We start from the raw sequence: 57,671 nt of genomic DNA, 5'->3' as shown, positions 1-57,671 counted from the left end.
TGCTGCATCGGCCCCTTGACATACTTGTCAAGAAACACGCTCATGACTTGTCCTGCAGCCGCTTCGAGGTGCCTCCAAGCCGCGTCGCCTACATAAGTATCGCCGCCTTCCTTCTCAAAAGTTGCGACCAGTTCACTAAGCTTTGGGTTCAAAGTCGGATCGAGAACAACGAGTACAGGCTTGAAACCGCTAGTTCTGCAATCGAGCGGGAAATCCAATTCTTCTTGCCAGCGCCCTTGCCCGGACGCCGCGATAGTTACCCGGATTTTGATCTCGTAGGCAAGTTGTTTTCTGATGCAATCCACCTGACGCCCCTTTGATGGATCTGTATGCCTCTTGATAGGGCTGGCCTTTGCACTGAAGGGTACACCACCAATAGAATGAGCAATAATAGGCTCAAAAAGATAGCCGGTTTCTTGCCCCGCCCTGTTGTCAATATCAAATAGCCATTTTCTCCAAAGCAAGAATACGGCCAAGGCTCTAGGACTAAACTGTCCAAACTGCAACAGCGCACGAGGTCCGACCTGGTCCATCGTGGAGACTGGCTGGTACTCGAGAATACGGGCGTATTTCAGGCGTGCTTTTTGGAGAGTAGCCACACAGGCGAAGTAAGTGTCTGCATCAGGAACCAAAGCGATCAATCGCTCAACGAGACCATCGAAATCAAGTCCACTTATCTCGAGTTTCCGAGGATCAGTTTCTGCAAACAACTCACAATCTAGCCCACGAAACTCTGGGAACTCGCGAGACAACCGGAGGTCTTTAACAATTACCCCGATGATGAAACAACAAGCCGCATCGCTGAGAGCCGTTCCTAATTCACCGCTACCAGCAACGCGAACTTTCTCGATCAGAGCTTTTTGTGATTGTGTTAGGGCCATAGTCGACGCTGCTCCAAGTAACTATTTGCCGGTGATATTTGAAAACACTTATTAACCCGTGCAGTCAATTTCTCAAGCACAGGGCTCATACCTGTAGAAGCTGTAGGAACAAACGATAGAAGTGCGCCGTTTGAATGAGTTGCAGGCAAAGCTTTCAACAGGTCACTCCGGAGGTTCCGGGCAATTGCCTCGCCCAAAACAGGTGGCACAGCATTCCCAATTTGAAGAATAGCCTCTGCGACGGTACCGAAGAACTCGAAATCATCCGGGAAAGTTTGAATTCGTGCACACTCCCGAAGAGTTAGAAATCTGTCTTTTAAGGGGTGTACAAATTCGGAAATTGCCCCGCTGGTAATAGCCTTGGATGGTTCATCGATATGCAAGCGACGTAGTCCATATGGAGCCCCCCCTCTTCGCTCCGAAGGCACGCCATCCCTGACACGCCGATATGCTCGCCGACGGAAGCTATCGTGCCAAAGGTCAACAGGCAAGTGTTTCATACTCTGCCCGGGCAGCAATAGTCTAATACGCTCTGCGTCCCGCTGCGAGACAGGCCGTGTAAAGTGCCCCTGAGGTAATCCAGGAGGAGCGTCTAAGGGCTCCGGCAGCCCCACCAAAGCATCAGCCAAGGTGGGACACATTGGCAGGTGTCTGAATGAAATCGAAGACCCAGGCGCTCCAAAGGCCATGTGTGTTGGCTCAGGAAACGTGGGATCCCAACCCAATCCCCCTACGGCGATGACTCTTTTGCGATGCTGTGGAATTCCATAATTCGCCGCATTGATTTTTCGCAAATGAATACGATAACCAGCATCAACCAATGGTCCCAGCAAATCGAATACGCGATCGCCATTGTGGGCGGTGAGAAACCCTTCAACGTTTTCGAACACAAACGCCTTTGGCTTATGGCGTACTATCAACTCGGAAAAAACGCGCACCAAAGTACTGCGCGAGTCGTCGAGCCGCCGCAGTCCGGCTGAAGAGAATCCCTGGCAGGGGGGGCCACCAACAATCACATCTGATAGCGGTAACTCAGTGGCTTCGGTGATATCCACGCGAGAAAATTGATCTTTAAAATTATGTTGGTATGTGGTTATTGCGGCGGCATTGCTGTCAAGAGCACAAATACACTGGAATCCAGAATGTAGAAACCCTAGAGAAAGTCCACCCGCGCCAGAGAAGAGATCAACGAAAGTGAGTTTGTCTGTATTAGTCAGTGCTGGAACCATATCCTCGTGCTTCCTCGGCCAAATCGTATCTACAGTGTCTGCTTGATTCAGCCTAGCAAATGGGTTTCTTCACCTTGACAGCGATTATACACTTATACATGATTTCCTTTGGACTTAGGGCGCAATCATCGAACTAGGCCTCGAACAGGTGGCCAGACGCGTTAGCATGGCTGTTGCCATTGCGTGCAAGGAGCCAGACGGCTAGCCTCGCAGCAAGCCCTGTGTGCTAATATGGGCGAGCAGAGGTGGCAGCAATTGCCGTGACTACAGGAGGGTATGATAGCAACTCTATTAGGAATTCACGTGCAAACTCAGCTCATCCGCTCAACCAACAAGTCAAACAGCCTTGACAAAGCTCCAACAGACATGCATATCGCCCTCAAAGCCTATTGACGCATCAACGAGGACGCGAATGTTTGGATAATACCGCGCTGATTCACTGAACGTCAAATCGTGATGGCGTGCGAACGGCTTCCGCACACGTTGCTACGGAGCTATCGTAATCTGCCCGAGCGTGGCGCGGGCGGTGCGGCGGCCGTCGGCGTACACGACCGGCAAGCCTTTGCCCGTCTTGAGATCGTACATGCCGATCACGACCGTGGCGTTGACGGTGCGGCCGCCCGTGTCGATCTCCACCGGGTAGCGGTCTGCCAGCACATCGCCGGGCCGCCAGTCGCGCGTGAGCGCCAGGCCGTTGTCGGGGTAGGTGTCGAGATGGCCGATGCGCTGGCCGTTCTCATCGAAGACCTGCACGGTGACGGTGTAGTCGATGTCGAGCGGCACGGTGGCGCGCCAGTAGGCGGTGACGTTGAGCAACGGGCCGCCGTTGGCGCGCGACACGCCCAGCTCGTGGCCGAGCAACTCGACCTGCCCGCTGAGGTTGGCCGGGGCGCGGCCGGGCGCCTGCGCCCAGACGCTTTCGGGCACCCAGTGCGGCGACGGGTACGCAGCCGGCACCACGACGAGCGCCGACCAGAGTGAGAGGCCGCACAGCGCGGCGTTGACGGCGAACAGCAGCGCACCGGCGCGGCGCGGCCACCACGCCGCCAGACCCGCGCACACGATGATCGCCAGCGCGGGCAGGGCCGGGAACAGCAGCCGGCCGTGTGCCTGGAACGTCGCGGACAGCCAGCGCACGTAGGCAATGAATACGACCGCGCCCCAGCCCGCCAGCGCGCCCAGCGCGATCCACTCGGCGCGCGAACGGCGGCGCGCGACCGCCGCGACGACCAGCCCGGCCAGTCCGGCCAGCACCAGCAGGCGCAGGCCGTCGTACACCGGCTGTGGCAATGGCACATTCGTCCAGCCGAACAGGCCCCAGAACGAAATCTCGATCTCGTTCCACTGCTGCAGGAACCCATCGAGCGTCATCAACTCGCCCGCGCCCGCCGAGGCCGGATTGCCGAACCAGAAGCCCAGCGTCAGGCGGCGCACGACGAACCACCAGCCCGACACGAGCAGCGCGGCCGCACCGCTGATCAGCCCGGCACGCAGCAGCAGGCGCAGGTCGCGACGGCGCAGGGCCGGCACGGCGAGCGCCAGCGCGGTGCACGGCCAGAGCGCCAGCCCGCTCTCCTTCGTCAGCGGCGCGAGCCCGAGCAGGACACCGAGCGCGGCGAACTGTCGCCATGTTACAGCGGGCATGCGGCGCACCAGCCGCGGCGTGTACCAGAGACCGAGCGTCGTGATAAATGTCGCGGCGATGTCGTTCGTGACCAGGCCGCTCGTGAAGCCGAACTGCGGCACGAACGCGACGAACGCCGCTGCGCCGTACGCCAGTGCCCATTCGCGTGGGAACAGCTCGCGCGCCAGCGCATAGGTCATCACCAGCACGCCCGCGCCGAACAGCACGCCGAGCAAGCGGACCAGATGCACGGCCAGTGCCATGCCGCCGTACGGGAACGCCTCGCGCGTGGTATGCACGAACAGGTTGCGGTTGGTGAGCGCCAGCGCGTCGTTCGTCGCGTGCGGGTTGCGCGCCAGCAGGGCGTCCAGATCGCTCGGGTTCGCCCAACTCACGAGCGGTGCGGCGATCAGGTAGTAGAGCGGCGGCTGGAATGTCTCGATGCCGGCGGCATCGGGGCCAAAGAGCAGCGGCAGCCCGCGCCCCTGCGCCAGGTGCAGGACGTATGCGAAGTGCGCCGGCTCGTCGGGGCCTTCAAACAGGGGCGTCGTGACGCTGAACGCCGTCGCAACCAGTGCGAATAGCGCGACGGTGAGCGCGAGCGGCCAGTGGGCGCGCACGGCGGTCAAGGCGGTATGCACGGCTCTACAAGGCCACGCCCAGCGTTCGGTACAGTTCGAGGTGACGATCTACGATGCGCGGCCAGGTGAACTCCTGTGCCAGCGCGTATGCGCCCCGCGCCAGTTGCGCGCGCGCCTCCGGTGACGCGATCAGGCGCGCGACACGCGCCGCCAGCGCTTCGTCATCGTCCGGCGGCGCCAACGCGATATTCTCGCCGTCGCGTAGCTGCGCGACGGCGACCACCGGCGTGGTCGAGACGATCGGCATGCCGTGCGCCAGCGCGGCCATCAGCGTGCCACGGCGCAGCGATGCGCCGTCCGCATACGGCAGTACGGCGATATCGCTGGCGCGCCAGAGCGCGCTGATCTCCGCCGGCGGCCGGTAACCGGCCCAGATCACGCGCCCGCCCACGCCCAGTTGATCGAGCAGTCCCTTGACTTTGGTCGCGTACGCGCGGTTCGTCGGGTCGCTCGTGCCAACCTCACCGCCGAGCATCAGCAGGCGCACCGGATGCCCATCGCGGCAGAGTCGGCCAAAAGCGCGCATCAGCGTTTCGCCGCCCTTGCTGGCATTCAGGAAGCCGAAGTAGCAGAGCAGAATCTCGCCATCCGCGACGCCCAGCGCGGCGCGGGACGACGCGCGGTCGCCGCCGGCTTCCGCATCGATGTTGCTGCCGATCGGGATGAAGCGCAGCGGCACGTCGGCTGGCCAGCCCGCGGCCAGCGTCTGCTCATCGGCCTGGTTCGTCACGACCACCGCGTGGGCGGCGCGCGCCATCATCTGCAAAGCTCGCCAGCGAAGCGGCCCGGCCTTCGGGAACAGATACGGCACCTTGAGATCGTGAAAGGTGAGCAGCACTTTGCGACCGGGGGGGCGCGCGCGGAGGAAGCGCGGAGCAAAATGGATCGGCGGCGTCATGCCGTACGCGGCGGCCTGGTACTGGATCTGCACGACATCGCAGGTGCGCGTGGCCTCGTCAAGGCGGATTAGCGAGCGCCAGCGCCCGAAGCGCGCCCCCCGCACGCTGTATGCCTCGGTGTGCACGTCCGCCGCCGCTGCGGTCGGCGCGACGACGCACACCTCCAGGCCGCGCCGCGCAAACTCGCGCGCCATCTCGCGTGTGTAATCGCCGACCCCGCCCTGCATCGGCGGGAACTCGCCGCTGACCAGTGCAATGCGCATCGCTTACCGTGCCAGAGCCAGAAAGACCTGCCAGTAGGCCGCTACTCGTTCGCGGCGCAGCGGGCGCTTGTGCCCGACCAGCCACTTTGCGCCCTCTGCCAGCAACTGCCAGACGTACGTCAACAGCAGGAATATGCGCAGGCACACCGCCTGAAAACGCCCGTGGTGCTTGCGGAAGTAGCGAATCTTCGAGCGCTGGAAGCGGATATGCCGCAGCGGTACCACCTGTTCGCTGCTCTTGCCCTCATAGTGTATCACCTCCGCTTGCGGCAGATAGACGATGCGCCAGCCGGCGTCTTTGATGCGTTTCTGCCAATCGAGCTCCTCCGAGTACATGAAGAAGCCCTCGTCGAAGCCGCCGACCTGCGCATATACCGCGCGGCGCACCAGCAGGCACGCACCGTTCAGCCAGTCCACGTCCTGTTCGGCATCATCCGGCCGGTCGGCCACATAGTAGCGGTCGAGCACGCGGTTGCGGGGGAACCACTGCTGCACGACGGTGCTTTCCAGCAACGCGGTGGCAAACGTCGGGAAACGCCGCCGCGAGGACTGCACTGAGCCGTCGCCGTAACACAGGCGCGGGCCGGCCACGCCGACATCCGAGTGCGCCTGCATAGTGTCCAGCATGACGCGCAGGGCGTCGCCCACGATCTCCGTATCCGGGTTGAGGCAGAGCAGGTACGCGCCGGTGGCCGCCGCCAGCCCGATGTTCTGTCCGGCGCTGAAACCCGCGTTGGTATCGCACGCGATCAGGCGCACCGCCGGGAACGCCCGCCGCACCATCTCCGCGCTGCCATCCGCCGAGGCGTTGTCCACGACGATGATTTCCAGCGCCAGCGCGCGTCCCGCGCGCTGCACCGAAAGCAGGCAGGCGCGCAGCAACTCGCGGACATTCCAGTTGACGATAATGACGGAGAGCGTCACGGCAGGCATAAACAAAAAGCCGGAAGCGGGCTGTACTGCGCCACTTCCGGCCGGGGTTTGCTAGGATTTGCGCTCGACCACAAAATCGGCGAGATCGCGCATCAACCCTTTGGAAGGGCTTTCGGGCAGGCCGTCGAGCACCACCTTGGCCTTGTCGACATAGGCGCGCGCCTCGTCGAAGGCGGCTTCGATGGCCGGCGACCCGGCCACGTCGCGCACTACGGCCTGCAGGAGGCTCTCGCGATCGCCGTCGCGCCGGATGATGCGCTCGATGCGCTCGTCGCCCGGATTGCGCTCGTGCCAGCAGATCAGCGGCAGCGTGACGACGTTCTGGCGCAGGTCGTTGCCGAGCGTCTTGCCGACCGTGCCTTCCTTGCCGGTGAAGTCCAGGATGTCATCGACGATCTGGAACGCCATGCCGACATAGCAGCCGTAGTTGCGCAGCGCCTCGATATGCGCGTCGGGCGCCTGGCTGAGCATGGCGCCGGCCTCGGCGGAAACGGCAAACAGCGACGCGGTCTTGGCATAGATGCGGTGGTTGTAGTCATCGCGGCTGAAGATCGGCGCGGCTTTGAACACCTCGCGCAGTTCGCCATCCACGATCACCACCAGCGTATCGGAGAACTTCTCGATCAGGCGCAGGTTGCGCGTATACGACGCCAGCCACGCCGAGCGCGCCAGCAGGTAGTCGCCGATCAGCACGGTCGTGCCGCCGCCCCAGTGCGTGTTCAGGGTCGGGTTGCCGCGCCGCAGCATGGCGTTGTCCACCAAGTCGTCGTGTACCAGCGACGCCGTGTGCAGCAACTCGATGGCGGCCGCGGCCTGAATGACTTTGTCCTGGTCGGGCACGGGGTAGAACTGGCTGGCCGTGATGACCAGCGCGGGGCGCACGCGCTTGCCGCCGTGGTCAATCACGTAGGTGAGCAATTCGGCCAGCGTTGGATGCTCGACGTCAAGCGCGCCGCGCATCTTGCGCTCGACGAGCACGAGATCGTCGCGCAGCGGTTCCAGGATTCCAAGGATATTCATCAGGGCCAACTTCACATCTTGCGTTCAGTTCCAACGATAGATACGTCCGGCGCGCGCCGGCACATTCGTCACGCGCCGTCCAGGCCGAATAGCCGGGCCGCGTTGCGGCTCAACGCCGCCGCAATCGTCTCCAGCGGCTCGCCGCGCAGCTCGGCGACCTTCTGCGCGACCTCGCGCACGTACGCCGGCTCGTTGCGCTTACCGCGCTTCGACTGCGGTGCCAGAAACGGCGCGTCGGTCTCGACCAGCAGCGCGTCGAGCGGCACGGCGCGGGCCACACCCGGCAATTCGCGCGGATTGCGGTACGTGACCGGGCCGGCAATCGACACCAGAAAGCCGAGCGCGACGCATTCCTGCGCAGTGGCCGCATCGCCGGAGTAGCAGTGCATCACGCCGGCCGGCCGGCGCGGCGCGGCCGCCGCGTGACGGTGCAGAACGTCCAGCGTCTCCGCCTGCGCATCGCGGCAATGCACGACCACCGGTTTGCCCAGTTCCGCCGCCAGCGCCAGTTGCTGCTCGAACACCGCACGCTGCACATCACGCGGCCACGTATTATAATGGAAATCCAGCCCGCACTCGCCAATCGCCGCACAGCGCGGGTGTTGCGCCAATTCGCGCAGCGCGTCGCGCGTCGAGTCGTTCCAGCGCGTCTCGTCGTGCGGCGCAATGCCCGCCGTGGCGATCACGCCGTCATACTGCTCGGCCAGCCGCAGGGCGGCCGCGCTGCTCGCCAGATCCCAGCCGATGACCGCCATGCGGGTGACGCCCGCGTCCTGCGCCCGCGCGATGACCTCGGCGACCTCGCCCTCGAACGCGTCGGCCTGCAAGTGGCAGTGCGAGTCGAACAGCATGGCTACACGGGTATCCACTCCATAACATCAAGCCATTGCTCCGCGTCCGTGGAATCCCAGTACACGTACAAAAGACTCTATTCGAAATAAGGGATCCACCATTCTGAGCTTGTCGGAGCATGCGGAAAAGTGGCTAGTACCAGTGCTTTGACCGCATGCTTCGACAGGCTTACGATGCTACGTCGCTATTTCAGATAGAGTCTAAAGCGTCAGCCAACGACTTGAACGGCGCATGCTTACTGACTACGAATATGCCCCAATGATGGTGCCCCGTTCGCAAATGCGCGTCGATGTGAGCCGGCATGCTTTTGCGATTGTCGGTCACCAACACACGACGAGATCGTTCGAGATAATGCAATATCTCGGAATCCGATGTCCCAAGCGCAGGTGCTCGCTCTTCGCCAATTTGTTGCACATCGATTTCAGGGTAATACCGGAATACAGTCGTTCGGAAACGCGGATTCATGTTCTCATCAAACAGATACGCGATCTTCACGCCAATCAACTCCGGTAAATGCCTCGCTCGCGCAAGATGGATTCGACTTTCAACGAAGGTGGCGTGCGTCTTTGCGCCCATTGAGCACGCGACTGCGCGGCTTCGCTTTCCAGATTGGCGATGTAGTCATCAAGCGCCGCCCGGTGGTGCAAATAGTAGGCAATCAGAGCGTACACAACTTCCAGATCCAGGCCCGATAGCGCGCGCGAAATCTCCTCGGGTGAGAAGCCTTCATCGAAATAGCGTATGACATCCTCAATACCGATGCGACGCCCCCTAATGCGCAGGAGGCCATCTTCCACCATCAGATAGTCGCTGATGGCCAACGGCTCAATGGCCCAAGTTGTTATTTTCGCCATGCGTCCTCCGCTAATGCTAGAACCCGGCCAGCCGCAGCCCGGCCTGCAGGATCGGCTGCACCTTGTCGGCGCGCGTCGTCTCCGTGTAGAAGCGCATGATCGGCTCCGTGCCGGAGAAGCGCACCAGCAGCCAGTCGCCGCCGTCCATAAAGAACTTGTAGCCGTCGGTCGTGTCGAGGCCGGTCACGGCCAGCCCGCCGATTTCGGCCGGCTTCGCGCCCAGGATGCGTGCCTGGATCGCCTCGCGCTGCTCGGCCGGGAAGGTCGTATCCACGCGGTCATAGTAGTGCGCGCCGACCTTGGCGAAGAGTAACTCAATCAGTTCGGACGGCTTCTTGCGCAGGCGCACCATCATGTCGAGGATATACAGACCGGCCAGGATGCCATCACGCTCCGGGCAGTGCCCGCGGAACGCATAGCCGCCCGATTCCTCGCCGCCAATCAGCGCATCGGTCTCCAGCATCTTCGGCGCGACATATTTGAAGCCGACGCCCGTAGTGTGCACCGGCACGCCGTACAGCGCGCCGAGCTTGTCGAGCATCGAGGTTGTGCTGAGCGTTTTGACGATCGCGCCGCGCTGGCCGCGCGCTTCCAGCAGGTAGAGCGCCAGCAAGCCGTAGACGCGCAACTGGTTGATGAACGCGCCGTGCTCGTCGCCGACGCCCAGCCGGTCGGCGTCGCCGTCGGTGATGATGCACACATCGGCGTTGTTCGCCTTGGTCGTCGCCAGGCCGACATCCACGTTCGGCTGGATCGGCTCCGGGCGCTTCATCTCCGGGAATGATGGGTTGCGCGTATTGTGGATTTCGATGATCTGCGTGCGCCCGCCGCCGATCAGGCGCGGAAACCAGCCGGCGCCGTTGCCCCACATCGCGTCCACCACGATCTTGAGGCCGGCCTGCTTGATCGGCTCCAGGTCGATCAGGTCTTTCAGGTGCGTGATGTACGCGACCGACGCGTCGAATTTGCGCGCGAGGCCTTGCGCTTCCGCGTCGGCATACGCCACGCGCTTCACCGCGCTCGTATCGTCCGGGATGAGCGCCTCGATGCGCTTGAGGCCGTCGGGGTCGATCGCGCCGCCGCGATGGTCGCGCACCTTGAAGCCGTTGTCGGCGGGCGGGTTGTGCGAGGCGGTGATATTGATCGCGCCGGCCGCCTGCTTGTCCAGCACGGCGTAGGCGATCACCGGCGTCGGCGTCGCACCGTCGGTCAGCCAGACATGCAGGCCGTTACCGGCCAGCACCTCGGCGCAGGCCGCCGCGAAATGCTCCGACGCGAAGCGCTTGTCGTGCCCGACGACCACCCACGCGCCCGCATTGCCGAGCGACAGCAGGTACGAGGCGAAACCCTGCGCGCAGCGGCGCACGTTCTCGAAGGTATAGTCGTCGGCGATGACGCCGCGCCAGCCGTCGGTGCCGAACAGGATCTTCGTGCCCATTCGCTAGACCTCTCTGCCGTTCTTCAGCGCGTCCAGATCGGCCTCCACCATCATCTGAACCAGTTCCTTGAAATTGACCTGCGGTTCCCAGCCGAGCTTCGCATGCGCCTTGGCGGGATTGCCGACCAGCAGGTCCACTTCGGCCGGGCGGAAGAACTTCTGATCCACTACCACGTGGTCGCGGTAGTCGTGGCCGACATGGTTGAACGCGATCTCGGCGAACTCGCGGACGGAGTGCGTCTCGCCGGTGGCGATGACGTAATCGTCGGGCTCAGCCTGCTGGAGCATCAGCCACATCGCCTCGACGTAGTCGCCGGCGAAGCCCCAGTCGCGCCGCGCTTCCAGGTTGCCGAGGTGCAGGTCTTTCTGCAGGCCGAGCTTGATGCGCGCTACGGCGTGCGTGATCTTGTGCGTGACGAACTCCAGCCCGCGACGGGGACTCTCATGGTTAAAAAGTATGCCCGATGAGGCGTGCAGGCCGTACGATTCGCGGTAGTTGACCGTGATCCAGTGACCGTACACCTTGGCCACGCCATACGGGCTGCGCGGGTAGAACGACGTCGTCTCGACCTGTGGCACCTCCTGCACCTTGCCGAACATTTCCGACGACGACGCCTGGTAGAAGCGGAGGCCGGGGTTGACGGCGCGGACCGCTTCCAGAATGCGCGTCACGCCGAGCGCGGTGAACTCGCCGGTCAGCACCGGCTGCTTCCAGGAGGTCGGCACGAACGACTGCGCCGCCAGGTTGTAGACCTCCTGCGGCTGGAATTCGCGCAGGATTTCCATCAGCGACGATTGATCAAGCAGGTCGCCCTGCACCAGTTCAAGCTGGTTCTGGATGTGCTTGATGCGATCGAAGTTGATCGTGCTGGTGCGGCGCACCATGCCGATGACGTGATAGTTTTTCTGGAGCAACAGGTCGGCGAGGTACGATCCGTCCTGGCCGGTGATGCCCGTGATCAAAGCAGTCTTGTTCATGCGTGCTAGCGTGTCACCGGCAGGCGGCTATCGGCTGCCCGCACCGGCGTGACATAGGCTCTCCAGTATTCCAGAATATCGTGCAGCGTCTGTTCAAGCGGAATGCGCGGTTCCCAGCCGGTCGCCTGCCGGAAGCGCGAGACGTCGGCCACCGAGCGCGGCACATCGGAGGGGCGCATGCGCGCCGGGTCGGGCCGCACGGCGATCGCGCGACGCGCCTGGCCGAGCAGGATATCCAGCAGGCGCTGGATCGGCACGGAGCGTCCCGATCCGACATTGTACACTTCGCCGTCGAGCCCGCGCTCGAGCGCCAGCCGGTAAGCGCGCACCATATCGCGCACATCCGTGAAGTCGCGCTCCGCCGACAGGTTGCCGACATGGATGACCGGATCGCGCAGGCCCGCTTCGATTTCGGCAATCTGGCGGGCGAAGGCCGCCGTCACGAACTTCGAGCTCTGGCGCGGCCCAATGTAGTTGAAGGAGCGCACCCGTACCGCGTGCAGGCGGTGACTCAGGTAGAACTGCAATCCGAGCAGGTCCTGGGCGACCTTGCTGACGCCGTAGGGTGTATCCGGCCGGAGCGGCGTATCCTCGTCAATCGGCAGATCGTCCGGTCCGACCATTCCATACTCGTTATTGGAGCCGACGACCAGAACCTTCGCGTCGAGCGACGCCTGCACCATCGCTTCAAAGATATTGAGCTGGCCGCGCACGTTGGCTTCGATCGTCTGCCAGGCCATGGCCCATGAGCCGCCCACATCGGACTGTCCGGCCATGTGAAAGATCCAGTTCGGGCGCAGGTCGGCCAGCAGGGCGCGCACGACAGCGCCGTCGCGCACGTCACACTCGACGGAGTGCAGGCCGGGCGCTGCATCAGGTGCGGGCTTCGCGTGATGATAGGTGCCCCAGACCTCGACATCGCGGTCAGCCAGCAGCTTCTCTGTGAGATGCGAGCCGGCAAATCCGGCAGCCACCGTCACCAGCACGCGCAGGCGCGATGGGTTCTTCATCGCGGCAATCATAATCGAATTGCGGCGATTTGGCAAAGGATTGGCGTTGCGTCCCTTGAAATGCCCATTCCGAAAGATATCAACACGCAGACACAGAGGCACAAAGGAATATCGGTGTTTTCTTTGTGTCTCCGTGTCTTTGTGTTGGGTCTTCTTATGCGCTAGAACAGCGGCAACTGTTGGGTGGGGCGGCGGCCGTTGAGGAGGATGAACGGCGCCGCGCGGCGCGTGGCCATGCCGATGCGCTCGAGCGCGCGGATATCGCGCAGTGCGCCGGCGCGGCGCAGTTGCAGGATGCGGTCGGCGGAGAGCGGGCCGATGCCCGGCACGCGCAGGAGTTCGTCGCGCGTCGCCCGGTTGATCTCCAGCGGGAAGCGCTCCGGGTGGCGCAGTGCGTGCATGAGCTTGGGGTCGGTGTGGCGCGGCAGGTTGCCGGCCTCATCGAACTCAAGCTCGCCGGCTGCAAAGCCGTACTGGCGCATGAGGAAGTCGGCCTGGTAGAGCCGGTGCTCGCGGCGCGGGTCTTCAGCCGGCAGCCCGTCCAGCGGCGTGTCGGCCACCGGGTGAAACGCCGAATAATACGCGCGGCTGAGGCGCGCCTCGCGCGCCAGCCGCCCGACCGTGCCGACGATCTCGCGGTCGGTCTCGCCGGTCGCGCCGACGACAAACTGGGTGGTCGTGCTGACGGCTTTCAACCCCCGCGCGCGGCGGCGCGCGTTGATCTGGTTGGCCCAGTAGAGCGTCGGCTCCAGGTCCGCGTACAGGTTCTTCTCGGGCGCCAGCCGCGCCAGCCGTTCGGGCGTCGGCGCTTCGAGGTTGATCGAGATGCGGTCGGCGTACTGCATCGCCGCTTCAACGCTGGCCTCGTCCGCGCCGGGCATGATCTTGAGGTGAACGTAGCCTGAGAAATGGTGTTTGCGGCGCAGGATTTCGGTGGTCGCGATCAGGCGATCCATGGTCCACGCGGAGCGGCCGTGCACGCCCGAGGAGAGGAACAGCCCTTCGACCAGCCGCCGCGTATGCATCTGCACAAATGCCGCCGCCAGCTCCTCTGGCGCGAACTGCGTGCGCGGCAGATCGCGCCCGCGTCGCCACGGGCAGTAGTAGCAGTTGCGCGCGCAGAACGACGAGAGCATCGTCTTGAGCACGGTCAGCCGTTTGCCGTCGGGCCGCTGCACCGTGCTGATCGAGCGCTGGAGCGCATCGGCTTTGCGCCCAGCCTGATAATCGGCGCAGCGTTGCTCCGCCGCCGCATCGACTCAGCAATTCTCATTTTGGAGTCGGCTGCCAATATGCCCCCTCATCCCCTGCCCCTTCTCCCCCGCGCGCGCGGGGGAGAAGGGGAAAAGCTAACGGGGAGGGCAGCGCCACTTTTTCGGCGGGCCAGCTTGCGTGACAAGCGCCTGAGAGCCAGCGTATCGCAAGCGGCATTGGAAAGTACCCGTACAAAGCCAAATTGGGAATTGCTGACCCGGCCCGCCGTGCATGGTTAAATCGGCCGGACAATGCTACAATGGCCGCGATGAATATGCTCGACCGCAGTCCCCGCCTGTGGCAGATCGGGGTCGTTATGGTGCTGGCGGCGCTGGTGCTCGGCGTCTACGGCGTGGGCGCAGCGCTGCTGCTTGATCCCGGGCGCGCCGGCGCGACGCGATCCCCGGTGCGGATCGTATCGCCGCCGGATGGCGCGCTGCTGATGGCCGGCCAGACCTTGCGCGTGCAGGCCGAGGTATCCGGCCTTGCCGCGACGCGCTTCGAGCTTTGGGATGGCGATGATGCGGTGACGGCGACCGACGAGGTTGTCGCGCGCGGCGCGGTGGTGACCGGCGCGCACGAATGGCGCGCCACCGTGCCTGGCACGTACCAACTTTCGGTGCATGCGGTGGATGCCGGCGCGCAAGTGCGCGCATCGGCGCCGCTGACAGTCTTTGTCGCGCCGCGCGGGCAACTGATCTATGCCAGCAACCGCGCTGGGCGCTACCAGTTGTATACCATGCTGGCGAACGGCGAGGGCACCGGCACGCTGATCGAGAGCGACCGCGACGAGCGCGAGCCGGCATACGGGCCAGCCGGCACGCTGGCGTTCGTCACGCGCGATACCGCCGGCGCGGCCGATATCTGGCTGGGGCGCATGAGCGGGCCGGCGTGGGCGTTTGACAACCTGACGTCGTCGCCAGCCAATCGCGCCCAGCCGGCACTGACCGTGCAGGGCGATGCGCTGGCGTTCGTGGACTTGCGTTCCGGCGTCGGCGAGTTGTACGCCTGGGTGCTCAACGGCGGCGCGCCGCGCCGGATTGTCAGCGGCTTTGAGGAGATCGCGCACCCGTCGTGGTCGCCCGACGGCAGTCGCATTGCGTTTATAGGCCGCGCGCAGCGGAACGCCGATATTTATGTCGTCAACCGCGACGGCAGCAACATCCGGCGGCTGACCAGTGAGCCATCGCAGGAAAGCCAGCCGGCCTGGTCGCCCACCGGCGCCGGCATTGCGTTCGTGTCTAATCGCGCGGGCGCCAATCAGATATACGTCATGCTGCCGGACGGCACGCGCCAGACGCCGCTGACAACGATGGCGAGTGGCGCGGAGCAGCCGGCCTGGTCACCCGATGGGTTCTGGCTGGCGTTCGTGGCGAATACGGGCTTCGGGCCCCGACTAGACGCGCGCGAGCTCTACCTGATGCGCAGCGACGGCACGGACATCATGCGCCTGACGCGCAACGCCTACGACGACACCGACCCGGCCTGGGTGCCATGACAGCGAGCCGCTATGGTAGAATATGCGCGGGGTCATCGGTTGCCGGGCGGGAATCTCCCGTTCGGTTCTGCGCTAGTGAGACCCCCTCATGGAAACCGGGGTTCGATCCCCCGACTATACTCGTCTCAAGGGGACCGGCGCTTGCGCAGCAATCGGCCGGCCATGCAGGTGGAAAACCTCCGCCGGTCAATTGCGGTCCCTTTGAGACGGGATCAGTAGATTGAGTACAGGCCATGACGGAAATACAACTGTATACGCTGCTGTTCTTTGTTCTCACGCTGGTATTGCTGGCTGCGATCTATGTCGTGCCCAGCATCGCTTCCGTGCCGGTGCTCGAGCACGAGCGCGGGCTGTTCTATCGCAATGGGAAATTTGTGCGCGTTCTGCTTCCGGGGCGGCACTGGTACTGGCGTCGCCTCGACCATATCGTCAGGCTGGACATGCGCGCACGCTGGGCTTCGATTGCCGGGCAGGAACTGCTGACCGCGGACAACATCAGTGTCAAGCTCAGCCTGGCGGCCAGCTACGCCATCGCCGATCCATACAAAGCGGTCCAATCCACGGCCAGCTACGAACAGTCGCTGCATCTGATGCTGCAACTGATTCTGCGCGATCTGGTTGGCGCGCAGAATGTGGACGACCTGCTGGCACAGCGCAAGACGATCGGCGACGCGCTGCTCGCGGCGGCGCAGCCGCAGGCCGCGGCGATTGGCCTCGCGCTGGAGACGGTGGGCATCAAAGATGTGATGTTCCCCGGCGAGCTGAAGAATATCTTTGCGCAGGTTGTGAACGCGCGCAAGGAAGGGCAGGCGGCGTTGGAGCGCGCGCGGGGCGAGAGCGCGGCGCTGCGCAATCTGGCGAACACGGCGAAGCTACTGGAAAACAACCCGGCGCTGCTGCAACTGCGCCTGCTGCAGGCGCTCAACACCGGATCGGGACACACGATCGTGCTGAAGCTGCCCGGCGACGGCGATGACAACATCTTGCGTCCGGCGACGACTGGCGACTCGCCGTAATCGCGGACGGCGGACAAACAACGACGCCCTGCACATCACTGTGATGTGCAGGGCGTCTGTCATTCTCCCGGTGAGAAGGGCGCGGGCGGCCTCTGTACGTTTGTCCGTTCCTTGTCCGTTGTCGCGCCCACCCCGTCACCCTGTCTTCTTTTCATCCGGTCGTGCAGTGCCGTCCGCCGTCGCCGGCGGGTCCTTCTTCTCGTCTTCGTCCTCGTCCGGGAAGCCCTTGAGGCTCTCGCCGAAGAAGATCAGCTTCTGCATGATCCGGTAGTCGACGGTCTCCGGCGGGAACTGCCCGTTCTCGTCGGGCTGCCCGGCGGGCACTCCGGTCAGGTGCGCGATGCCCTCGTCGATTGTCGACACGGTCCAGATGTGGAAGCGCCCGGCGCGCACCGCCTCAACCACGTCGTCGCGCAGCATCAGGTGCGCCGCGTTGCTCTGCGGGATCAGCACGCCCTGCTCGCCGCTCAGTCCCTTGGCGAGGCAGACCTCGTAGAAGCCTTCGATCTTCTCGTTGACGCCGCCGATCGCCTGCACCACGCCGTGCTGGTTGACTGACCCGGTGACGGCGACGCCCTGCTTGATCGGCAGGCCGGCCAGCGCCGATAGCAGCGCATACAGTTCGGCGCTGGACGCGCTGTCGCCTTCGACGCCGTCGTAGCTCTGCTCGAATACCAGCCGCGCCGAGAGCGACAGCGGCGTCGCCGCGCCGTAGCGCTCCATCAGGTACCCGTTCAGGATCAGCACGCCCTTGCTGTGCAGCGGGCCGCCCAGCTCGACCTCGCGTTCGATGTCGAGCACGCCGTCGCGGCCCGGCGTCACGCTGGCCGTGATGCGGCTGGGCCGCCCGAAGGCGTAGTCGCCCAGGCTCAACACCGACAGGCCGTTGACCTGCCCGGTCGTCGCACCCGCCACGTCGATCAGCAGGATGTCGCGTGCGATCGCCTCGTCGATGTGGTCCTGGGCCTGCCGCGCGCGGTACACCTTCTCGTCGAGCGCCTTGCGGATCTCGTCGGCGCCGATGTACGGCCGGTTGGCCTGCAGCGCCCAGTAGTGCGCCTCGCGGATCACGTCGGCCAGCGCCCCGAAGTGCGTGGAGAGCTTCGTCTGGTCCTCGGCCAGCCGCGCGGCATGTTCCAGCAGGCGGGCGACGCCGGTGCGGTCGAGGTGCTTCAAGCTCTCCTTGCTGCACACCGTCGCGATGAAGGCAATGAAGTCGCGGGTGTTCCCGTTGCTCGCTTCCATGCGCGTGTCAAAGTCGGCTTTGACGCGAAAGATCTCCGGGAACTCGTCGTCGTAGGCGTAGAGCAGTTGATAGGTCATCGGGTTGCCGATCAGCACGACCTTCACATCCAGTGGGACCGGCTGCGGCTGCAACGTCTTGGTGGAGAGGTAGCCGAGCCGCTCGCTCACCTCCTCGATTTCGATGGTGCGACTGCGCAGGGCGCGCTTCAGCCCGTCCCACACGAACAAGTTGCGCAGCAGGTCCTCCGCGCGCACGACCAGGTAGCCGCCGTTGGCGCGATGCAGGGATCCCGGCTTGATCATCGTGAAGTCGGTGTACAGCGCGCCGAACTGTGTCTCTTTCTCGACACGACCGAACAGGTTGTTGTACGTCGGGTTGGATTCGACGATGACCGGCAGGCCTTCCTGCTTGCTGTTGTCCACCAGCGCGTTCACATAGTACTTGCGGAACGGCAACTCCTCCAGCCACGGCGTCGACATGGGCGAGCCGTCGCCTTTCGCCGCCTGTTCGCCCTTGAACGTGCCGATGTTCTCCAGGATGTCTTTCTGTACGGCGACCAGGTATCCGGCCACCTCGGGCATCTGGGCGTACTTCTCGTTCAGATCTTCCATTAGTCCGCTGACGATGTACAAGGTGACCTGGCGGTCAAGCGCCTGGAGCTTTTCCTGTGTGGCGCGCTCCTGGTCGCGTACCTTCTTCATCACCGCCTTCATCTTCTCTTGGATAGCTTCGCGCCGATGGGTGAAGTCCTCGCGCACGGCCGGCGGCAGGGCCTGGAACTCCGCTTCATTCAGCGGCCGCCCGCCCAGCATCGGGATCACCATCACGCCGACCGGCGTCATTTCCAGCGCAAGCCCGGCCTTGGTCGCTTCCTGGCTGAGCTGGCTGATCAGCAGTTCGCGCTGCTCGTTGAACTCGCGCAGGCAGGCGTCGTGCTTCGAGCTGTATTCGTCGCTCTCGAACGCTTTGGGCAGGCCGCGGCGCACCTGATCAATCAACGCCTTCATGTCCTGCTGAAGCTGTCGCCCCATGCCGGCCGGCAGCCGGTACACGCTCGGCTGGTAGGCGTCGCCGAAGTTGTTGACGTACACCCAGTCGGCCGGCGCGCCGTTGGCTCGCGCGACCCGCTCTAGGAACGACTGCACCGCCGTCATCTTGCCCATACCGGGCGGCCCGGCAACGAAGACGTTGTAGCCGATCTGCTGGATGCCCAGCCCGAAGCGCAGCGCCGTGACGGCGCGCTTCTGGCCGATGATGTCCTCCAGCGGCGTCACCGCCTCCGTGGTCTCGGCTGGGAGCGTGTCGGGGTCGTACCTGCGGCGCAACTGTTCGGCTGTAAGTGCTGGCATGTGGCCTCCAGGGGACGCGAATGGGGGGAAGGTGCGTGCGATACGTCTTTCACCCATTATGATTATATGACTGACCGGCTGAAGTGTCATCTATCATGCGCTTTCCGGTACACTTGCAACATGAGAGGCCTGGCTGTTCATGCCATACTGATGCAAACTGCTGTTCCGGTTTGGGGAGATCTGTGGATGGGTGATTATCTAAGCGAACTTCAGGCCGTGCGCGCGCAGGCCGAGCAGGGCGGCGGCCCGGCGCGCATCGCGGCCCAGCATGCGCGTGGCAAGCTGACCGCGCGCGAGCGGGTGGCGCTCCTGCTGGACGACGGCTCTTTCCAGGAGATGGGGGCGCTCGTTACGCATAATGTGACTGATTTCGGCATGGCCGACCAGAAGTTCTCCGGCGACGGCGTCGTGACCGGCTTCGGCACGGTGGGCGGCCGCCGCGTGGCCGTGTTCGCGCAGGACTTCACGGTGCTGGGCGGCTCGTTCTCGGCGGCGCAGGCGATCAAAATCGGCCTGGTGCAGGATCTCGCGTTGGAAAGCGGCATCCCCTTGGTCGGCCTGCTCGACTCCGGCGGCGCGCGCATCCAGGAAGGCGTGCGCAGCCTGGCCGCCTACGGCGCGATGTTCAACCGTCACGTGCAAGCCTCCGGCGTCATCCCGCAGTTCTCGATCATGCTGGGGCCGTGCGCCGGCGGCTCGGTCTACTCCCCCGCGCTGACTGACTTTGTCATCATGACGCAGCAGAACGCGTACATGTTCGTCACCGGCCCGGAGGTCGTCAAGACGGTGACGGGCGAGGAGGTGACGCACGAGACGCTGGGCGGCGCGGAGATACACGCAACGACCAGCGGCGTAGCGCACTTCGTGGCGGACGACGAGCGCAGCGCGCTGGCGCTGGTGGGCCGCATCCTCGGCTACCTGCCGCAGAACAACACGGAGGATCCGCCGCGCGCCGCCACGCCGGCGCCCGCGCCGCAGACGAGCGACGCGCTCGATGCGATCGCCGCGCTCGGCGAGAATGAATCGTACGATGTGCACGCCGTCATCGACGCGGTGTTCGACCGCGACAGCTTCCTCGAAGTGCAGGCTGCGTACGCGCAGAACGTCGTCGTTGGCTTCGGGCGGCTCGACGGCTACCCGACCGGCGTCGTCGCCAACCAACCGTCGGTGATGGCCGGCGTGCTTGACATCAACGCCAGCGACAAGATCGGCCGCTTCGTGCGCCTGTGCGACGCATTTAACATCCCGGTCGTGACGCTGGTGGACTGCCCCGGCTTCCTGCCCGGCGTGGCGCAGGAGTACGACGGCCTGATCCGGCACGGCGCCAAGATCATCTACGCCTATTGCGAGGCGACGGTGCCGAAGATCTCGGTCATCATGCGCAAGGCGATGGGCGGCGCGTATATCGCCATGTCGTCGCGGCGGATGCGCAGCGACCTTGCGTATGCGTGGCCGACGGCGCAGATTGCGGTGATGGGCGCGGAGGGTGCGGTGCGCATCCTGCGCCGCAAGGAACTGAGCGAGGCCAACGATCCGGCGGCGCTGGAACGGGCGTTCGTGGACGAGTACCGCGAGAAGTTTTTCAACCCGTACAGCGCGGCCGCGATGGGCCAGATCGACGAGGTGATCGCGCCGCACGAGACGCGCGGGCGGCTGATCCGCGCCCTGGGCGTCCTGCGCAGCAAGGTGCAGCAGAACCCGCCGAAGAAGCACGGGTTGATGCCGGTGTGAGGGTCTCATGAACAGTGCGATGGCGGCCGGCCTGCAACTGACCGTGCTGGGCATGGGCCTGGTGTTTCTGCTGCTGGCGCTCCTGTGGGGCCTGATGGCGCTGATGGTGCGCCTGGACCGCGTGGAACCGGCGGTGGCCGCTGCGCCGGAGGCGCCCGTTGCGCCGGGCATGGATCCGGCGAAGCGCGCGGCGATTCTGACGGCGGTGGTGCGCTATCGCGCGGCGCGGACGACGTCTGCGCACCGGGATGACGAGCCGACGGGACATTGGGTCAAGATCGGGCGTACGCGCCAGCAGCAGAGCACGGGCGTGCGCCGGAGGACATGATGCGGCGCTACACGATTGAAATTGGCGGCAAGCCGTACACGCTCGCCGTGGACGAGGTCGCGACGGATCGATACACCGTCTCGCTCGACGATGGCGAGTCGTACGACGTGCAGTTCGTTTCCGAGGACGGCCCGGCGCCGGCCGCCGCATCCGCGCCGCTCGCTCCGGCCGCCCGTGTTGCACCGCCGCCGTCGTCGTCGCCGGCGGCCCGGTCGGTCGCCACTCCGGCGGGGCGTGTGTCCGCGTTGAAAGCGCCGCTGCCCGGCGCGATCGTCTCGGTCGCCGTCAAGGCGGGCGATACGGTCACGCGCGGGCAGGTGCTGGTCACGATGGAAACGATGAAGATGCAGAACCCGCTGCGCTCGCCGCGCGACGGCATCGTCGAGGAAATCTGCGTACAGGCGGGCCAGACCGTCGCGCACAACGACCTGCTCGTGCGCTTCCGGGACGCCTAGCATGGACGGCACGGTCCTGTCGCTGCTCCTGCAAGGCATTACGCATGTCACGCTCGGCTCGGTCGTGATGATCGCCGCCGGCTGCCTGCTGATCTATCTGGCCGTCGGGCGCGAGTACGAGCCGATGCTGCTGCTGCCGATCGGCGCGGGCGCGATCCTGGCCAACCTGCCGCTCTCGCCGCTGGTGCAGGAAGGCGGCATGCTGCAGGTGCTGTCGCGCGCGGGCCTGTCCAACGAGCTGTTCCCGCTGCTGATCTTCATCGGCATCGGCGCGATGACCGACTTCGGCCCGCTGCTGGAGCACCCGAAGATGGCGCTGCTCGGCGCGGCCGGGCAGTTCGGCATTTTCGGCACGCTGCTGCTGGCGCTGGCGCTTGGCTTCAATATGAACGAGGCGGCCTCCATTGGCATCATCGGCGCGATTGACGGCCCGACATCGATCTACGTCAGCAGCCTGCTCGCGCCGCACCTGCTCGGCCCGATCGCCGTCACCGCGTACAGCTACATGTCGCTGGTGCCGCTGATCCAGCCGCCGATCATGCGCCTGCTGACGACACGGCGCGAGCGCGCCGTGCGCATGCCGTATACCAGCCGCGTGATCAGCCGCCGCACGCGCGTGATGTTCCCGCTTGTGGTGACGATCGCGGTCGGCACACTGGTGCCGATGGCGACGCCGCTGATCGGCATGTTGATGCTGGGCAACCTGCTGCGCGAGTCCGGCGTCGTCGAGCGGCTGACTTCGGCGTCGCAAAAGGAAATCGCCAACATTGTGACGCTCTTCTTGGGGCTGACGGTCGGCGCGACGATGCAGGCGGCGGCTTTCCTGCGCATCGAGACGTTGAGCATCCTGGTGCTCGGCATCGTCGCGTTCACGTTTGATACGGCCGCCGGGCTGCTGCTGGCCAAGCTGCTGAACTGGCTGGGGCGCGGCAACCTGAACCCGCTAATCGGCGCGGCCGGCATCAGCGCCTTCCCAATGGCGGCGCGCGTGGTGCAGAAGGTCGGACAGGAAGAGGACTACGAGAACTTTCTGTTGATGCATGCGATGGGCGCCAACACGGCGGGGCAGATCGCCAGCGTCGTGGCAGGCGGCGTGGTGCTTGCGCTGCTCGGCGCCGCCTGACAGCCCCTCGCGTGCCGCGCGGCGCGTCGCCCTGGCACGCCGCCGGTTGCACGGTCGCGGGACACGCTCCGTCCACAGGCCGCACTCGTGCCGCCTGCACGGCGCTCCCGCACCGGCCGAGGTGACGTATGTTCAAGCGTATTCTGGTTCCACTCGACGGCTCGGCCCTGTCGGAAGCGGTGCTGATTCATGCACAGGAGATCGCTCGGAGCCACAACTCCGAAATCTGCCTGTTGCGCGTGGTCGTCTTTCCGGCGCCGGATACCGGCGTCACCGATGCCGACCTGTTCCTGCGCTTCGCCGACGATCTCGACCTGCTGCGCGCGGACGCCCAGTCCTATGTCGATCACATCGCCGCCGCGCTGCGCGCCGACGGCTTTGCCGCGCGCGCTGACACACGCGACGGCCCCGTGTGCGATGCGATCCTCCGGCATGCCGCGGCCATCGGCGCCGATCTGATCACGATGTCCACGCACGGCCGCAGTGCGTCGGCGCGCTGGCTGATGGGCAGCGTGGCCGACAAGGTGGTGCGTTCGTCGCCGGTTCCGGTCCTGCTGATCCGCCCGCACCTGGACATGGCCGACGTCAAGCGCCGCCGGCGTCGCGTGCAGGCCGTGGTGACGGAGTCCTGACTGGTGATTTCCCATAACGGCCAGACCGCACAGGTTTTGAAGACCTGTGAGGCCTCGACGCGCATTGTACGCAACGAGTTGGGTAATCACTGCAGTCCGCAGTCGGGTATACCCGAAAACTGTCGGAGGGCAAGAAGCCATCCGCGGCCCACCAACCCGTCATTCCGGCATGATGTTAGCCGGAATCCAGTCTGGGCAACCACGGCCTGGACACTTGCCACATGCGGATATGGATGCCGGCTTACTACACGCCGGCATGACGGACTGCAGAGTTCTGACAGTTCGTCGGTATACCCTCCGCAGTCGTGACGGTTCAGCGATTGGGGAAATCGGTGTACTGACTCTCGCGCTGTACGGCCGAGCTGTGCTATCATTGTGTGACGCTGCAGCCTGCCCTCCCTTCCCGGACGGGCTACCCTGGCCGTTTGTTGCCAGGACGGCTGTGGTCAATCCCAAATGACATGAGGCGAACCGAATGAGTTCTGCACCGTGGCATGCGCTGCCCCCGGCTGATGTGCTGCGCCAGGTGGAGTCGGACGCCGCCGGCCTGAGCGAGACCGAGGCGGCCGCGCGCCTGGCCCGCAACGGACCGAACGAGCTGATCGAACGCGGCCTGACAAGCCCCTGGCGCATCCTCTGGGAGCAACTAACGGCCACTATGGTCGTCATCCTGATCGTCGCGGCTGCGGTATCGGTTTTCCTCGGCGACGAAAAAGATGCGATTGTCATCGCGGCGATCGTCGTCCTCAATGCGGCGCTTGGCTTCGCGCAGGAGTACCGCGCCGAGCGGGCGCTGGCGGCGCTGAAGAAACTGGCCGCGCCGGTCGTCAAGGTGCGGCGCGACGGCATACTGCGCGAGCGCTCGGCCCGCGAACTGGTCTCCGGCGACGTCATCCTGCTCGAGACCGGCATGCTGGTGCCCGCCGACTGCCGCGTGCTGGAGAGCGTCAATCTGCGCGCGCAGGAAGCGACGCTGACCGGCGAATCGCATCCGGTGGATAAATTTGCCGAGATGGCGGTGCCGGCTGACGCCTCGCTCGGCGATCGTCACACGATGGCGTTCATGGGCACGGTTGTGACGTACGGGCGCGGTGCGGGCATCGTCGTCGAGACCGGCATGAATACGGTGCTGGGCGGCATTGCGGCGATGCTTCAGGACGTCTCGGCGGAGCAGACGCCACTCCAGCGCCGGCTCGACCAGTTGGGCCGGGCACTGGCGGGCATCGCGCTGGTGATCGTCGCCGTCGTCTTCGTGCTCGGCATCCTGCGCGGCGAGGATGCCCGGCTGATGTTCCTCACGGCGGTCAGCATGGCCGTGGCCGCGGTGCCCGAAGGGTTGCCGGCCGTTGTCACGATCGCGCTGGCGCTCGGCGCGCAGCGCATGCTCAAGCGCCGCGCGCTCATCCGCAAGCTGCCGGCGGTCGAGACGCTCGGCTCGGTCACGGTCATCTGCTCCGACAAGACCGGCACGCTCACCGAAAACCGCATGACCGTCATCGTGCTGGACGTGGCGGGCGCGCGCTTCGACCCCGGCACTGCGCCGGGCGACTCCGCCGGGCGACCGCTGGCGGCCACGCTAACCCTGCTGGGCGGCGCGCTGTGCAACGACGCGCAACTGCAAGCGGACGGCGCGAACCCGCAAGTGATCGGCGATCCGACCGAAGGCGCGCTCCTGACGGCGGCATACCGCATGGGCATGCGCAAGGTTGAACTCGAGCAGTCGTTGCCGCGCGTGGCCGAGATCCCGTTCGATTCGAACCGCAAGCGCATGACGACGGTACACACCGTCGGCGATCGCGCCGCGCTGCCGGGGCCGCTGCGCGAAGGCGCGCCCGCGCACGTGGCGCTGACCAAAGGCGCGGTGGACAGCCTGCTGGCGGTCTGCGACCGGGTCTGGGTTGGCGCGGAGGCGGCGCCGCTCGACGAGGCGCACCGGCTGCGCATCGCGCATGCGAACGACGAGCTGGCCGCGCGCGGCGTGCGCGTGATCGGCGTCGCCGTCAGCCCGCTGGACGCGTTTGACCCCGGCGCGCCCGCGCCGGTCAAAGCGAAGCTGGAGCGCAATCTGGTCTTTGCCGGGCTGATGGGCATGATCGACCCGCCGCGCGCCGAGGTGCGCGACGCCGTGCATACCTGCCGCGCCGCTGGCATCCGCCCGGTGATGATCACCGGCGATCACCCGCTCACCGCGCAGGCGATCGCGCGCGCGCTCGACATCGCCGGCCCGGATGACGACGGCATCCTGACCGGGCGCGACCTGGACGGCATGGACGCGGCAGCGCTGGACCTGGTCGTCGAGACGGTCTCCGTCTATGCGCGTGTCTCGCCGGAGCACAAGCTGGCGATCGTGCAGGCGCTGCAGAATCGCGGGCACGTCGTCGCCATGACCGGCGACGGCGTCAACGACGCGCCGGCGCTCAAGCGGGCCGAGATCGGCGTGGCGATGGGCATCACGGGCACCGACGTGTCGAAAGAAGCGGCCGACATGGTCCTGCTCGACGACAACTTCGCCACCATCGTCGCGGCGGTCGAAGAGGGGCGCACGATCTACGACAACGTGCGCAAGTTCATCCGCTACCTGATGGCGTCGAATTCGGGCGAGATCTGGGTCATGCTGGCCGCGCCGTTCATCGGCATGCCGCTGCCGCTGCTGCCGCTGCAGATTCTCTGGATCAACCTGGTGACCGATGGCCCGCCCGCGCTGGCGCTGAGCGTGGAGCCGGCCGAGCGCAACGCGATGCGCCGCCCGCCCAACGCGCGCAGCGAGAGCTTCTTCGGGCGCGGTATGGGCTGGCATATCATCTGGGTCGGCCTGCTGATGGCCGGGCTATCGCTCGGCGCGGGCTGGGCCTACTGGCGGGCCGGGCGCGCCGAATGGCAGACGATGGTTTTCATTGTGCTGACACTGGCGCAAATGGCGCACGTGCTGGCGATCCGCACCGGGCGCGACTCGTTGTTCACCGCCGGGGTGTTCTCCAACATGGCATTGATCAGCGCGATCGGCCTGACGTTTGTACTGCAATTGGCGGTCGTCTATCTGCCGTTCATGCAGGAGTTCTTCTCGACCAAACCGCTGGCCTGGCCCGATCTGCTGATCGCGCTGGCGCTGAGCTCCATCATCTTCTGGGCCGTCGAACTGGAGAAGTGGGTGCAGCGGCGACGAACGGCGTGAACGGATGAGGGGATGACAGGATGACAAGATGACTTGGTGACACAGTGACAAGGTGACTGTCTCATCGCGTCACCCTTTCACCTTGTCATCCGGTCATCTCTTCATCAAGTCATCTTGTCATCCTGTCGCGAGAGGGGGAGCCATGTTCGACCACATCATCGTGCCGCTCGACCTGTCGCCGGTGGCCGAGCAGTCGCTGCGCTGGGCGCGCGTGCTGGCGGCGCGCATGGGCGGCCGCCTGACGCTCCTGCACGCGCTGGAGACGGCGCAGCCGGTCGTCGGGCCGACCACCGTCGGCGAAATGGAACTGCACGCGCGCGACGATCTGGAGCGCGTGGCGACGTCGCTGCGACAGGACGGCCTCGCGGTTGATTGCGTGGTGGCCGCCGGCCCGGCGGCGCAGGCGATCCTCGGTCATGCCGCGCGGAGCAACGCCGATCTGATCGCGATGTCCACTCACGGGCGCGGCGGCGTGCAGCGCTGGGTTTACGGCAGCATCGCGGACAAGCTGCTGCACGCCTCACCGGTGCCGGTGCTGCTGGTGCGCGCGCAGTTGTCTCCGGATGCCGGACCGCCCGCGCTGCACCGCCTGCTGGTGCCGCTCGACCGTTCGCCGCTGGCCGAGCGCGCCCTGCCGCCCGCGACCGCGCTGGCGTTGGCGTTCGATGCGGAGTTGCTGCTCTATCACGTCTGGGACACGTCGGGCTACACGTTCGACGCGTCAAACGACCCGGCGGTCGAGCGGGTGATGCGGGACACGTACGCGTACTCGAAGCAGTACATGGTCGACGTGACGCAGCGATTGGCCGCCAACGGCGTGCACGCGCACTGGCAGGCCGAGTCCGGCGACATCGCCGAGCACATCCTCAACGCGGCCGACAGCCAGCACGCCGATCTGATCGTGATGTCCACGCACGGCCTGTCCGGGGTGACGCGCTGGATGCTGGGCAGCATCGCCGATCGCGTGCTGCGGCACGCAACGAAGCCGCTGCTGCTGGTGCGCGCGACGGGGTGACCAACCAGTTGGGGCGTTCAGGCGTTCAATTGAACGCCCCACCACAGGCCCCGCTTGGGGTGTCCGGCTCCCCGCACCGGGCTAAACTGGTTGTCAGCCAAAGCGATATTTGTGTTGAATGGAATTGGGGCTTGACATTCCAGCGACTGGAAGGTGTAGAGTAGGAGGCAATCGAAATGGTCATTCGAGAATTGGCTCAACTTAGCGGCGTGCCGGCCAGAACAATTCGGTATTACGAGTCGATTGGATTGTTGCCAAATCCAAAACGGTCGACGAATAACTATCGGCAATATACGCCTGCCGATGTTGAGCGTTTGCGGTTTGTCGCCAGCGCGCGCGGCGTAGGTCTTTCGCTCGCTGATATTTCAGAAATCCTCGCCGCCCGCGATAACGGCATCGCGCCCTGCGAGCGCGTGCTGGATGCCATTGCTCAACGGCTAAGCGCGATTGATCGCCGTGTTGCAGACCTATTGAGCCTTCGCGAATCGCTCAAACAGCTTCAAAGTGAAGGCGCAATCCTGCCACTTGACGATGTGCAAGGCGACCATTGCATTTGCTATTTACTCAAGACCCACCGCGATTCAGGGCAGGTCATCATCCAGAGAAGGGAGTCTTTCCATGACTGATTCTTGCTGTTGCCCACCGGAAGCCGGGAACGCCGTTTGCGAGCTGCCGGCGCAGAACTTCCAACGTCTGCCACGCGCTATGGGCGTTTGCCCGGAGTGTGGTAAAACCGGGAAGCCCGTACAGGGGCAAACGGTCAAAGCCCTCCTATCAGTGAGTTTGCGAGAAGTGCGAGACGTGGAATATCTGTTTTGCCGCACACAAACGTGCTCCGTTGTCTATTTCTCGCCCGATGGCAAGCAGGTTTTCACTGTCGATCACTTCCACGAGCGAGTCTATCAAAAAGAACCGGACAGCGATGACGTTTTCGTCTGCTACTGCTTCCGGCACACGCTAGGCGAAATTCGCATCGCCACGCCTGAATCCCGCGCTGCCATCGTAGAGGATATTAACGTGGGCATTAACGCCGGCCAATGCGCCTGTGATTTGCGAAACCCGCAAGGCTCATGCTGTTTGGGCAACGTGCGCGGATTGATAAAGCGAGTGGACGCATCAGTGGGTATAGCGGCGCACTGAAAAGATCGGCCGTGCGCCGGCACTCCCCGCTGCTCACGCTCTGATCCCCATCGAAGATGGCCTGAGGGAAGGCCAATCGCCAATGGGCGTTCAATGGCATACCCCCAGCCCCAACATTTCTCACACGATGGCGTAGCAAACAGAGACCGGCTGGCATCGTGCCAGCCGGTTCTTTTTGCGTAGAGCGGACGCGCTCAGATCTGTGGTATCTCCGCTTCGATCATGCGGTTCTCGCGCCGCGCCCGCGCCACCCGTACCTGGTGCCGCAGCAGGTCGAGTTGCGAGCGCAGGTCGGCTTCGCGCGTGCAGCCTTCCGCCGCCACGGCGAGTGTCTTGCCCTGCGCGGTGACGAGCCGCCAGCGATACAGATCCGCCTCGTCCTGGTAAATCACGAACTCAATCATCGGCCACCTCCATGGGCGCCGGGCCGCGCTGCGTTAGCCCGGCATGGGTACTGCCGGCGCCACCGGCGGGCGGTACGCAGGCAACTGCTCGCGCATTACCTGCCCCAGCCGCGCAATGCCCTCGCGGATGGTATCGGGCGGGCAGAATGAGAAGTTCAGCCGCAGCGTGTTCTCGCCGCCGCCGCACGGGTGGAACGCGCCGCCGGGGATGAACGCCACCTTGTGCGCAATCGCCGCGCGCAGCAGCTCGGCCGCGCTGGCGCCGGCCGGCAGCGTTACCCAGAGGAACAGGCCGCCATCCGGCCGCGTCCACTGCACGCCGGGCGGGAAGTGCGCCTCCATCGCCGCCAGCATGGCGTCGCGCCGCTCGCGATACACGTCGCGCAGCATCCGCACGTGCCGGGCGAGGAAGCCGCCCTTCGACACCTCGTACGCCAGAATCTGGTTGAACGTCGCCGTGTGCAGGTCCGCGCCCTGCTTGGCCTGCACCAGCTTGCGGATCACCGCGGCCGGCGCGACCACCCACGCCACGCGCAGACCGGGCGCGAGCGTCTTCGAGAACGTGCTGAGGTAGATCACGTTGCCGGTGTACGTGCTGTCGTCGCCGTCGTGCATTTCCGCGTCCAGCGACGCCACTGTTTGCAGATTCACACCCGCATAGCGCAGTTGGCCGTACGGGTCGTCCTCGATGATCGGCACGCCGTAGTGGTCGGCCAGTTCCACCAACCGCTCGCGGCGCTCCAGCGACATGGTCACGCCGGTCGGGTTCTGGAAATTGGGCAGGACGTAGATGAACTTCGGGCCGGTGCGCAGGGCCGCCTCCAGTGCGGGGGTCTGCATGCCGTCCGCATCGGTTGGCACCGTTACGTACTCCGCGCCGTAGGCGCTCCACACCTGCAGCGCGCCTAGGTAGGTGGGCGACTCGACGAGGATGTGGTCGCCTGGATTGATGAACACCTTGCCGAGCAGATCGAGCGCCTGCTGCGAGCCGGAGGTCACGAGCACATTGTCAGGCGAGAGCCGTGGCCCGTAGCGCTCGGTATCCTCCGCGATCATCTCGCGCAGCGGGCGGTAGCCTTCCGTCGTGCCGTACTGCAGCGCCGCAGCACTCTGATCGCTGAGGATGCGTTGGCTGGCCTCGCGCATCGCCTGCACCGGGAAGAAATTGCTGGCGGGCAGACCGCCGGCGAACGAAATGATGTCGGGCTCCTCGGTCAGCTTCAGGATCTCGCGGATGGCCGAACTCTTCATCTGTTGGGTTCGCTGCGCGTAGCGCTGCTCCCATAGCGTTTGCATAGTACCACTCCTGGTGCAGTAATGGCTGCGCTGCCCGCACGGAACGTGCCAGCCGCCGCCAGGGGATGCGTCGCCTGCCTCGCAAATGCCCCATTTCACATTAGCCCCAACTGCCCGTACTGTCAAGCCATTGGGCAGATGTCCCGCAATTCACAGGACATATGCTACTTCACCCGCGCGTCCCGCACGCTCATAATGAACAGGGGCGAGTTCGCCCGCGCGACTGGCGCGCAACGACGCGGTTGAAAGGAGCCTATCCATGCCCGACCCGATTCGCGTGGTCATCATGGGCGCGGCCGGCCGCGACTTCCACAACTTCAACGTCTGCTTCCGCGACAACCCGGCCTACCAGGTGGTGGCGTTCACGGCGGCGCAGATCCCCAACATCGACGGCCGCCGTTACCCGCCCGTTCTCGCCGGGCCGCGTTACGTGGCGGGCATCCCGATCCATCCCGAAGCCGATCTGGCGCGCCTGGTGCGCGAGCAGCGCGTCGATCAGGTCATCTTTGCGTACAGCGATGTGGCGCACGTCGATGTGATGCACAAGGCATCCGTGGCGCTGGCAGCCGGCGCGGACTTTCGTCTGCTCGGCCCGCGCGCGACGATGCTGCGCTCGCTCAAGCCGGTCGTGGCCGTCTGCGCGGTGCGCACCGGCGCCGGCAAATCGCAGACCACGCGGCGCGTCGTCGCGCTGCTCAAGGAAGCGGGCAAACGCGCGGTGGTCGTGCGCCATCCGATGCCATATGGCGATCTGACCCGGCAGGCGGTGCAGCGTTTTGCATGCTACGACGATCTCGCCCGGCACGACGTGACGATCGAGGAGCGCGAGGAGTACGAGCCGCACCTGGCCGGCGGCACGGTCGTCTATGCGGGCGTGGACTATGAACGCATCCTGCGCGCCGCCGAGGCCGAATCCGACGTCGTGGTGTGGGACGGCGGCAACAACGACTTCCCGTTCTATACGCCCGATCTGCTGATCGTCGTCGCCGACCCGCTGCGCGCCGGCCACGAGCTCGCCTATCACCCCGGCGAAACCAACCTGCGCATGGCCGACGTGGTCGTCGTCAACAAAGTGGACGCAGCGCGGCCGGAGGATGTGAACGCCGTCTACGACAGCATCCGGCGCGTGAACCCGGCCGCAACGGTCATCGCTGCGGCGTCGCCGGTCAGCGTGGACGATCCGGCGGGCATCGCCGGGCGGCGCGTGCTGGTCGTCGAGGACGGGCCCACACTCACGCACGGCGGCATGGCGTACGGCGCGGGCGTGGTGGCGGCGCGCCGCTTCGGCGCGGCCGAGATTGTGGACCCGCGACCATGGGCCGTGGGTTCGATTGCGGCCACCTATGCGCAGTATCCGGCGACCGGCGCCGTGCTGCCCGCCATGGGTTATGGCGCGGATCAGGTGCGCGACCTCGAAGCGACGATTGACGCCGCGTCGGTCGATCTGGTGCTGATCGCGACGCCGATCGACCTGCGGCGTCTGATCACGATTCGCAAACCGTGCCAGCGCGTGGGTTATGAGTTGCAGGAGATCGGTCGCCCCACGCTGGCCGAAGTGATGCGCGGCTGGCTGCGCCGGCTAGCAGCTAGCGACTAGCAACTAGCAACTAGCAGCTAGTGACTAGCAACTGGCGACTAGCAGCTAGCAACTAGTGGAGGAGCGTATGAATACCTTCACGCTGGATGACCTGAAGACCCTGGCCTTGAAGCGGGCTGGCCCGTGTGTGTCCATTTTCCTGCCCACGCACCGCTCGGCCGTGGAGACACACGGCGACCGGGTCCGCTTCAAGCAGTTGCTGCGGGCCGCCGAGGAGCAGTTGGTCGCCGGCGGTATGCGGTCGCCGGCGGCAAAATCGATCCTGGAGCCGGTGCATCGGCTCGCCGAAGACCCCGCGTTCTGGCGCCAGCCGGGCGACGGCATGGCCGTATTCGCGGCGGACGATCTATTCCGCGTCTTCCATCTGCCGCTGGCGCTGGAAGAGAGCGTGGCGGTCGCCCCCCGTTTCCATGTCAAGCCGCTGCTGCCGCTGCTGCGCGACGACGGCCGCTTCTACGTGCTGGCCTTGAGCCAGAACGCCGTGCGGCTGCTGGTGGGTTCGCATTTCGGCATCAACGAGGTGACGCCGGAGCACATGCCGCAGGGCCTGGCGGAGGCGCTGCAGTCCGATGAGGTCGAGAAGTCCCACCAGTTTCATACGATCAGTTCGCCGGGCGCGGGCGGGCCATTCGCGATGTTCCACGGTCACGGCGAGGGGCACGACGACAGCAAGGATCGCATCACGCGCTACTTCCAGCAGGTGAACCACGGCATTCACCGCATGCTGCATATCGAGAATGTGCCGCTGGTGCTGGCCGGCGTGCAGTATCTGCAGCCGATGTACCGCGATGTGAACACGTACACGCATCTGTTGCCCGAAGGCATCACGGGCAACCCGGATGACCGCACAGCGGCCGAACTGCACGCGGCGGCGTGGGCGCTCGTGGAACCGCGCTTCGCGCGGGCGCGCAACGACGCGGTGGATGCCTATCACCGCTGGTCGGGCACCGCGCGCGCCTCCAATCACCTGGAGGCGGTCGTGCCAGCCGCGTACCAGGGGCGCGTGGAGACGCTGCTGGTGGCCGCCGGCGTGCAGCGCTGGGGCCAGTACGACCCCGACGCCGACCGGTTGGACGTGCATGCGGTACCAGGCCCCGGTGACGACGACCTGCTGGACTTTGCCGCGATCAAGACGCTGCTGACTGGTGGGCGCGTCTACAGCATGCCCACGGATGCGATGGCAGAGGACTCGCCGCTGGCGGCGGTCTTCCGCTACTAGAGCATTTTGCCGAAACATCGGGCACGCCATGCGGTTCGCTGTGTAGGGGCAGGTCTTTGACACCCCAAAGGGTGCGACACGTCGCCTGCCCGTCGGACAGGCCAAAGGCCTGTCCCTACGTGCGCGTGCAGCCCTGTGTGGCACTATGTCGGATTATTCCGCAACCCGCTCGAGCGCACAGCGGTTGGCCGTGCGCGACGGGCGGCCAACCGCGTGTCACACGAGGAGGAGCCCATGAGCAGGTCGCAACGGGCCGCGCTGATGTTACTGCTGGTGCTCGCGCTGTTTTCCGTCACGTGCAGTATCGGGCCGGTCACCATCTCGCTGGATCAGCCGACGCCCACGCCGGCCGCAACGCCGGGCAGCCTGGCGGTGTCGCTGGCCAGCCCGACCGCCGCGCCGGCGCCGACGCAGACCCCGGCCCCGATCGAGCGCGCCGCTACGGCCACGCGACCGCCCACCGCCCCCCCCGCGGCCGCATCGCCCACGCCAACGCTCTGGTTTCCGCCGATTCCGCTGCCGACCCGCGCGCCGACGCCGGCGGGCAAGCCGCAATTCAGCACCATCGTGATGTGCGAAGACGTGACCGACGACGGCGCGCCGGTCAACCCCACGACGCGCTTCCAAGCCGACACTACCAAAGTCTGGGCGTATTTCACGTTCGCGAATATGCCGCAGGGGCAGGCCTGGGGCAGGCGCTGGACGCGCGATGGGCAGATCTATCTCGAGTCGTATGATGAAGCGTGGGACGAGGACGCCGATGGCTGGCTGGCCTATTCGCTGGAGGATGAAGATGGGTTGGCCGGCCGCTTTGTCTTGACGCTCTTTATTGGCGACCAGGCGGTGCAGGCCGCGAGTTTCGAGGTGGCGCCCCCGTCCGCGCCGCCCAAGGCCAAACAGCCGTCGTTCGGACCGATCAACTTCGGCCGCGACATCACCGACGACAACGATCTGCTGGGTGCGGCCACTGTGTTTGAACCGGGCACCAAGCGCGTGTATGCGACGTTCGTGTACTTCAACTTCACGCCGGGCGTGACCTGGTCGCGCGAGTGGCTGCGCGACGGCAAATCGATCGGGCGCAGCGACCTGAAATGGGAGGAGGCCGAGAACGGCGTCGACTACGCCTATCTGAACAGCAGCGACGGCTCGCTCTCGCCGGGCCGCTACACGTTCAATTTGTATCTGGGCGGCACACTGCAGCGCGGCGCGGAGTTCGAGGTGCTGGCGCCCAAAGCGCAGCCGACGGCCACGCCGCGCGGGCCCGCCCGGCCGGAGGAGGTCGTCGAACCCAGCCTGCTGCCGGCCTGGTACAAGGTCGCCGGCTCGCGGCAGGCGGTCGTGCGCGAGGTGGCGCAGACCGCGCTCAAGTTCCGCATCCCGATCCGGCTGGAGAACTTCTCCGGCACGGCCAACGGCTATTACGCGACCAGCTCCAAGTCGTGCAACACGCAGCCCGGGACGATTTCGATTCGCTCGACGTTCTTCCGCGATAACAGCGTGGAGGCTGTCGCGGCGACGATGGCGCACGAGATGACGCACGCCATGCGCCGGCTGGAGAACGGCGCGAAGTGCGGCTGCACCGTGCAGGACGAGTACTACGCCTATCTGGTGCTCATTTACACGCTGCAGGACCTCAACCGCAAAGACCTGATCCTGGAGCGTTACAGCCGCGCCTACGATTCGCGCGGCAAGTTCAGCCAGGGACTGCTCTGGCAGTGGATCAAGCAGAGTTACGATTGCCCGGAGTATTGAGGCGCGCGGCGGCAGTTGTCACCGCCCTATTCGACTGAGGCCGGAGCGCAACGTATGAAGCGCAATCATCGTCTGAACCAATTGATCGCGGGGATCGCCGTCGGCACGGCGCTGGTACCGGTGTACCGTTATTTGATTCGCCCATAGCACACCCGCTGGGGCGCGACAGACGCCGAAGTATCGCAGGCTCTGCCGGGCGACGAGCTCGTGCCCGCGCCGAAGCTGCGGGCGACGCACGCCATCACGATCGGCGCCCGCCCGTGCGAAGTCTGGCCGTGGCTGGTGCAGATGGGGCAGGGGCGCGGCGGCATGTATTCATACGATTGGCTGGAAAATGCGTTCGGCCTGAACTTTCACAGCGCCGATCGCGTCATGCCGGAACACCAGGGCATCACGGTTGGCGACGTGTTGCCGCTGGCGCCCAATGGCTTCGGCCCGCGCGTCGCCATCCTCGACCCCCAGCGCACGCTCGTTCTGCACGGCGACACGCGGATGCCCGGTGATGCGGACACACGGAAGGTGATGGACCTGAAGCCGGGCGATTATATGGCCGTGGTCTGGACGTTCGCGCTCAGTGAGCGTGGCGACGGTGCGACCCGTCTGGTCGAGCGCTTTATGCTGGACTACAATCCGAGCGCGGCGAACCGGGTGTTTTACGGCGCACTGCTGGAGCCGGGTAGCTTCATCATGGAACGCAAGATGCTGCTGGGCATCAAGGAGCGCGCCGAGCGGTTGGCGGGGGGCCAATAGCGGATTGAACGCGCCGTGCTCGTTGACGTACGCGTACGCGACAGCCCCGGTCGAGATCGGCTCGCCGGGGCTGTCGCTTGCTATGGGTATGCCGGAACCGGTCGGAGGGCAAGAAGCTGACCGCGACCCAACAGAGCGTCATTCCGGCGCGCTTTTGGCCGGAATCCACTCGAATGGAGTGACGTCAGAAATGCGAGCTTGCCGTTAGAGTGGATGCCGGCTAACCACACGCCGGCATGACGGGCTTGTGAATTCCGACAGTCAGTCGATACACCTGCTTGCCCAGTCGAATTTGACAGCCTGCGCGCGCGCGTTTATATTCTCTGTTGAATAGTCAATACGAACTATTCAACAAGGATTGAAATGGACAACACGCTGTTGGTGCTCGGCCTGCTCAAGTTGCAGGAGATGCACGGTTACCACCTCGGCGACTTGATCGACAAGCGGCTGAGCTACCTGACCGATCTCAAAAAGCCGACGCTCTATCATCTGCTGGCCAAGCTCGAAGTGACGGGCGACGTGGCGCAAAGCGTCTCCCGCGAGGGCCACCGGCCGGAGCGCCGCACCTACCGCCTGACGGCGCAGGGCGCAGGGCACTTCGCCGACCTGCTGCGCCGCAACCTGCAGGACGCGCCGGCCGCGTACTTCGTCGATGACATCGGCCTGCTCTTCCTGAGCGAACTGCCGGCCGCCGAGGCGCGCGCCTGCCTCGACCAGAAGCGCGCCGGCATCGCGCAGCGCATGACCGCCATGCAGGCGGCGCTGGAGCGCCACACGCCGGGTACGCCGGCGTATTTCACGCTCCAGCATCACGTCCTGCACCTGCGCGCCGAAAGCGCGTGGCTCGACGGCCTGCTGGAGCAACTCAAGAAGCGCGCGGTGCGCGAGGACATCCTGCGTTGCATTGACGACGAAGCAACGCCCGCGCCGCCGCGCCGCGCGGTGCGTTAGCTATCCTGCGCGCCCTCGTGCGCGCCAACCCATTTTGCTGCAAGGAGAACTTACCATGGGCATTATTCTGATGCTGCATTCACTCGTGCGGTTTGCGATCCTTGTGATCGCCGCCGTCGCCATTCTGAAGCTCGGCTACGGCTGGCTGGCCAAGCGCCCGTTCGACGGCATGGATCGCGGGCTTACGTCAGGCTTCAGCGGCCTGATGGATGCCCAGGCGCTGCTCGGCCTGATCGTGCTGATCGGGCTTGGTTTCACTCCGGTCCGTATTGAGCACGCGATCACTATGATCATCGCCGTGGTTGTCGCGCACCTGCCGATGCGCTGGAAGACCGCGCCCGATGCCATTCGCCAGCGCAACAACCTGTTGGCGATCGTGGCATCGCTGGTGCTGGTGATCGTTGGCCTGGTCATTGTTACATCGAGCAAGGGGATCTAGTTTCGTGACGGCGCAGACTGCCAGTACGCCGGCCGCCGGCGACAAGCTCGACCTCAATAAGATCCTGCCGATCTTCGTGATCGTGCTGATCGATCTGCTCGGCCTGACGATCATCATCCCGCTGATGCCGCTGTACGCGACCGCGTTCGGGGCCGACGCATTTACCATCGGCTTGCTGGGCGCCGCGTACCCGGTGATGCAGTTTATCGGCGCGCCGCTGCTCGGCCGCCTCTCCGACCGCTTCGGGCGCAAGCCGGTTCTGATCATCAGCCAGATCGGCACGTTCATCGGTTTCCTGATTCTCGGCTTGTCCAATGCGCTGTGGCTGCTGTTCCTGGCGCGTATCGTCGATGGCCTGTCGGGCGCCAACATTTCGACGGCGCAGGCGGCCATCACGGACAGCACGACAGAGCAGACGCGCACCCAGGGGCTCGGCCTGCTGGGCGCGGCGTTCGGGCTCGGCTTCATCATCGGACCGACCATCGCCTTTGTCTCGCTGGCCGCGACCGGCAACGACTACCGGGTGCCCGCGTTTGCCGCCGCGCTCTGCTCGCTGGCCTCGATCCTGCTGACCACGTTCTGGTTCACGGAGACGCACGGCCCGGAGAAGCGCACCAACGGCGCGGCGCGCGCCCCGTTCAGTTTCGGCGCGCTCGTCACGGCGCTGACGCACCCGGCGGTCGGGCTGCTGCTGATGCTGATCTTCGCTCAGCAGATCGCCTTTGGCGGGTTCGAGCAGTGGCTGGCGCTGTTTAACTTGAACCGGCTCGGGCTGAACGCGTCGGGCAATGCGGCCGTATTTGTCTTTGCCGGCGTGATCATCGTCGCGGTGCAGGGCGGCCTGGTCGGCCGGTGGAGCCGGCGCTATGGCGACCGGCGGCTGATCTTCGCCGGGCTGCTGCTGCTCGCGTTCGGGCTGGCGCTGACGGCGCTGACGCCAGCCCAGCCGCCGCCGTGGTACTCGCGCGCCGAGGTGCTGCACGAACTGGACAGCACGCGCAGCCTGCCGGGCCAGGCGCCCCATGCGGTGCCGGTCGAACTGCCGGCCGACGGCAGCAACGGCTGGCTTGGGATCGGCTGGCTGCTGCTGTCCATGGTGCCCGCCGCGATCGGCGGCGGCATCCTGCAACCGGCGATCAACAGTCTGATCACCAAGCGGATCGAGCCGGGCGAAATTGGCGGCACGCTCGGCGTCAGCGCCTCGCTGCTCAGCGCGGCGAACGCGCTGGCGCCGGTCATCGGCGGCGCGCTGTACCAACTGGGCGGTATGAGCATGCCGTTCTGGGTATGGTCGGCGACGCTGGCGCTGCTATTCGTCGCGGCGCTGTCGCTACTGAAACCTGGCCGCGAAGAACAGGCGCCTGCCGGGCTGGCGCGCGGCGGCGGATCGCATTAACTGCCGCGCTAGCCTTTGTCGCAGGCCGTGGTAAACTGATGAGCGCCGCGCGTGGAAGATGCGCGGCGCTCATCGTTTATCTGGAGATATGATTTGTGATAGGATTGCTCGCCCCGCCGCCTCGTCTGCCGCGCGCGCGCATGGCGCGGCTGATGACCTTTCAAATCGGGTCGGCAATGGCCGACATTCTGGTTGCCAGCATCTGGAACCGTGTGATGATCGTCGAACTCGGCGTGCCGGCCTGGCCGGTTGGCCTGCTGATCGCGTTTCGCTATCTGCTGGCGCCGCTGAGTCTGTACGCCGGCTTCCGCTCCGACACGCGGCCGCTGCTCGGCTATCGCCGCACGGCGTATATCTGGCTGGGCCGCTTGCTGGTCTGGCTTTCGTTTCCGCTGCTGCCGTGGACGCTGGCGCGCTTCGCCACCGACCGCGGCGACCCGCTCGGCTGGCTGGCCGCCTTCGCCGGATTCCTCATGTATGGTGTCGGCACGCTGTTCTCCGGCAGCCCGCTGCTGGCGCTGGTGCGCGATGCCGTGCCGCCCGCCCGCCAGGGGCTGGCGGTCAGCCTGATGGAGACGGCGCTGATCATCTGCTTTCCGATCGTCGCGATTGCGTTTTCGATCGCGTTGCGCGCCTACTCGCTGGAAGCGTTCTGGCAGTTGGTGCTCGTGACGATGGCGGTCAGCGGTTTCTTCTGGATCTTCTCGGTGGCAGGCGTTGAACGGCGTGGAGAGGCGGAGACGGCGCCCGCCGCCGATTTGCCATTCATGCCGGTCGTCCGCGCCATCTGGCAGGACCGGCGCGCGCGCGGCTTCTTCGCCTTTCTGTCGCTGGCGACACTCTCGGCCTGGGCGCAGGACGCGATCCTGGAGCCGTTCGGCGCGGAGGTGTTTCGCGCGGGGCTGGGCGAAACGACGCGCTACTCCGCGTACTGGCAGGGCGCCACCGTGGTCACACTGCTGGCGACCGCGTGGCTGGGCCGGCGGCGTTATCCCGAGCAGCAGACGCGCATCGCGCAGGGCGGCATTGCGGTCATGGCGGCCGGCATGGCGCTGATGGCGGTGGCGGCGCTCGGCGCAGAGGCGCGATTGTTCCAGTTGTCGCTGGTCATCTTCGGCGGCGGCTTCGGCGTATACACCTTTGGCGGCCTCAATCTCATGACCGCGATGACGAGCGACGCGCAGGCGGGCGCATACCTGGGCCTCTGGACGATCGCGATCCTGCTTTCGCGCGGCGTCGGCATTGGGCTCGGCGGCCTGCTGCGCGACGTGCTCAAGGCGCTGGTGGGTGCGCCGGCCCCCGCGTACGGCGCGATCTTCGCGCTGGAAGCGCTCGGCCTGGCGCTGGCCCTGCTGGCGCTCGCGCGGGTGGACGTGCCTGGCTTTGCGCGTGAGCATGGCCGCGGCGGCCCGCGCGAGGTACCGCTGGCGGCGGAGTTGTAGCATGTCCCGTTGCGTGGCGTTTCTACGCGGCATCCACTCCCGCTCCAGTTGCCGCATAAGGATGTCGAATTGATTGCGGTACGCATCGCGGACGCGCTCAGCATCGGCCACGCGTACAAGGACCACTACGGCTTTCCCAACGCCTTCATCGAGAAGCAGTTCGGCGTGCCGGCCACCACGCGCAACTGGAAGACGATAATCAAATTGCTGGCCTGACGCTTTCTTGACGCTGTGTGTACCGTCAGTTAATATCAGCAGAAGCACAACCAAGAGGGAATCAGCCATGCGCAAATACGAGAGCACGTACGACCCGGCCAGCGACACGATCGAGGCCGTCATCGAAACGATCGATGAAGGCCTTGAGCGCCTGCCGTCCTACATGGATCTCTACTACAAATGGGAGCGCCAGCAGTGGGCGGTGCAGGACCTCGACTTTACGACCGACCGCCAGGAGTGGCTGGCCGAGACACGCGACCTGGTGCGCCAGAGCCGCATGGGCGGCTACACCGGCTTCTTCGCAGGCGAGATCGCCGTGGCCGACACGCTGGCGCCATATATCGCGGCGATGCCGCGCCTCGACCAGCGCATCTTTCTGACCACGCAGGTGGTGGACGAAGCGCGCCACGTGGCGTTCTTCGACCGCTGGTACACCGACGTGCTTGGCGAGCAGCGCCAGGTGATCGGCGACCAGATGGCGAGGGCATCGGAGATGCTCGGCTCGTACTACAACGACGTGTTCTTCAGGCTCCTGCCCGACATCTCGACCGGCCTGCGCAAACACCCGGAAGACATCGGGTTGCTGGTCGACGGCGTCGTGCTGTACCACATCATCATCGAAGGCGCGATGGCGATGGCCGGGCAGACGAGCATGCTCCAGTTGTACAAGCAGATCGGCATCTTCCCCGGCTTCCAGCTTGGCTTCACGAGCGTGGCGCGCGACGAATCGCGGCACGTGCTGTTCGGCGTGAAGTTCCTGTACGACATGGTGCAGTCCGACAACAAGTACGCCTACCGGATTGTGGACTTTATCAACGGGCTCCTGCAGGGGTTGTACGATTTTGGCCGCCCGGCGCCCGAGTTTATGCCGATGCGCCTCAAGTCCGGGCAGGACATTGACTGGACGCCGAAGTTCTACGCTAACGCGCTGCGCCGCAAACTGCGCGCCATCGGCATCCAGGCGAGCATCCCCGACCCGAAGCCGACGCCGATTCCGCCGGACGTATTGGCGATGGTGGCCGCGTCGCAGAACTGATCAGACAGGCCGCGGAACGCATAAGCGTGTCGCGGCAGAAGAAGCTCATGCCCCGTACCGTGCATCACCTGCGCGCCAGCACCGCCGACCCGGCGGCGCGCGTGATCAACAACCTGCCCGGCCGCTTCCCGACCGAGGACTGGCACACGCATTACTGGGACGCGAGCGCGACCGGCGAACTGCGCGACCGGCACTGCGTGATCCAGTTGCCGCGCGGCAGCGGCGCGCCGCTGCCCGAAGTGGCGATCGGCGCGGACGGCGTCATCAAGCGCGTGCGGCGCTGGGGCGTGACGATCTCGTCCCGGCTGTTTGACGGCGTCGAGTTTGACCCGCAAGCGTACCTGACGCACGACAGCGCGCGCTACCGGGGCGACGATGAAGAACTGGTGGACGTGGTGATGCGCGCGGCGAACTTCGACCTGCCGGGCGATTTCGTGCTCTCCAGCGACGAGCACCCGTTCCTGCTGTTCGATCCGTCGGGCCTGCTGAAGGGCAGCTATACGAAGGGGCACGCCTATCTCGGCGCGCTGGCGTTCTTCGTGTCCGGCGGCACCAACACCGCAACGTTCAACACCATGCGGCACCTGGACCGCGAGCTGTACGACCGCGCCGTGCAGACGATGCTGGCCGAATTGCGCAAGCAGTAACCGCTTGCTGCGCCGGAAAAGAAACCACCACACAGACACAGAGGCACAGAGAAAAGCTGCTTGCTTTCTTTGTGCCTCTGTGTCTGTGTGGTGAATGGTTCTCTTACCGCACCTCGACCGTCCCCGTTGTAAACAGCGTCTCGCCGTCCGGCAAGCGCAGGCGCTTGCCCGTTATTGGATCGTACAGCCCCACGCGCAGTTCGTAGCGGCCGGGCGCCACTGTCTCGGGCACGCGGATGACGTGCTCGTCGCGCAGAACCTTGCCATCCGCAATCTGCGATGTCGGCGTCTCCCCCTGCGTGACCGGATCGCCGGGGTGCTGCTTGTCGCTGCCGGCCACGGCGCGCCCGTCCGGCGCGATGAGTTGTGCAATCACCTTGTAGTCCACGGCGAGCGGCTGCGCGGGCCGCCAGTAGAAGCGCGCCTGCAATTCCGCGCCGCGCGCCACCACGCCCTCATCCTGTGCGCTGCCCATCAACTCCAACTGCCCGCCGAACGAGGCGGCCACGACGCTGCGCGGTGTGGCGCGCAGGCCGCCGTTCGCGTCGATAGCAGCCTTCGCGCCAAGCGCAAGCACGATCAGCGCGGCCCACAGCGCGAACCTGCGTGCGTTGCCCGCATCCCCGGCGTCGTCGACGTTCGCGCGACTTGCTCCGAACGGCCAACGCCACGCGGCCAGCGCCAGCATGAACACGCCGGCCAGGCTGATCAGCGTGGCGGCCGTGCGTACCGGCGAATCGGCGAAGCGGGTCGTGAGCGTGTGCCTTCCGGCGGGCGCGTCAATGGCGAACGTGCCGTCCGCTGCGACGGTCACGGGCACCTCGCGTCCGTCAATCGCCGCCTGCCAATCCGGGAAGTAGAACGTGCGGAAGCGGACACGCACCGGTGACGGCAGTTCCACCGTGACGTCTTCGCCGCGCGGCGACCAGCGATCGGCCGTGATCAGCGCGGCCGGCAGGTCGAGTTTCGTGCGGCCAAGCGGTGCGGGCAGGTCGGCTGGCAGCGCCTGCACGCTCTTTGGCAGGTACTCGTCGAGCGTCGTCAACCCGCGCGCGCCGGTACTGCTTTCGTACTGCATAACGTTCTCGGCGGTCGGCGCGCCCAGGTGCAGGGTGCCGCGCGGCGCCGTGGTGTACGGCATCACACTCGCGATCGCCAGGCCGGCGATGGCCAGCGCGGTCCATGCCTGCGCGCGCGGCGGCACGAGCGAGACCGCATAGCCGCCGAGCGCCGCCAGCGCGAGTGTGGCCAATCCCATGAACCGCCACGGGTATTCGGCCAGCGGCAAGATCGGGACGGCATCCCAGATGAACGACGACGCGCCCAGTTGCAGGAAGATCGCGACGGCGGCGAGCGCTATCAAAAACAGTGCGTGCGCCCGATCGCGCCGCCGGCCGATGACGACCAGCGCACCGGCGGCACCGGCGATGACCTGGGGCCAGCCGATCGCCAGCGGCACGTCGGCATTGGCCTCGCCAAAATCAAGCGGCGCCGGCAGCGCGAGCAGGCGCGGCGCGGTGAGGAACCGTTGGTGAAAATCGCTGGCCGCGGCGAACTCGGCGGCGCTCGCACCGGTCAATGGCGCTTCGACCAGGGCGGGCATCCAGAAGAACGCGCTCACGGCCAGCGCCAGGGCGCCTGTGCCGAGCGCCGCCAGCCATGCCGTCCGCCCGGCGCGCGTGACGAGCAACTGCACGAGCACATAGAGCGCGGCGATCGGCGTGAAGATGGCGGCATGGAACAGGTGGCTCAGCCAGAGCGCGGCCAGCGATGCGACCGCCGCGACCGCATAGCGCCGCGCCTGCGTGCGCAGCAGGCCGTCGAATGCCCACAGGACGAATGGGAAGAGCGCCATCGCGAGGAACTGCGGGTAGTTACCGCCGGTGACGAGCGCCTCGCGCATACGGAACGGCGCGTAGACATAGAGCGCGGCCGCCGCCAGTGCGCCGGCTGCGCCGACCCGGGGCCGCATGAAGAGAAACATACCGGCGCTGTACAGTTCCAAAGTCAGGATCACCGTCAGCGCCAGTGCCGCATCCATCGCAATGCCCGCCAGCACGAATGTCTCGATCACATAAGCGAGCAGTGGCGGCGCGAAGTTGTACAACGGGTAACCAAACCCGAGGTAGAGATCGGCGCCCCAGCGCGGCACGAGTACCCCGGCGCGTATCGCGTGGTCGAAGCCCACCTGCCGCAACAAGTGGATCACGCCGTCAGCGGTGTTCGGGATGCCGTTCCACGGCAGCAGCGGCAGCACGCTGACGGCAGGCAGGATCAGCGCGGCGAGCAAGCCGAAGTCGAGCTTGCGGGTCACGGCGCTACCGCCACTCAAAGCTGGTCAGGATCACGGCGTCGTTCGGGAAGCGCTGGCCGTCCGGCGCGAACGCCGGCACGCGCGCGCCGCTCTGTGGATCGTACAAGCCGACCAGGATCCGATACGGACCGGGCGGCATGTTGTCCGGCAAGGCGACTACGTGCTCGTCGGTGATGTATTCGCCCGGCAGCCACGCCGTCGTCGGCAGCGCGCCGCCGGCGGGCGGGCTGTCGTGCTGCGCGAGCGGCGTCGTCGCGCCGGCGGGCACAATATGCACGAATACCTTGTACGCCGCGGGCGTCTCGCTCGTCGCCAGCCAGTACAGGCGCGCCGTGGCGGTCTTGCGCTGCGGATCGAGCGCGAGGTCGTGGCCTGCGATGCGCGCGACATCGCCGAAGCGCAGGTCGTTGCGCGCCTGCATCGCCGGCGGCGTCATCTGGCGCGGCCGCGCTGTGACCGTGATCTCGCGCAGCACAAACTGGTTGTCGCCACCGCTGTGCGGCACGCGCGACTGGTTGCGCTCGTCGAACCAGCCGATCGCCACCCGGTACGTTCCGGCCGGCAGGTTGGCCGGCAACTGCAAGTCGCGCTGCTCGCGGTACAGGTCGCCGCGCTGCCAGGCGGTGGTCGGTATGCGCGGCGGCGTTTCGCTCACGGCGTACGGCTTGCCATCCGGCCCCTGCATCTGCGCGAACAGCACACGGCCCGGCAGGCTGCTATCGGTCGCCTGCCAAAACAGGTCGAGGTGCAGGGTTTCGCCGCCCCGCCATGCGCCATCGCGCAGCGTCAGGCCGAGCAGGCGCATCCCCGGCCAGCCAACGGTGAGCGGCGTCTGAATCGGCAGCGCGGCGATGGACGGCGGCACGGCCGGCCGTGAGACGCGCAGGGTCAGCACATCGCGCTCCGGGCGCAGCGACTGGAGCGATTGCGCATCGTAGATGCCGAGGCTGATGCGGTATGCGCCCGGCGGCGTGCCGGCTGGCACGAGAAAGCCGGCCGCGCTGCGGAAGCGGCGGATTGCGCCCGATGTTTCCATGCTGTCGAATTCGCGGTCTTGCGCCGCCCACACGACGCCGGCTTCGTCTTTCAGCCGCAGGCTGATGCGCGGCGTGCGTGCCGGCTCGTCGAAATCGAGCGTCATCTGAAGTGGCACGATGCCCCAGCCGGCCTCCCATGCGGACGTGGCCCGGTCAGTGCCGACCGTGATGGCCGGCGTGCCTGATGCCTCGAACGTCAGTGCGGGCGCTATCGGCGCGTAGAACAGCAGGCGCGTGTCGCCGTACCATTTCGATTCAACGCTCAATGCGCCCGCCTTCAGGTGGTTCTCCATCTCGGTCTCGAGCACGCGTCCCAGCGACTGATAGGCCGGCACCCAGATGCGCCGGTGTGCATCGAGTGCTTCGTCGATTTGCGCGCGCACCTCGGCGCCCCAGGCCGGCGAGGCGGCCGGCTGCAGATCGACCGCGGACGTCAGGTAGGCGCGCAGGAAGCCGACCTGCCACGGGTGCACGGCGATGACGCGGTCACCGGGCCGCGAGAGCGCGTCCATGCGTTCGGCCAGCGGCCGGTAGTCCTGCTCCGGGTAGCGCGGCACGTTGTAGAACGATGCCAGCGACAGGGCGGACGCGGCGAGCATTACCGCGCCGGTCAGCACGGTGCCGGCCAGCGCCGCCCAACTGCGCAGAGCCCACGCGCGCGCGATGAAGGCGGTCAGCCCGCGCGCGGCCAGCATGAGGAACGGCGGCGACGCGAGCAGCAGCAGCCGCTCCATGCGCGGCGGCGCGAACGGGAAGCCCATCTGGACCAAATACGCCGCGACGAATGGCACGAGCAGGTACAGCGTGAGGAACAGCGCCGGACGCGGGGACTGGCTGCCGCCGCGCGGCGTCCGCGCCGCCGCGATGCCCCAGAGCGCCAGCGCCGCGAACACGACGGCGATCCAGCCGAGCCAGGCCGTGTCCGGCGTAAGGTGCCCTGCGGCGAACGCGATCAGGTGGCGAGCGGCGTAATCCCAGGGCGGCAGCACGGCGTACTGCTCGATGCCGACCTTGTCGCCGACGTAGGCGGCCAGTTTCGAGCTGGCGTAAACCACCCAGGGCAGATAGAGCAGGCCGGCGAAGGCGAACGCGCCGAGCGCGGACGGCCTGCGCCACACGCGCCCGCGCACCTGCCACAGCCAGTAGATGCCGTGAAACAGCGGAATGAACGCGCCGTAGTACTCGGCATACATCGCGGCGGCAGTTACCACCGCATAGGCGATCCACATGCGCCGCGCCGGGCGGCCGGAGTGCCCGTGCAGGGCGCGCCAGAACAGCCCCGACGAGGCAAGCCCCAGCGCGGTCACCAGGCCGTACATGCGGACTTCCTGCGCGTAAAAGATCTGTAGCGGGGAGAGCGCCGTCATGACCAGCGCCAGCCGCGCGGACAGGTCGCCCAGCAGGCCGCGCGCCAGCGGGTACACCAGCGCGACGAGCAGCACGCCGGTCAGCACCGACAGCAGACGCAGCGCGAACTCGCCGTGGTCCGCGAGTGCGATCCAGCCGTGGAGCAGCGCATAGTAAAGCGGCGGGTGAATGTCCAGTGCGGTGCGCTCCAGCATCTTCGGGAGGCTGGAGACGCCAAACCAGACGCTCCAGCCCTCGTCGAACCAGAGCGGTTGGAACGTCAGTTGCGCCAGGCGCAAGCCGAATGCGACCAGCAACACCAAGATCAGGCTGCGATGACGCCAGCGGGTGCGCATAATGGTGATTCTAGCACGAACCAGTCAAATCCCAACTCCCGAATTTCAAATCCCAAACTCCAAATCCCAACTCCCAACGGCTGACGCGCAGTCGCAATGCCGTCGGCGATGCCACAAGATCGTCATGCCGGCACGTAGTTGGCCGGCATCCACTGCTGCCATGCCCGGCGTCACGCCTCATTGAGTGGATTCCGGCCAGAATCGCGCCGGAATGACGGTCTGGCTTTCCGTGCGATCCCTACATTTTTGCGGTATTACCCCTCCCCAAGACCAAACCCCAAGGCGCCAGTGATGTGCGCTACAATGGGGGACATGGACATGCGTTTCTGGAGCGGGCTTTGCGCGCTGGCGTGCGTGCTGTCGGCATGTGCGCCGGTGACGGTCACGCCGCCCGCGCCGCGCCCGCCGGTCATCGTGCCGGTCACGGCTGAGCCGGCGGCATCGTCCATGCCGGACGCGAGCGGCTATCTGCCCGAACATGCTCGTTCCGCGCTCACGGTCGCCGCCGATACCACCGGCGACGGCAGCCTCGACTGGCTGATGCTCTACACCGATGCGGCGAGCGGCGCGGGGCGCGGCATGGTCATTCGCCGCCAGGCAGGCGTCGGCACGGCGTATCTGCTCGGACAGACGCAGCCCATCACGCTCTTTCGCGAACGCGTGATCTCGCAGCGGGTGCAGGACATCAATGGCGACGGCCGGCCGGAGATCGTCGTCGAGGGCGCGCTCGGCGGCGGCCAAACCGTCGTGAACGTCTTTCGCTGGAACGGCGCGCACTACGATAGCCTGCTGTCGCTGACCGGGCCGGAGGGCGTCGCGATCGATGACCCGCAGCGCAACGGTGTGCTCGACTTCACGGCGGTGCAGACGCTGTTCCGCCGCTCCGCCATCATCCGCGCCACGCACGCCGAATGGTCCGGCGACGCGTACCGCATAACCGGCGACGTGCTGTTCCTGTTCGGGACGCCCACGTCGCTCGACCAGCCGGAGGCGGTCGTGCTCGGCTACTACACCGACTGGGCGCGCCGCCAGCCCGATGCAATGCGTTCGCTGATGAGCCCAGATCTCGCGGCGCAGGCGGGCGAATCGCTCAGTGCGCTGGTGCGTGATGCCGAGAGCGTGCGCGTGGCCGAGCTTAGAGTCGAGGAGCAGACGGCCGACAGCGCGCAGGTGGCGGCCGATCTGTGGATTCAGCGGAGCGGCACCGCAGCCGAGACCGCCGAGCAGCAGGTCTGGCGATTAACGCGCACCGCGAACGGGATGTGGCAACTGGCGGCGCGGGTGCGGTAGGGGTGGTTTGGTAGGGGCGAAGCATCGGCGGTCATCGCCATAGCGTAACGAAGTTTTGTTACCGCCGATGCTTCGCCCCTACATTGACGACCGCCGTTCTTTCCACTCGTTCAGCACGATGCGGTGCGTGCGGAACGCGATCGCGTCGGCAGCGGGCAGCTCCGACGGCGCGAAATAGTGCGCCTCTTTGGCGTCGTCGCCCGCGCTGAGCGTGCCGCCGGTGGCGTGCGCGCGATAGAGAATCAGGATGCCGTTGCCGCGCGCCGGATCGAGGTATGAGTGCAGGCCCATCAACTCGTCCAACTCAACATGCAGCCCCGTCTCCTCGAACGCCTCGCGCACGGCCGCCGCCTCCGGCGCTTCGTCGTGCTCGATGAAGCCGCTCGGCAGGCACCACAGGTCCATGCCGGGGTTCACGCCGCGCCGGATTAGCAGGACGCGCCCCGTGTCCTCGATGAACACGCCGGCGCCGACCTTGGGGTCACGGAAGAAGATGAATCCGCAGGTGCGGCACGTCATGCGGTCACGGCCAAAGCGCTGCTGCACTGACAGGCGTGCGCCGCCGCAGCGCGGGCAGTAGCGTGTGGTCATGAAGCCGTGCGTGTGGCTGGCGGCCCAGTCGGCGAGCGCGGCGACGTGCAGGTCCGGCGCAATGGGTGCCGGCAGCGCATCCCACTCGAAGAACTCGATTCCCGCGCGCGGTTCGCCGTCGTCGAGGCTGGCCATGAAGGCGATCAGCAGACCGTCCGGCCCGCTGTACACGCCGGCCAGCCGATCGATCGCCGCCGGCACGCCGGTGATGGCGATCAGCGCCTGTAGCGCCACGCTTTCTGGCGATGCGCCGGTCGGCACCGGCGCTGCCGGCAACTGCCAGCCATCGCTGCTGGATGCCAGCGCGACGCACTTGTCACGCTGGCCGAGCGCCGCCGCGAATACCAGATTGTTCATGGACAGGATCACGCCTTCTGCGCGTGTACGATGATCGACATGCCGACCGGCAGGTTCGTGCGCGCCAGCAGCCCGGCCTCGACCCGATAGACCAGTCCCATCAGGGCGTTGAGCCAGCCGGGCGCGGCCGACACATCGGAGCCATGCTCGTCGCCGGTCCGCCGGCGCAGCAGCCGCCAGGGCGCGGCGAGCGGGAAGATCAGCATGTTGGCATAGGACAGCCGGCGCACGCTGAAGCCGGCTGCCGACAGTTTCTCGCGCATCTCGCCGGTCGTATAGCGCCGCGCGCCCTGCACCGCATCGTCGTGTGCGCCGCGCAGGAACTTGAGCGCCGAGTCGGTGGCGATGAAGCGCCCGCCCGGCTTCAGCACGCGCGCGATCTCGATCAGCGCGGCCTGATCGTCGTCGACACGGCGATGGTACAGCACGTCGAACGCCGTCACCAGATCGAACATGCCCGAGGCGAACGGCAGTTCGGGCAGCGCGGCGCGCTCCAGCGCGGCCAGCCCGCGCCGGGCCGCAAAGCCGGTAGCCAGTTCGCTGGCATCGGCGCCGGTCAGCCAGCCAAACTCGCGCAGCAGCGAGAACATGCCGCCCGTGCCGCACCCGACGTCGAGTATGCGCCGCCCGGCTTGCGGCGACAATCCTTCGAGCATAACGCGCACCAGCCGGCGTTTGCCGGCAAACCACCAGTGCGTGTCTTCCACGCGGAACATCTTCTCGTATTCGTCGGGATGCATGAGGTGGGGACTCGAAGTGCGCGGGAGCGACACAACGGGCGGGGGCCGAGGGCCCCCGCCCAGAGGATTATTCGGCCTGGGATTTGCGGCCCTGGCTCTGGATTTCGCGGACCGCGTGCGAGATGAATTCGATGTCGGCCGGCGTGAGCGTGGAGGCCGACGGCAGGTACATGCCGCGCTCGCACAGCATCTCGGCCACCGGGAACGACTCCGCGCCGTGCGCGCGGAAGTAGATCGGCTGCAGGTGGATCGGGATGAAGAAGGTGCGCGTCTCGATGCCGCGCTGGGCCAGCGCGTTGCGCAGCGCGTCGCGCGTCATGCCGAACTCCGCCGGCTGTACGACCATGCCGTACATCCAGTAGACGTTCTTGGCCCACGGTTTCTGGACCGGCAGTGCCAGCCCCGGCACGCTCGACAGCAGCTCGCTGTACATCTCGGCGTTCTTGCGCCGGCACTCGACGAGGAACTCGAAGCGCTCGGTCTGCGCCAGGCCGATCGCCGCCTGCATGTTGGTCATGCGGAAGTTGAAGCCGAGATACTTGTGCCAGAAGTGGCGCTCGTGGCTGAAGGCGTGGTCGCGCATGTTGCGCGCGATGCGCGCGATGTCCGGGTTGTTGGTCGTCAGCATGCCGCCTTCGCCGGTGGTGATAATCTTGTTGGCGTAGAACGAATAGGTGGCCACGTCGCCCAGGCCGCCGACCGGCTGGCCCTTGTACTCCGCGCCGTGCGACTCGGCGGCGTCGGAGAGCACGAACAGGTTGTGCTGCTTCGCCAGGTCGAGCACCGGGTCCATGTCCACCGGGTGCCCGTAGGTGTGCATCGGCATGATCGCCTTGGTGCGCGGCGTGATCTTGGTTCGCAACTGCCTGACGTCCATGTTGCCGGTCTCCGGCTCCGCGTCGATGAAGACCGGCGTGGCGCCGACGTAGCGCACGGCGTTGGCGCTGGCGATCATCGTGAAGGTCGGGACGATCACCTCGTCGCCGGGGCCGACGCCGAGCGTGGCCAGCGCCAGGTGCAGAGCGGTGGTGCCGTTGTTGCAGGCAACGCCGTACCTGGCGCCGACTTTCTGGGCGAACAACTGCTCGAAGTCGGTGATGTACTTGCCCGCCGACGAGATCCAGTTCGTGCGGACCGTGTGCAGCAGATATTTTTCTTCGTTGCCGTCGAGCCGCGGCTCGCAGACCGGGATGATGCGGCCGGCGCTCTCGCGCTCGTCCGACGGGATCGGGCGCACGGTCACGACGAGGTGCGGGTCTTCGCCCGGCAGAATGTTGGCGCGCTCGCCCAGTTCATCCATGCTTACGTCCATCGCCTCGGCGAGCACGCCTCTGGGCGTGGCCGCGGCCACGCCGCCGAGCACGGGCATCTCGTCGCGGGGCGCCGGCGCCTTCGTCGCGGGGACGGCCGGTTTCCTGGCGGCCGCTTTCTTTTTAGCGACCGGCTTTGGCGCGGGCTTGGTCTTGCGGGTCGTCGTCGGTTTCTTGCTGGGCATGAGTTTCTCCCCTGAGTATCGGTCAGCGTCCGAAATAAGCGGCGGCGCGCATCAGGCGCGCTGCACGGTCAGCCGCAGAATCGTCACTACATACTTCCAGCCGCGCCGGATGAAGCCCCAGAAGCTGGGCGCGGTCTTGCTCTCGCCGGTCGCGCGTGGCTTGCAGACATAGCCGACTTCCACAATCTGGAAGCCGAGCCGTTTGGCGCGCGCCAGGAAGTCGATGCAGTACTCGCCGTAGTCGCCGGACAGCCGCACGCGCTCCAGCACGCTCTTGCGCGCCGCGACGAAGCCGGTCGTGTAGTCGCGCACGCCGCGCCCGAGCAGCAGTTGCGCCCAGAAATTGATAACCGCGCTGAACGCGATCGGCATCCAGTCGCCGCGCGCGTCCTGCCCGCCGGGGGCGTACCGCGAGCCGATGGCGACGTCGGCGCCGCGCTCGAGCTCGGCCAGCAGCAGCGGCATCGTCGCGGGCGGCATCGAGAAGTCGCAGTCCATCCAGAATACCACGTCGCCGCGCGCCTCATCGATGCCGCGCTGGATCGCGCTGGTCAGCCCGCGCTCCGTGGTGCGGCGCACCAGCCGGATGCGCGGCTCCGCCTCCGACAGCGCCTGCACGATCTGCCAGGTGCCGTCCGGCGAGTTGTCGTCCACGACGATGATCTCGGGATCCGGGAGCGCGGCGCGGATGGCCGCAATCAGATCGGCGATATTGCCCTTTTCGTTGTAGGTCGGCAGCGCGACGGAAGCACTCAACATGGCTCTAGCCATTCTATCAGAGTTTGGCACATTGCCGGAAATACGCGGATATCGCGGGCACATTTCAGGTTTGGACAGAATGACAACGCGAGATGGCCAGCCACACCCGGCGTCACTCCCGCGAAAGCGGGAGTCCAGCATGAGACCTCTGGATGCCCGCTTTCGCGGGCATGGCGAACGGGTCACGCGTCGCGTCGGGCGCACGGTGCGCGCCCGACTTCTTTCGTGCCTTTCGTGCGCTTTCGCGCCTTTCGTGTTCCAAAGCGTTCGTGTTCCAAGTCCCCTCGCATTGTATAATCACCCTGATGAAACCTGCTTCCGGCCCGCGCCTGTTCGCCCTGCTCCAGTCCGATTTTGCTGTGCTGGCCCTGCTGGCCGTGCCGGCCATCCAGCCGCTGGTGCTCAACGGCGGCCTGCCCAACACCGCCGATGGCGCGCTGCACCTGTTCCGCACGTTTGAACTGGCGCGCGCCTGGGCCGACGGTGTGCTGTACCCCCGCATCGCGCCGGACTTCGCCTACGGCTACGGCTATCCGATCTTCAATTACTACGCGCCGCTGTTCTACTTCCTGAGCCAGGCTTTCCATGTCGTTGGCATCAATCTGGAATGGGCGGTCAAGCTCGCCATCGTCCTCACGTTCTACGCCTATCCGGTCGGCATGTATCTCTGGGTGCGCGATATGTTCGGCGCGTTCAGCGACGGGCGTTTCCGGCGCGAGGCGGCGCTGGCCGCGGGCGTGGCGTACCTGTACGCGCCGTACCGCTTCTACGAGGCGTTCATCCAGGGCGACTACCCGCAGTTCCTCGCGCTGGCGCTCGTGCCGTTCTGCCTGTGGGCGGCGACGCCGTCCGCGCCGCGCCGCGCGCGCCCGGTGGCGTTCGTGCTGGCGTACGGCGCGCTCGTCGTCGCGCACAACATCACCGCACTGATCGCGACGCCGCTGATCGGCGTGTATATGCTGTTCGTGCTGGCGCGTGGGGCTTCCCGGTCCGCTGCGCTGGGCGACCGCCTGCGCTATGCGCTCACGATGGCGGGCGCGGTGGCGCTGGCGGTCGGTCTGACGGCGTTCTTCTGGTGGCCCGCGCTCGGCGAGCAACAGTACGTGCGGATCGAAAAGCTGACGCATGGCTTCTTCGACTTTCGCAACTACTTCCTGTCACTGAATGACCTGCTCGCGCCGAACACGCCGCCGGATATCGCCGGCGTCAACCCGTACATCCCGTTCAACCTGGGGCCGGTCGCGCTGGTACTGTCGGCGCTGGTCGTGCTGCTCGCCGCCGTGCGCGCGCTCGCGGCGCGGGTGCGCGGCCGCCACGCCGGCGCGCCGTTTGCCCTGCTGACGTTCTGCGTCGGCGCGACGCTCGCGCTGGCGGCGATGACGCTGCCGCTCTCGACGCCGCTCTGGTCGAGCGTGCCGCTGCTGCCGCTGACCGAGTTTCCGTGGCGCTTCGTCGGGCTGGCCGCCGTGCCGCTGGCCGCGCTCGTCGGGCTGGCGCTGCGCGAACTGCGCGTGGCGCTGGACCGGCGCTGGTTCCGCTGGGGCCCAAGCGCCACGGCGGTCGTCGCCGCTCTGCTGATTCTGGACTGCTTCGTCTACCTGTTCCCGCGCACGCCGTTCATCCCGTACGGCGAGCCGTCGCTCTCCGACCTGACGAAGTTCGAACTCGGCACGCAGGCGATCGGCACCACGAGCGCGGGCGAGTATCTGCCGATCTGGACAGCCGGGCGCATGTATGACTCGCCGCTGACGCCGCAGATGCTGCGCGACTCCGGCCCCGATCACCTGCAGCGCGAGGCGCTGCCGGTCACTGTGCTAATTGATACCCTGGCCGACAACACGGCGCGCCTGGCCTATCACGTCAACAGCAAAGGCGACCTGCCGCTGCGCATCCAGCGCATCTACTTCCCCGGCTGGCGCGCCACGATCGACGGCAAGCCGGCGCCGCTGCAGTTAATCACGCCGAACGGCGTGATGCAGGTGCTGATGCCGGAAGGCGAGCACACGGTCGAGTTTGCGTTCGGCGATACGCCGCTGCGGCAAACGGCGAACTTTGTGTCGCTGGCGTCACTCGTCATTGGCTTCGCCGGCATGATCTGGCTACGCCGCCGGTATGGGGCGGGCATCCCCGCGCACGCCGCGCCGATCGAGCCCGCGCCGCTGTCGTACCGCCGCCCGCTCGTCACCGTCGCGCTGCTGCTGGCCGGTTTCTGGTTTGTCGCGCCGGGTCTCGGCTACGTGCGCTACTCGCGTCTGCCGGATGTGACCGGCATGCAGCACCCGAGCGGAACGCCGTTCGGCGAGGAATTGCGCCTGCTCGGCTACGATCTCTCGGCGTCGTCGGTCACGGCGGGCAATGCGCTGGCGCTGACGTTCTACTGGCAGCCGCTGCGCAACATCGAGCGCGACTACGCGGTGTTCGCGCATCTCGACAACCCGCTGACGCTGGAGACGGTGGCGCAGACGTGGAACGAGCGCCCCGGCAACATCTCGACGCTCGAACTGCCGCTCTCCATGTACGTGCGCGACCCGCACGTGATGAACGTGCCGGCCGATGTCGCGCCGGGGTTGTACCTGCTGCGTGTCGGCATGCTCAACCCGCGCAGCGGGCAGGCGTTGACCGTGGCCGGCGCGGACGGCGTGCGCCGCACGCGCCTGCTGCTGCAGCCGGTGCGGGTGCGCGCCGCCGCGCCGCCCGACCTGTCGGCCGTGACGCGCGCGGACGCGCGCTTCGGCGGCATCGAACTGGTTGGCTATACGCTCGACCCGTCCGGCGTGCTTGTGCTTTACTGGCGCGCCGCGCAGACGCCGGACGCCGACGCGACGGTGTTTGTGCACCTGCTCGGCGCGGACGGCAAACCGGCTGCGACGTTCGACGGCCCGCCGGCCGGCGGCCTGCTGCCGACGAGCGCGTGGGAGCCGGGCGAGGTTGTCGCGGATCGCCGCGTGCTGAAGGCGGGCGCGGACGGCCCGTTCCGCATCGCCGTCGGCCTGTACGACCCGCAGAGCACGCGCCGCTATCCGGCGCAGGGCGCGGACGGCGCGCCGCTGTCCGATGACCAGTTCGTGCTCGACCGCACGCTGGCCGGCGCGCCATGAAGCGAACGCTGCTCGCGCTAGGCTTGTATCTGCTGCTGGCGCTCGCCGCGACGCACCCGCTCTGGCAGAACCTGAGCGGCGCAGTGCCGGGCGACGTGGGCGACCCGGTGCTGAATGCCTACCTGCTTGGCTGGGACACGCGCGCGCTGGTCAACGATCCTGCGCACCTCTTCGACGCCGGCATCTTCTATCCCCTGCATGGCACGCTGGCGTATTCCGAAAACCTGATCGGCAGCGCGTTGCTCGCCCTGCCCGTGGCGGTGCTGTCCGGCGAACCGGCCGTCGCGTACAACGTCGTCTTCCTGTCCGGCTTCGCGTTGTCCGGGTTCGGCATGTACCTGCTGATGCTCTCGCTCACGCGCAACCGAGTTGCCGCGTTCGCGGCCGGCGTGGCGTTCGCGTTTGCGCCGTACCGCATGGCCTCGCTGCCGCATATCCAACTGGTGACGTTACAGTGGCTGCCGCTGGCGCTGCTGGCGCTGCGGCGTGTCATTCGCGGCAACGGAGCTTTCCGCTCCGTCGCGCTAGGCGGTCGCCGGCATGCGGCCGGCGACCAGCGTAGCGCAATCGTTTTGCTCGTCGTCTGCGCGTGGTGGCAGATCGCAACCTCACTACACGGCGGGTTGTTCATGGCGCTGGCGCTGGGGGTGGTCGCAGTGCTGCATCTCGACCGCTGGCGGGTGTGGCTCTCGCCGCAACTGATCACCGATGGGGCCGTGCTCGCGCTGGCGGTTCTGCCACTGGCAGTGCCATACCTTAACGTGCTGCCGGAACTGCGCGCCGCCCGCCCGCCCGATGCCGCCGAGGCTTTTCTGGCGCAGCCGGTCGATTGGCTGACGCCGTATCCAGGCAACCGCCTGTACGGCGGTCTGGTTCCAACGTCGCCCCGGCGCGACGGGTTCAGCGAAGAGGTTTTCCTGTTCATGGGCGTGGCCGTGCCCGTGCTGGCGCTCGCGGGCTTGGCGTTTCGGCGCAGCGCGGCCGGGCGCTGGCCGCTGAGCATGTTCATGCTGCTGGCGTTATCGCTGGCGCTGGCGAGCAGTGCGTGGCTGGGGGGCGCGGTGCCGCTGGCGAGCGTGATGCGTGTGCCGGCTCGCTGGGGCATGCTGACGGTGTTCGCGCTGGCAGGGTTGGCCGGATTTGGCGTGGCGGGCATACTGGAATGGGCACGCGTGCAGTGTGCCTCTACACATGCGGCGTCAGCCCCCTCTCCTGCGACGCCGGTTCTGCGTCGCGGGGGAGGGTTGGGGAGGGGGCGACTTCAGGTTGGCACAACACTTGGTGCAGTTGTCGCGTGCCTGCTAATTGTGGCCGTGGCCGCCGACGGCTACTCCGCGCCCATCCTGATCGAGCGCATCGGGCGCTTGAGCGACCAGAACGCCGTGTATGGCGCGCTGGCAACCCAGCCGGGGCCGGGCGCGGTGATCGAGTTGCCGCTCTATGTCGCGCCCGACGCCGAATACCCGGAGGGCAAGCGGATGTTCGCATCACTCGTGCACGGGCGGCCGCTCGTCAACGGCTACTCTGGCTTAACGCCGGCGCGCCAGACTGAACTGGCCGGCGCGCTGAAAGGGTTCCCCGACGATGCGTCGCTGTCGGCGCTGCGCGCGCTCGGCGGGCAGGGCGTGCGCTGGCTGGTCGTGCACTCCGGCGAGCCCGGCCTCCCCCGGCGCGACTGGGTGCAGACCAACCGCGCCCGTGCGCAGGCATCGGGGCTACTTCGCTTCGTGCAGTCTTTCAATGACAACGACCTGTTCGAAATTGTGCGGTAATTGATTTGCTCGGTTCCAAAACCTGTTGGTGTACTACGGTCTGGCGGGCCGCATATTGCAGGGTACGGGCACAACGCCGTTCACTCGCGCGCAGCATCTCTGTAGCAATTGCAGACCCTTCGCTCCGCATCATCCTGTGCCCGCCTCGAAGCGCGGGGCACAGGATCGCCGGCATCCCCTCTAACCGGACGCTCCCCCGTCCAGTGGATTCCGGCCAGAATTATGTGGGAATGACGGGTTGGTGGAACGCAGCCGGTTTCTTGCGCTCCGACAATTTTCCGTCATTCCTGGGCCAAAAGTACTACATACCTTTACTGCAAGATAACCCCTGACGTTGGTGCGCCAGGGCAGATGCGTGCCGTTGCGCTTTCCCCGGTTTCGACCCCTGCTTAACATCCGCGACACACGTGCGCCGCGCGGCGCCTGAAACAACTTGCGTGAGCAACGCGCGCACAGCAACCCTTGCACGCGATTCTCCTACTCTTTCGCGGCGCGCGACCGCAATGGGTCAGCACCTATCGCACAACGAGGTGAAGATGACCAAAGTACTACGGTTTTAAGGGCCTTTTGTGACCGTAGTCCTATGGTTTGCAATGGCGAAACGCATACACTGGAAGACAGATGAGATTGATTCGCAAATGATGTTCTCAGGGAGTCTTCCAATGAAACGTTTCGCCACCTTCGCTATCGTCGCTATCGCGCTCCTCAGCGCGCTCGGCTTCGGCGCGGCCCAGGCCGCTCCGGCCACCCGGCTGACCGAGGAGTACGACGGCCCCGCCATCTCGTCCG

General features: G+C 66.1%; 46 protein-coding genes and 1 pseudogene (1 of these 47 running past the window's edge). 25 read left to right on the top strand and 22 right to left on the bottom strand.

Annotated features, from left to right (window positions below; all coding sequences use genetic code 11):
* From HZB53_01695 to HZB53_01635, 13 genes are all read right to left on the bottom strand, one after another.
* On the bottom strand, window positions 1–881 hold the 5' portion of the coding sequence (locus HZB53_01695) for a restriction endonuclease (GenBank protein MBI5876336.1). Its footprint begins 139 nt before the window's first position; only the first 881 of its 1,020 coding nucleotides appear in the window; the start codon lies at window positions 879–881; the stop codon falls past the left edge of the window.
* Window positions 872–2,110 (bottom strand): DNA cytosine methyltransferase, encoded by a 1,239-nt coding sequence (locus HZB53_01690; protein ID MBI5876335.1) that lies wholly within the window; start codon window positions 2,108–2,110, stop codon window positions 872–874. Before HZB53_01690 ends, HZB53_01695 begins: the two co-directional genes overlap by 10 nt.
* A gap of 486 nt (window positions 2,111–2,596) precedes the next feature.
* Window positions 2,597–4,375 (bottom strand): glycosyltransferase family 39 protein, encoded by a 1,779-nt coding sequence (locus HZB53_01685; GenBank protein MBI5876334.1) that lies wholly within the window; start codon window positions 4,373–4,375, stop codon window positions 2,597–2,599.
* Between the two features lie 4 nt (window positions 4,376–4,379).
* Window positions 4,380–5,537: a glycosyltransferase family 4 protein gene (locus HZB53_01680; protein MBI5876333.1), complete on the bottom strand. Its 1,158-nt coding sequence runs from the start codon at window positions 5,535–5,537 to the stop codon at window positions 4,380–4,382.
* A 3-nt stretch (window positions 5,538–5,540) separates the two neighbouring features.
* Window positions 5,541–6,470: a glycosyltransferase family 2 protein gene (locus HZB53_01675; GenBank protein MBI5876332.1), complete on the bottom strand. Its 930-nt coding sequence runs from the start codon at window positions 6,468–6,470 to the stop codon at window positions 5,541–5,543.
* A 51-nt stretch (window positions 6,471–6,521) separates the two neighbouring features.
* Complete coding sequence (locus HZB53_01670; protein MBI5876331.1) at window positions 6,522–7,490, bottom strand: polyprenyl synthetase family protein; 969 nt, start codon at window positions 7,488–7,490, stop codon at window positions 6,522–6,524.
* A 68-nt stretch (window positions 7,491–7,558) separates the two neighbouring features.
* Window positions 7,559–8,359 carry a TatD family hydrolase gene (locus HZB53_01665; GenBank protein ID MBI5876330.1) on the bottom strand — a complete coding sequence of 267 codons (801 nt, stop codon included), beginning with the start codon at window positions 8,357–8,359 and terminating at the stop codon, window positions 7,559–7,561.
* A gap of 172 nt (window positions 8,360–8,531) precedes the next feature.
* On the bottom strand, window positions 8,532–8,837 hold the full coding sequence (locus HZB53_01660) for a DUF5615 family PIN-like protein (protein MBI5876329.1): 306 nt from the start codon (window positions 8,835–8,837) through the stop codon (window positions 8,532–8,534).
* Window positions 8,838–8,842: 5 nt separating this feature from the next.
* Entirely contained in the window at window positions 8,843–9,196 is a 354-nt protein-coding gene (locus tag HZB53_01655) for a DUF433 domain-containing protein (GenBank protein ID MBI5876328.1), read from the bottom strand.
* Window positions 9,197–9,212: 16 nt separating this feature from the next.
* Window positions 9,213–10,634 carry a phosphoglucomutase/phosphomannomutase family protein gene (locus tag HZB53_01650; GenBank protein MBI5876327.1) on the bottom strand — a complete coding sequence of 474 codons (1,422 nt, stop codon included), beginning with the start codon at window positions 10,632–10,634 and terminating at the stop codon, window positions 9,213–9,215.
* A 3-nt stretch (window positions 10,635–10,637) separates the two neighbouring features.
* Complete coding sequence (gene gmd, locus HZB53_01645; GenBank protein MBI5876326.1) at window positions 10,638–11,612, bottom strand: GDP-mannose 4,6-dehydratase; 975 nt, start codon at window positions 11,610–11,612, stop codon at window positions 10,638–10,640.
* A 5-nt stretch (window positions 11,613–11,617) separates the two neighbouring features.
* The gene (locus HZB53_01640) at window positions 11,618–12,604 is read right to left on the bottom strand and encodes a GDP-mannose 4,6-dehydratase (protein MBI5876325.1); all 987 of its coding nucleotides are present in this window, start codon (window positions 12,602–12,604) and stop codon (window positions 11,618–11,620) included.
* A gap of 179 nt (window positions 12,605–12,783) precedes the next feature.
* Window positions 12,784–13,800, bottom strand: a complete 1,017-nt coding sequence (locus HZB53_01635) for a putative DNA modification/repair radical SAM protein (GenBank protein MBI5876324.1) — start codon at window positions 13,798–13,800, stop codon at window positions 12,784–12,786.
* Window positions 13,801–14,135: 335 nt separating this feature from the next.
* Between HZB53_01635 and HZB53_01630 the strand changes: the two genes are divergently transcribed.
* Both HZB53_01630 and HZB53_01625 read left to right on the top strand, forming a co-directional pair.
* Window positions 14,136–15,374 carry a PD40 domain-containing protein gene (locus tag HZB53_01630; protein MBI5876323.1) on the top strand — a complete coding sequence of 413 codons (1,239 nt, stop codon included), beginning with the start codon at window positions 14,136–14,138 and terminating at the stop codon, window positions 15,372–15,374.
* Window positions 15,375–15,607: 233 nt separating this feature from the next.
* Window positions 15,608–16,390: a slipin family protein gene (locus HZB53_01625; protein ID MBI5876322.1), complete on the top strand. Its 783-nt coding sequence runs from the start codon at window positions 15,608–15,610 to the stop codon at window positions 16,388–16,390.
* Window positions 16,391–16,525: 135 nt separating this feature from the next.
* Here HZB53_01625 and HZB53_01620 read toward each other — a convergent pair whose 3' ends face one another.
* Window positions 16,526–18,985 (bottom strand): AAA family ATPase, encoded by a 2,460-nt coding sequence (locus tag HZB53_01620; protein ID MBI5876321.1) that lies wholly within the window; start codon window positions 18,983–18,985, stop codon window positions 16,526–16,528.
* 186 nt (window positions 18,986–19,171) lie between these two features.
* Here HZB53_01620 and HZB53_01615 point away from each other — a divergent pair, with 186 nt between their 5' ends.
* From HZB53_01615 to HZB53_01575, 9 genes are all read left to right on the top strand, one after another.
* Window positions 19,172–20,716, top strand: coding sequence for an acyl-CoA carboxylase subunit beta (locus HZB53_01615; GenBank protein ID MBI5876320.1), 1,545 nt, complete (start codon window positions 19,172–19,174; stop codon window positions 20,714–20,716).
* Between the two features lie 7 nt (window positions 20,717–20,723).
* Window positions 20,724–21,044 carry a hypothetical protein gene (locus tag HZB53_01610; GenBank protein ID MBI5876319.1) on the top strand — a complete coding sequence of 107 codons (321 nt, stop codon included), beginning with the start codon at window positions 20,724–20,726 and terminating at the stop codon, window positions 21,042–21,044.
* Complete coding sequence (locus HZB53_01605; protein MBI5876318.1) at window positions 21,041–21,499, top strand: biotin attachment protein; 459 nt, start codon at window positions 21,041–21,043, stop codon at window positions 21,497–21,499. The genes HZB53_01610 and HZB53_01605 overlap by 4 nt, the downstream gene beginning before the upstream one ends.
* 1 nt (window position 21,500) lies before the next feature.
* Complete coding sequence (locus tag HZB53_01600; protein ID MBI5876317.1) at window positions 21,501–22,622, top strand: sodium ion-translocating decarboxylase subunit beta; 1,122 nt, start codon at window positions 21,501–21,503, stop codon at window positions 22,620–22,622.
* A gap of 128 nt (window positions 22,623–22,750) precedes the next feature.
* Window positions 22,751–23,254: a universal stress protein gene (locus HZB53_01595; protein MBI5876316.1), complete on the top strand. Its 504-nt coding sequence runs from the start codon at window positions 22,751–22,753 to the stop codon at window positions 23,252–23,254.
* Between the two features lie 475 nt (window positions 23,255–23,729).
* Window positions 23,730–26,426, top strand: a complete 2,697-nt coding sequence (locus HZB53_01590; GenBank protein MBI5876315.1) for a cation-translocating P-type ATPase — start codon at window positions 23,730–23,732, stop codon at window positions 26,424–26,426.
* 142 nt (window positions 26,427–26,568) lie between these two features.
* Entirely contained in the window at window positions 26,569–27,441 is an 873-nt protein-coding gene (locus tag HZB53_01585; GenBank protein MBI5876314.1) for a universal stress protein, read from the top strand.
* Between the two features lie 176 nt (window positions 27,442–27,617).
* Complete coding sequence (locus HZB53_01580; protein ID MBI5876313.1) at window positions 27,618–28,067, top strand: heavy metal-responsive transcriptional regulator; 450 nt, start codon at window positions 27,618–27,620, stop codon at window positions 28,065–28,067.
* Window positions 28,060–28,581 carry a copper chaperone Copz family protein gene (locus tag HZB53_01575; protein ID MBI5876312.1) on the top strand — a complete coding sequence of 174 codons (522 nt, stop codon included), beginning with the start codon at window positions 28,060–28,062 and terminating at the stop codon, window positions 28,579–28,581. The genes HZB53_01580 and HZB53_01575 overlap by 8 nt, the downstream gene beginning before the upstream one ends.
* A gap of 194 nt (window positions 28,582–28,775) precedes the next feature.
* Here the strand turns inward: HZB53_01575 and HZB53_01570 are convergent, their stop codons facing one another.
* Window positions 28,776–28,985: a hypothetical protein gene (locus tag HZB53_01570; protein ID MBI5876311.1), complete on the bottom strand. Its 210-nt coding sequence runs from the start codon at window positions 28,983–28,985 to the stop codon at window positions 28,776–28,778.
* A 33-nt stretch (window positions 28,986–29,018) separates the two neighbouring features.
* Window positions 29,019–30,281 (bottom strand): PLP-dependent aminotransferase family protein, encoded by a 1,263-nt coding sequence (locus tag HZB53_01565; GenBank protein ID MBI5876310.1) that lies wholly within the window; start codon window positions 30,279–30,281, stop codon window positions 29,019–29,021.
* Window positions 30,282–30,540: 259 nt separating this feature from the next.
* Between HZB53_01565 and HZB53_01560 the strand changes: the two genes are divergently transcribed.
* The 11 genes and pseudogenes from HZB53_01560 to HZB53_01510 all read left to right on the top strand — a co-directional run bounded on the left by HZB53_01560 (window position 30,541) and on the right by HZB53_01510 (window position 41,726).
* Window positions 30,541–31,878, top strand: a complete 1,338-nt coding sequence (locus HZB53_01560) for a GTPase (protein ID MBI5876309.1) — start codon at window positions 30,541–30,543, stop codon at window positions 31,876–31,878.
* A gap of 67 nt (window positions 31,879–31,945) precedes the next feature.
* Window positions 31,946–33,097: a hypothetical protein gene (locus tag HZB53_01555; GenBank protein ID MBI5876308.1), complete on the top strand. Its 1,152-nt coding sequence runs from the start codon at window positions 31,946–31,948 to the stop codon at window positions 33,095–33,097.
* A 234-nt stretch (window positions 33,098–33,331) separates the two neighbouring features.
* The gene (locus HZB53_01550) at window positions 33,332–34,849 is read left to right on the top strand and encodes a hypothetical protein (GenBank protein MBI5876307.1); all 1,518 of its coding nucleotides are present in this window, start codon (window positions 33,332–33,334) and stop codon (window positions 34,847–34,849) included.
* 54 nt (window positions 34,850–34,903) lie between these two features.
* Window positions 34,904–35,599, top strand: a pseudogene (locus tag HZB53_01545) (hypothetical protein).
* 363 nt (window positions 35,600–35,962) lie between these two features.
* Entirely contained in the window at window positions 35,963–36,550 is a 588-nt protein-coding gene (locus HZB53_01540) for a helix-turn-helix transcriptional regulator (protein ID MBI5876306.1), read from the top strand.
* A 55-nt stretch (window positions 36,551–36,605) separates the two neighbouring features.
* A complete protein-coding gene (locus HZB53_01535; protein MBI5876305.1) occupies window positions 36,606–36,989 on the top strand; it encodes a hypothetical protein in 384 nt (127 codons plus the stop codon).
* Between the two features lie 4 nt (window positions 36,990–36,993).
* Window positions 36,994–38,385 carry an MFS transporter gene (locus HZB53_01530; protein MBI5876304.1) on the top strand — a complete coding sequence of 464 codons (1,392 nt, stop codon included), beginning with the start codon at window positions 36,994–36,996 and terminating at the stop codon, window positions 38,383–38,385.
* A 95-nt stretch (window positions 38,386–38,480) separates the two neighbouring features.
* The gene (locus tag HZB53_01525; protein ID MBI5876303.1) at window positions 38,481–39,827 is read left to right on the top strand and encodes a BCD family MFS transporter; all 1,347 of its coding nucleotides are present in this window, start codon (window positions 38,481–38,483) and stop codon (window positions 39,825–39,827) included.
* Window positions 39,828–39,896: 69 nt separating this feature from the next.
* Complete coding sequence (locus HZB53_01520) at window positions 39,897–40,043, top strand: hypothetical protein (GenBank protein MBI5876302.1); 147 nt, start codon at window positions 39,897–39,899, stop codon at window positions 40,041–40,043.
* A gap of 67 nt (window positions 40,044–40,110) precedes the next feature.
* On the top strand, window positions 40,111–41,079 hold the full coding sequence (locus HZB53_01515; GenBank protein ID MBI5876301.1) for a hypothetical protein: 969 nt from the start codon (window positions 40,111–40,113) through the stop codon (window positions 41,077–41,079).
* Window positions 41,080–41,126: 47 nt separating this feature from the next.
* Entirely contained in the window at window positions 41,127–41,726 is a 600-nt protein-coding gene (locus tag HZB53_01510) for a hypothetical protein (protein MBI5876300.1), read from the top strand.
* Window positions 41,727–41,829: 103 nt separating this feature from the next.
* On the opposite strand, the gene HZB53_01505 is transcribed toward HZB53_01510, so the two are convergent.
* Both HZB53_01505 and HZB53_01500 read right to left on the bottom strand, forming a co-directional pair.
* Window positions 41,830–44,040, bottom strand: coding sequence for a hypothetical protein (locus HZB53_01505; protein ID MBI5876299.1), 2,211 nt, complete (start codon window positions 44,038–44,040; stop codon window positions 41,830–41,832).
* Window positions 44,041–44,044: 4 nt separating this feature from the next.
* Window positions 44,045–46,780, bottom strand: a complete 2,736-nt coding sequence (locus tag HZB53_01500; GenBank protein MBI5876298.1) for a glycosyltransferase family 39 protein — start codon at window positions 46,778–46,780, stop codon at window positions 44,045–44,047.
* Between the two features lie 312 nt (window positions 46,781–47,092).
* Here HZB53_01500 and HZB53_01495 point away from each other — a divergent pair, with 312 nt between their 5' ends.
* The gene (locus tag HZB53_01495; protein MBI5876297.1) at window positions 47,093–48,070 is read left to right on the top strand and encodes a hypothetical protein; all 978 of its coding nucleotides are present in this window, start codon (window positions 47,093–47,095) and stop codon (window positions 48,068–48,070) included.
* A 78-nt stretch (window positions 48,071–48,148) separates the two neighbouring features.
* On the opposite strand, the gene HZB53_01490 is transcribed toward HZB53_01495, so the two are convergent.
* From HZB53_01490 to HZB53_01475, 4 genes are all read right to left on the bottom strand, one after another.
* Window positions 48,149–49,018: an NUDIX domain-containing protein gene (locus HZB53_01490; GenBank protein MBI5876296.1), complete on the bottom strand. Its 870-nt coding sequence runs from the start codon at window positions 49,016–49,018 to the stop codon at window positions 48,149–48,151.
* An 8-nt stretch (window positions 49,019–49,026) separates the two neighbouring features.
* Window positions 49,027–49,758, bottom strand: a complete 732-nt coding sequence (locus tag HZB53_01485) for a class I SAM-dependent methyltransferase (GenBank protein ID MBI5876295.1) — start codon at window positions 49,756–49,758, stop codon at window positions 49,027–49,029.
* A 67-nt stretch (window positions 49,759–49,825) separates the two neighbouring features.
* Window positions 49,826–51,058 carry a DegT/DnrJ/EryC1/StrS family aminotransferase gene (locus tag HZB53_01480; protein ID MBI5876294.1) on the bottom strand — a complete coding sequence of 411 codons (1,233 nt, stop codon included), beginning with the start codon at window positions 51,056–51,058 and terminating at the stop codon, window positions 49,826–49,828.
* Window positions 51,059–51,304: 246 nt separating this feature from the next.
* A complete protein-coding gene (locus HZB53_01475) occupies window positions 51,305–52,024 on the bottom strand; it encodes a polyprenol monophosphomannose synthase (GenBank protein MBI5876293.1) in 720 nt (239 codons plus the stop codon).
* 293 nt (window positions 52,025–52,317) lie between these two features.
* Here HZB53_01475 and HZB53_01470 point away from each other — a divergent pair, with 293 nt between their 5' ends.
* Together HZB53_01470 and HZB53_01465 are read left to right on the top strand one after the other, a co-directional pair.
* Window positions 52,318–55,110: a hypothetical protein gene (locus tag HZB53_01470; GenBank protein MBI5876292.1), complete on the top strand. Its 2,793-nt coding sequence runs from the start codon at window positions 52,318–52,320 to the stop codon at window positions 55,108–55,110.
* Complete coding sequence (locus tag HZB53_01465; protein ID MBI5876291.1) at window positions 55,107–56,882, top strand: hypothetical protein; 1,776 nt, start codon at window positions 55,107–55,109, stop codon at window positions 56,880–56,882. The genes HZB53_01470 and HZB53_01465 overlap by 4 nt, the downstream gene beginning before the upstream one ends.
* The last annotated feature ends 789 nt before the right edge of the window (window positions 56,883–57,671 follow it).

This window comes from Chloroflexota bacterium (genome assembly GCA_016235055.1).
GTDB lineage: Bacteria > Chloroflexota > Anaerolineae > JACRMK01 > JACRMK01 > JACRMK01.
Note: the sequence above shows the minus strand (reverse complement) of the source record. Positions and strands in the feature narration are given on the sequence as shown.

Bases quoted from the DNA above. Each gene is read 5' to 3' on its own strand.
- HZB53_01560 (MBI5876309.1), top strand. From the start codon at position 30,541: ATGCCCGACCCGATTCGCGTGGTCATCATGGGCGCGGCCGGCCGCGAC.
- HZB53_01475 (MBI5876293.1), bottom strand. From the start codon at position 52,024: ATGGCTAGAGCCATGTTGAGTGCTTCCGTCGCGCTGCCGACCTACAAC.
- HZB53_01540 (MBI5876306.1), top strand. From the start codon at position 35,963: ATGGACAACACGCTGTTGGTGCTCGGCCTGCTCAAGTTGCAGGAGATG.
- HZB53_01600 (MBI5876317.1), top strand. From the start codon at position 21,501: ATGGACGGCACGGTCCTGTCGCTGCTCCTGCAAGGCATTACGCATGTC.
- HZB53_01675 (MBI5876332.1), bottom strand. From the start codon at position 6,470: ATGCCTGCCGTGACGCTCTCCGTCATTATCGTCAACTGGAATGTCCGC.
- HZB53_01470 (MBI5876292.1), top strand. From the start codon at position 52,318: ATGAAACCTGCTTCCGGCCCGCGCCTGTTCGCCCTGCTCCAGTCCGAT.
- HZB53_01595 (MBI5876316.1), top strand. From the start codon at position 22,751: ATGTTCAAGCGTATTCTGGTTCCACTCGACGGCTCGGCCCTGTCGGAA.
- HZB53_01585 (MBI5876314.1), top strand. From the start codon at position 26,569: ATGTTCGACCACATCATCGTGCCGCTCGACCTGTCGCCGGTGGCCGAG.
- HZB53_01465 (MBI5876291.1), top strand. From the start codon at position 55,107: ATGAAGCGAACGCTGCTCGCGCTAGGCTTGTATCTGCTGCTGGCGCTC.
- HZB53_01550 (MBI5876307.1), top strand. From the start codon at position 33,332: ATGAGCAGGTCGCAACGGGCCGCGCTGATGTTACTGCTGGTGCTCGCG.
- HZB53_01500 (MBI5876298.1), bottom strand. From the start codon at position 46,780: ATGCGCACCCGCTGGCGTCATCGCAGCCTGATCTTGGTGTTGCTGGTC.
- gmd (MBI5876326.1), bottom strand. From the start codon at position 11,612: ATGAACAAGACTGCTTTGATCACGGGCATCACCGGCCAGGACGGATCG.
- HZB53_01625 (MBI5876322.1), top strand. From the start codon at position 15,608: ATGACGGAAATACAACTGTATACGCTGCTGTTCTTTGTTCTCACGCTG.
- HZB53_01690 (MBI5876335.1), bottom strand. From the start codon at position 2,110: ATGGTTCCAGCACTGACTAATACAGACAAACTCACTTTCGTTGATCTC.
- HZB53_01590 (MBI5876315.1), top strand. From the start codon at position 23,730: ATGAGTTCTGCACCGTGGCATGCGCTGCCCCCGGCTGATGTGCTGCGC.
- HZB53_01650 (MBI5876327.1), bottom strand. From the start codon at position 10,634: ATGGGCACGAAGATCCTGTTCGGCACCGACGGCTGGCGCGGCGTCATC.
- HZB53_01515 (MBI5876301.1), top strand. From the start codon at position 40,111: ATGCGCAAATACGAGAGCACGTACGACCCGGCCAGCGACACGATCGAG.
- HZB53_01570 (MBI5876311.1), bottom strand. From the start codon at position 28,985: ATGATTGAGTTCGTGATTTACCAGGACGAGGCGGATCTGTATCGCTGG.
- HZB53_01510 (MBI5876300.1), top strand. From the start codon at position 41,127: ATGCCCCGTACCGTGCATCACCTGCGCGCCAGCACCGCCGACCCGGCG.
- HZB53_01565 (MBI5876310.1), bottom strand. From the start codon at position 30,281: ATGCAAACGCTATGGGAGCAGCGCTACGCGCAGCGAACCCAACAGATG.
- HZB53_01575 (MBI5876312.1), top strand. From the start codon at position 28,060: ATGACTGATTCTTGCTGTTGCCCACCGGAAGCCGGGAACGCCGTTTGC.
- HZB53_01485 (MBI5876295.1), bottom strand. From the start codon at position 49,758: ATGCATCCCGACGAATACGAGAAGATGTTCCGCGTGGAAGACACGCAC.
- HZB53_01555 (MBI5876308.1), top strand. From the start codon at position 31,946: ATGAATACCTTCACGCTGGATGACCTGAAGACCCTGGCCTTGAAGCGG.
- HZB53_01490 (MBI5876296.1), bottom strand. From the start codon at position 49,018: ATGAACAATCTGGTATTCGCGGCGGCGCTCGGCCAGCGTGACAAGTGC.
- HZB53_01480 (MBI5876294.1), bottom strand. From the start codon at position 51,058: ATGGATGAACTGGGCGAGCGCGCCAACATTCTGCCGGGCGAAGACCCG.
- HZB53_01615 (MBI5876320.1), top strand. From the start codon at position 19,172: ATGGGTGATTATCTAAGCGAACTTCAGGCCGTGCGCGCGCAGGCCGAG.
- HZB53_01630 (MBI5876323.1), top strand. From the start codon at position 14,136: ATGGCCGCGATGAATATGCTCGACCGCAGTCCCCGCCTGTGGCAGATC.
- HZB53_01605 (MBI5876318.1), top strand. From the start codon at position 21,041: ATGATGCGGCGCTACACGATTGAAATTGGCGGCAAGCCGTACACGCTC.
- HZB53_01580 (MBI5876313.1), top strand. From the start codon at position 27,618: ATGGTCATTCGAGAATTGGCTCAACTTAGCGGCGTGCCGGCCAGAACA.
- HZB53_01535 (MBI5876305.1), top strand. From the start codon at position 36,606: ATGGGCATTATTCTGATGCTGCATTCACTCGTGCGGTTTGCGATCCTT.
- HZB53_01680 (MBI5876333.1), bottom strand. From the start codon at position 5,537: ATGCGCATTGCACTGGTCAGCGGCGAGTTCCCGCCGATGCAGGGCGGG.
- HZB53_01655 (MBI5876328.1), bottom strand. From the start codon at position 9,196: ATGGCGAAAATAACAACTTGGGCCATTGAGCCGTTGGCCATCAGCGAC.
- HZB53_01620 (MBI5876321.1), bottom strand. From the start codon at position 18,985: ATGCCAGCACTTACAGCCGAACAGTTGCGCCGCAGGTACGACCCCGAC.
- HZB53_01610 (MBI5876319.1), top strand. From the start codon at position 20,724: ATGAACAGTGCGATGGCGGCCGGCCTGCAACTGACCGTGCTGGGCATG.
- HZB53_01670 (MBI5876331.1), bottom strand. From the start codon at position 7,490: ATGAATATCCTTGGAATCCTGGAACCGCTGCGCGACGATCTCGTGCTC.
- HZB53_01495 (MBI5876297.1), top strand. From the start codon at position 47,093: ATGGACATGCGTTTCTGGAGCGGGCTTTGCGCGCTGGCGTGCGTGCTG.